Below are 57,530 nucleotides of genomic sequence, written 5' to 3'. Positions count from 1 at the left end.
GGACCTCTCCCTGGCGCTCTGCGGCGTGGCGTTGATCTTGGCCGCTTTCTTCCAACTCAACGCCCAACCAGTACTGCCTCAGCTGTTTTTTGTGGGCACGGGGCTGGTATGTGGAGGACTCTCTGTTTTCCTGTTCTTCGCCTCGGGTAAAATCGCTGCCTGGATTCTGCGTCTGAGCAAACAGGCTGTGTTGGCGGTGAAGTTTCGCGTGGTAAAAAAGGAGGCTACTCTATGAAACGTGGCACAAAAATGATCTTGCAAGGGGCTCTGATCGTCACGGTCTTTGGCTTGATTCTCTCTCTGGGGGCGTTGGCTGCTGCCCGATTTGACATTTCACACCTCATACCATTCGCCTCTCAAACCGTGAACCCCCCAACCCTTACCCCTTCTGTGGATTTTCAGGAATTCAACGTCCTGGGCCAAATGGTGGAAGAGCCTTTTTCCAACATCACTGTGGATGCCCAGACGTGCAACGTCAATCTGGTTCCATCTTCCGACGGCACCTGTCAAGTGGAGTACCCAACCGACGACCAGCTGGAGTGCTCCGTCTCTGTGCAACAGGACACCTTGCACGTTGTGTTTCGTGACCACCGCTCTTGGGACAGCGATGTGAGCTTCTCTCTGGTGCCCATGGATATCACCCTTTATCTCCCCCAATCACAGTATGAGCAGTTGAAACTGGATTCCGTCAGTGGCGACATTACCGTGCCCGAGAATTTTTCCTTTTCCAAGGCCCAGGTGGGCACAACCAGCGGAAAGCTGCAATTTTATGCCGGCGTTTCCGGCGATCTGGCCCTGGAGACCGTCAGCGGCGATCTGGAAGTAACCCATGTGGAACCCAAATCCTTGTCCCTAACCAGCACCAGCGGCTCTATGGACGCTTCCCATGTGGCCGTTATGGAAACCTGGGACATTGACAGTGTCAGCGGCGAGGTCACACTCACCGACTGCGACGCACAGGCTCTGGTCATCCGCACCATCAGTGGCGACGTGAAAGCCTCCCTGCGCACCGATAAAACGTTCTCCACCCAAACCGTCAGCGGGGATGTGGACGTCCCTTCCGGTGCCTCTGGCAGCTCCTGCAAAGTCTCCACCGTCAGCGGAGACATCACCTGTACCATCCAATGACACAAACAAGGCCCCACGGCATTTGCCGTGGGGCCTAAATCATGCTTCTGTTCCCTGGATGAGGCGGGTGCGCAGGGCGGAATACCGCCGGGTCTGGCGGTCATTGTTCACCATCTTCTCCAGAAGTTCCGGGCTGCCCACCAGAATAAACAGCTCCTTGGCACGAGTAATGGCCGTGTACAGCACGCCACGGGCCAGCAAGGTAGACGGCACGTCCTGGAGGGCCAGAATCACTGCCCGGTATTCGCTGCCCTGAGACTTATGTACCGTGACCGCATAGGCGGGTTCCAGCTCCCCCAGCAGCTCGGGGGGATAGGCCACCAGGCGGCCATCAAAGGAGACGGTGACGCCCCCGGCGTCCACCTGCAAAATCTCGCCGATGTCCCCGTTGAACACCCCCAGGTCCTTCTCCCCCGTCTCCGGGTTCTCCCAGAATAGGTCGTAGTTGTTCTTCACCTGCATCACCCGGTCCCCCTCCCGGAAGATGTAGGGACCGAAGGCCCGTTCCCCTTTCCCGTCCTGGGCGGGGTTTAGGGCCTGCTGCAAAGCCCGGTTGAGGGCGGCAGTGCCCGCCTCCCGGCGGCGGGTGGGGGAGAGCACCTGAATCTGGCTGGGTGGGATGCCCATGTTCTGGGGCAGCCGCCGCTGGCACAGTTCCACAATGGTGTCCACCGTGCGCACCGGGTCGGTGCGCTTCATGCAGAAGAAGTCCCGGCTGCGGTTGGTGAGATCCGGCATGACCCCCTGGTTCACCCCATGGGCGTTCATGACAATGGCGCTCTCCTGGGCCTGGCGGAAAATCTCGGTGAGAGACACTCCCGGCACCACATGGCTGCGCAGCAGGTGGTCCAGCACATTGCCCGGGCCCACGGAAGGCAGCTGATCCGGGTCCCCCACCAGCACCAGGCGGCAGTCCCCCCGCAGAGCGGCCAAAAGCGCCGCCATCAGGGACATATCCACCATGGAGGTCTCGTCCACGATCACCGCGTCCACTCCCAAGGGGTCGTCCTGGTTCTTGGTAAAGGCCAGCTGGCCGGTATAGGGGTCCATTTTGGTCTCCAGCAGCCGGTGGATGGTGTAGGCCTCCTGGCCGCAGGTCTCACTCATGCGCTTGGCGGCTCGCCCGGTGGGGGCAGCCAGGGCAGTCTCCAGCCCCAGGTGGTCAAACAGGGCCAGCACCCCCCGCAGGGAGGTGGTCTTTCCGGTTCCCGGGCCGCCGGTGAGCAGCATCACCTGGCGGCTTGCCGCCAGTTCCACCGCGTCCCGCTGCTGCTGGGCGTAGGTGATGCCTTGGCGGCGCTGGATATCCTCCAGCAGCTGGTCCAGGTTGTGGGGGGGAGCCAGCTCCATGGTACACATCTCGCTCAGGCGCATAGCCACATAGCACTCCGCCCCGTACAGCCCCGCCAGATAACAGGCGGTAACCCCGGCGATGCCCTCCCGCACCACCTCGCCCCGCTGGATGAGGGCCTCCAGGCCTGTCTCCAGGCACTCCCCCTCCACCCCGATGAGGGCGGCGGTGGCGTCCAGCAGCTTATTCTGAGGCAGAAACACATGGCCGTTGTCGGCGTTGTGCTCCAGCTCAAAGAGGAGGGCGGTTTCCACCCGCTGGGGGTCGTCCCCCGCCACTCCCAGCTCAATGGCCAGGGCATCCACCTTGGAAAAGGGAATGTCCAGGCCGCGGTCGGCCAGCAGGTAGGGGTTATTTTGCACCATCTCCACCGCCAGGTCTCCAAACCGCTGGTAGAGGGGCATGGCGGCAGCCAGGGGCAGCTGGTGCTGGGTGAGAAACTCCGCCAGGTTGCGCATCCCCATCTGGGCCCGGAAGCCCTCACTGATGGTGCGGGCTCGCTTCAGGCTCACCCCTCGGATTTGGGCCAGCTCCTCCGGGGCGTGTTCGATGATCTCCAGGGCCTGAGCCCCGAACTTATCCACGATCTGGCGGGCCAGCCCCATGCGGATGCCCTTCACGGCGCCCGAGGCCAGGTATTCATAGATGGCCTTCTCCCCCACCGGCATACGTCGGTAGATGGCCTCCGCCTTGAACTGCTCCCCGTAGCTGGCGTGGCGGCTCCAGCTGCCCTCCAGCTCCAAAGTCTCCCCGGGGGCCACCCCGGGCATACAGCCCACGGCGGTCACCTCGCCCCGGTCGGGGCTGTCCAGGCGCAACACCGTGTAGCCGTTTTCCTCGTTGCGAAAGAGGATGGCGGTGACGGTCCCCTCCAGGTGGTTGTGTGATTCTTGTTGGGTCTGGCTCACGCCCCGCCCCTCCTCTTACTTCAAATTCGCTTCCAGCTGGCCCCGTTGGGCATGTCGGTAACCTCAATGCCCTGGGCTTTCAACTCGTCCCGGATGCGGTCGGCCTCGGCGAAGTTCTTGGCCTTCTTGGCCTCCGCCCGGGCCTTCACCAGCTCGTCAATGGCGGGGTCGCCCTCGCCCTGGATGGTGAACTCCCCAGCGGCAGCCTGCTTGGCCTGGGCCTGCTGAGCCTTCCGCAGCTCATTGGCCTTGTCCAGCAGAGACAGGGAGAGCACCTGGTCAAAGTCGGCCAAAATGGCCAGACGGGTGGCATCGTTGGTCTTGGCCTTCAACGCGTCATACAGGCAGGTGACGGCCATGGAGGTGTTCAGGTCGTTGCCCACCTGGGTTTTAAACTTGGTGCGGTACTCCTCCACCACAGCCTGGTCCACCTGGCCGTCCTCGGGCTTGAGGGCGGCAATCTTCTTCACCAGCTTCTGATAGGCGGTGGCGGCGTTGTCCAGGTTCTCCCAGGAGAACACCAGGCCCTTGCGGTAGTGGCTTTGCAGGCAGAAGAAACGGTAAGCCAGGGGATCATAGCCCTTCTCCTCCAGCAGGGAGACGGTGAGGAACTCGCCCTTGCTCTTGGACATCTTGCCGGAGTTGGTGTTCAGGTGGGCCACATGGAACCACTGCTTGCACCAGGGGTGGCCAAAGTAGGCCTCAGACTGGGCAATTTCGTTGGTGTGGTGGGGGAAGGCGTTGTCCACGCCGCCGCAGTGCAGGTCCAGGTACTCGCCGTTGTACTTGGCGGAGATACCGGAGCACTCGATGTGCCAGCCGGGATAGCCCACACCCCAGGGGGAGTCCCACTTCAGGGCTTGGTCCTCAAACTTGGACTTGGTAAACCACAGCACGAAGTCGTTTTTGTTGCGCTTGTTGGTGTCCTCCTCCACGCCCTCGCGCACGCCCACGGCCAGGTCCTCCTCGTCGTGATCGTGGAACACATGGTAGTGGTCCAGCTTGGAGGTGTCAAAGTACACATTGCCGCCGGCAAAGTAGGCATAGCCCTTTTCCATCAGGGTCTCCACCATGTGGATGAACTCGTCAATGAGTCCGGTGGCGGGCTGCACCACGTCGGGGGTCTTGATGTTCAGCTTGCGGCAGTCGTCAAAGAAGGCATCGGTATAGAACTGGGCGATCTCCATGACGGTCTTGTGCTCCCGCTTGGCACCCTTGAGCATCTTATCCTCGCCGGTGTCCGCATCGGAGGCCAGGTGCCCCACGTCGGTGATGTTCATCACCCGGTTCACGTCATACCCTTCCCAGCGCAGGTACTTCTCCAGTACGTCCTCCATGATGTAGGAGCGCAGGTTGCCGATGTGGGCGAAGTGGTACACGGTGGGGCCGCAGGTGTACATCTCTACCCGGCCGGGGGTATGGGTCTGAAATTCGTCCTTCTTGCGGGTGGCGGAATTGTATAGATACATGGTTTAACTCTCCTTTTGTTTCATTTGATTCAGTTCGCGTTCCAGCATCTCCACTCGGGACGCCAGCACGCCCAATTTCTCCAGCGTGGGGTTGTTGACACTGGTCTGGTCTACGGTGTCGGTGTAGTTGACCTTTTGACCACGGACCCGCACCACCTGGGCGGGCACGCCCACAGCGGTGGCGTGGTCGGGGATCTCCGTGAGCACCACCGCGTTGGCGGCAATGCGGGAGCCGTCTCCCACTCGGAAGGGGCCCAGCACCTTGGCGCCACAGGAAATCATCACGTTGTTGCCGATGGTGGGGTGGCGCTTGCCGCAGTCCTTGCCGGTACCACCCAGGGTGACCCCGTGGTAAATGAGGCAGTCATCCCCCACCTCAGCGGTCTCGCCAATGACAATGCCCATGCCGTGGTCAATGACCAGACGGCGGCCCAGCTTGGCCCCGGGGTGGATTTCAATGCCCGTCCAGAATCGGCTCCACTGGGACACAAAGCGAGCCAAAAACTTCAAATGGTGTACATAGAGAAAATGAGCCAGGCGATGATAGAGCACGGCGTGCACGCCGGGATAGAGCAAAAAGATCTCCAGTCGGCTTCTGGCCGCCGGGTCTCTGGCCTGATACGCCCGTAAAGTTTCTCCCAATCGGGTCAAGGGTACTCCTCCTCTCATCAGTTTGGGAAGCAAAATCGCCTCTCATACCCCAAAGGTATGAGAGGCGATGTACTCGCGGTTCCACTCTCGTTTGTCACTCACAGGCCGTAACGTGGCCCAGCCGGAGGGCACCCATGTCCCCCTCGCTCCCGCTTGCACTTCACACAAGTTTCCTCCCAGCCCTGCTTTCAGCCGGTGACAGGGCCTCTCTGATGGATTTCACATGTGCTACTTCATAGCGTTCTCAGCGATATTTACTTACCCCAGTATATTACCACGCCCCCTTGGGGGTGTCAAGGGCCACCGTCCTCCGCCACCACCAGTTGGTCCCGGGTCACCATCCCCCGCTCCCACAGCACCGCCAGCAGCTGCTGCTCCACGTCTTGGGGCAGCTCCAGCCCCGGACAGGCCAGGCGCAGTCCGTCCAGGCCTCCCCCCTGGTACACCTCCAGGCACTGGCCCCAACGGGGACCCTGGGGCGCGAAAGCCACCGTCACATCTGCCCCAGCCGCCATGGGACAGACCGGCAGGCCAAACTGGCCGTGGAGCCACCGGGCATAGTCCTCTCCCTGTCCCGGCACCTGGATGAGCAGGCCCTTGACCCGGGGGCACAGCCGCTGGGCCGTGCGCTGCAAGGCCACGGTAAGCCTTGGCCCCACCAGGGCCACCCGCCCCTGCTCTGGGGTGCGTCCCACCCTCTCCAAAGCCGCCATAGCCAGCCCATCCGCCATGCCCTGATACAGCCCCTCCAGCCAGATAGGGGCAAAGCCCGCCTCCCGGGCGCTCCACGGGCAGTTGTCCGGCCAAATCACCTGCCGCACCCCTGCCTGAGCCAGTGCCCGCACCGCCTTTTTCAGCCGACGGACCTTGCGCCACTCCCCCATGTTTGGGGGCGCACACACCCAAACTGTGAGCAGGGGCAGGGCATCGTAATAGGCCAATTCCTGGCTCCCTCTCCCCTTCTCCTCCCGCCAAATCAGTCGTCCCACCGGTCCCAAGCTCCCACCTGCTTCCAAAAACCAGCATTGATTTTCGCCCCGATCAATGATAAAATATTTGGGCATTCTAAAACGATACTTATGAGGACGGAGGACGCTCTATGTCTATTAAAATCACCTCCGACAGCACCTGTGATCTGCCTCAGGCCCTGTTGGAGAAATATCAGATTTCGGTCATTCCCCTCTACATCAACCTGGACGGCCAAGTACGCCGGGACGGGGTGGATATCGTCCCCGGTGATATTTTCGACCATGTGGCTGCCGGTGGCAGTCTGCCCACCACCGCTGCCATCAACATTGCCGATTACACCGAGGTGTTTTCCGCTCTGTCTGCTCAGTACGAGGCAGTGATCCACATCAACATCAGTCAGGACTTCTCCTCCTGCCACCAAAACGCCGTCATTGCCGCTGGTGAATTTGACAACGTGTTTGTGGTGGACTCCCGCAACCTCTCCTGCGGACACGGCTTTGTGGTGCTGGAGGCCGCTTTGGCCGCAGCCCGTGGAGAGCCGGTGGCAGACATCTTGACCTATCTGGAGAACCTCACCAGCCGGGTGGACACCACCTTCGTGGTGGATAAACTGGACTACCTGGCCAAGGGTGGCCGTTGCTCCGCCGTGGTAGCTCTGGGCGCCAACCTGCTGAAACTCAAGCCCTGCATCCAGGTCTCCGACGGCAAAATGGGTGTGGCCAAAAAGTACCGGGGCAACTGGGACAAGGTGCTGCTGGACTACGTGAAAGAGCGGGTGGCAGACCGCAACGACATCAGCCGTGACCGGGTGTTCCTGGTGCATACCCGCTGTGACCAGAGCGTGGTGGAGTCCGTTCGGGCCGCCCTGGTGGGCTACGGCTTCCAGGATATCTATGAGGCCACCGCAGGCTGCACCATCTCCAGCCACTGCGGCCCCAACACCCTGGGCATCATCTTCCTGCGCAACGCATAACTGCAAACAAAATGGCCACCGGCTTATGCCGGTGGCCATTTTTTATTTCTGGAGCAGATCCAGCGCCGCTTGTAGCTGGTTGTCGGTGCCGTCCGCGGTGTCCAGGGCTAACTCCACATCGGGGGTGATACCCTCCCCGATGAGGGAGTGACCGCTGCCAGTGCAATAGGCCGCCACAGACAGCCCTAAGCCGCCCCCGTTGGCCAGAGGGAAGGTAATCTGGGAATATCCCTTGCCCGAGGTCACCTCGCCCACAATGGGCACCTGAGCACTCTCCCGCAGCTGGGCGGCAAAAAGCTCGGCGGCGGAATAGCTGTCGGCGTTGACCAGCACCACCATGGGCAGGTCCACACAGGAGGCGTCCGACTCATGCACCGTCTCCACCCCCCACCGAGGCCGCTCCACGAAAATGGGGCCTTCTGGGAGGAGATAGTCCAGCATATCAATGAGCTCCGCCACGTAGCCGCCGGGGTTGCTGCGCACATCCAGCACCAAACTGGTGGCCCCTTGCTCCCTCAGGCTCTCCACCTGCTGTTTCAGGCTGTCCGCTGAGCCGGAGTAGAAGTTGTTCAGGCGTACATAGCCCACGCCCCCTTCCAGCAGCTTGCTGCTGGCCGACTCGCTTTTCAAGGTCTGGCGTGTACAGGTCACCGTGCGGGAACTTCCGTCCTCCCCCAACAGGGTCAGCTCCACCTGGGTGCCCTCCTCTCCCGCAATCAGGTTGGTGGCCTCATAGCGGGCATCCCCGGCCACAGAGGTGCCATTCACATGGGTGATGACGTCGCCGGCCACCACGCCCGCCTGCTGGGCTGGGCCGTTCTCCGTCACTCCCTGGACCAGAAGGCCATCCTCCCGGTCATAGGTGACGGTGACGCCGATGCCTACGTAGTTGTTGGCCCGGCTCTCCAAGGTGGACTGATAGCTCTCCGGGTCCAGATAGTAGGACCACCGGTCTCCCAGCCCTTCCACCAACCCGTCCAGGGCCTTGTCCACCGCCTGGTTCAAATCGGCGTCCGTCTCCACAAAGGCAAACTTGGCCAGAAAATACCCCTGCATCAGGGCGACGCCGCTACGTCCCAGCAGCAACAGTGCACCTGTCACCGTCACCACCAGGGTCAACACCACGGCTAGGACGATTTTCGCCCATCCCGGCAGTCGTTTCCGTGTTCGTTGTTCCTCCATGCGATTACCTCCTTGGGTCTATGCTTATGCAGGCATTCTTCCCCGCATTTCAAGATATAAAGATATGGGGTGCAGATTTCTCTGCACCCCATATCGAAATCGTCTGAATACTCTGCGAAGACTCAGATTCCGCTAAAGCTCAAATTGGGATAGAGGTCCAATGCATTGGCCAAACTGCCGTTAATGGTCAACTCAAAGTGCAAGTGGTTGCCGGTGGAATCACCGGTGGAACCCACATAACCGATTACCTGTCCAGCACTCACCACATCGCCCACGCTGACGTTGGGCAGACTTTGCATGTGCGCATACAGGGTAGCGTATCCATTGCCGTGGTAGATCACGCAATAGTTTCCGTAAGACGGTCCGTGCTTGGCTGTGGTCACCACACCAGAGCTGGCAGCCTGAATGGGTGTTCCGCCAGGAGCAGGCACGTCTGCACCTCTGTGGGTCTCCCAAACACCACTGATGGGGTTATACCGACCGCCATACACGGAAGAGATGTAATAGTATCCAGGCAGGGGCCAATACCAAGTGCCGGTGGGGTCCACCACGGAGCCACCGCCGCCCGTGCTGCCACCACCATTGCCACCGCCATTGCTGGGGGGAGGAGAAGGCTTCTGGGCTTCCTCCAGCTGCTGCTGATACTTTTCCTCTGCGTCTTTCAGATCTGCCTGGATGTCCTCCAGATCGGCGGCCAAATCAGCCACTTTACTGTCATAGTCCTTCTCATCGGCCACCAGCTGCTGATAGTACTTGTCCGCCTCAGACTTCTGGCTGGTCAGGTCTGCCTTGGCGCTCTCCATCTGAGCCTGGGTAGCTGCCTGATCGTCACGGGCGGTCTGGAGCTCATCCCGAGCCTGGGCCAAATCGGCCTGGGTCTGCTCCAGCTGAGTGATGATGCGGTCATTGTAGTTCATGATGTCGGTAACCAACATCAGGGTGTCCAGCAACTCGGAGAAGCTGGAGGCCTGGAACAGCACGGAGATCACGGAAGTACCGCCGTTCTCCTCCATCCAGCGGGTCTGAGTGTAAAACTCCTCATACTGGCTGGCTTCCTGCTCCTCCAGTTTGGAGATCTCCGCTTTCTTGTCTGCAATTTGCTGATCATAGTTGTCCAGCAGCTTCTGGCTTTCGTAAATCTGCTGCTCGGTAAGGAGAATCTGCTCCTGCAACAGCCCCACCTTCTCCTCGGTGGCCTCCTTGTCGTTGCGGATTTCCTCCAGCTGAGTTTCCAACGACTCCTTCTGACTCTTTACATCGCTCAGATTATCTTTGATATCCTGGATATCACTGGCAGTCACTGCCCCAGCCAGGGTGCTCATGGCAGGCATCAGCACAGACAGAAGCATGACTACAGCCAGCAGCAGTACACAAATTCTGATTCCTGTTTTTTTCATCACGATTCTCCTTTTTACACACGCAGGAACCGGCGAATGGCAAAGCCGGAACCACACATACCGATGAAGGCACCAGCCAAAGCGAAGATGCCCAACACCCAATACCAAATGGACTGGAATGTCACAGGAATGACGATGGTGGAGGCACTGCTGGACATCACAGCTTCGTAGATGCCCGCGTAAATGCCCCACTGGAGGAAGAAGGCCAGCACTGCGCCAAACAACCCCAAAATAATTCCCTCAATAACGAAGGGCCAACGGATGAATCCATCGCTGGCGCCACACATCTTCATGATAGCGATTTCTTCCCGGCGGGCAAAGGCGGCCAGACGCACGGTGTTGGCAATGATGAACAGAGAGATCGCCGCCAAAATGGCAATGAGTACGCCCGCCACTGCCGTGGCCACATTCCGAATGGTGATGAAGGCGTCGGTGAGATCTTGCTCGGCGCTGTAATTGACCACGCCCTCCAGCTGAGTCACCTGCTCCACCGTCTTGGAAAACAGCTCCAGGTCGTAGACATGAATCACCAGACGATCCCGGAACACTTCATCGGGCATGTTGGCGTACAGCTCACCGGTCTGTCCGGCCAGATACTCCTCCTTGGCCTGCTCCCGGGTGACAAACTCCACCGAAGCCACATTGTCCAGGTTTTTTACCTTGGTTTCCAAGGCGGCCACCTGCTCGTCGGTGTAGTTCTCGTCGATGTATGCGTAAAAGACGTTCTCATCTTCCAGCTGTCCCATCATCTTGTCAGCGTTGGTGGCCAGCAAGGCAAAGGAGCCCATAATAAGCAAGCACGCCACAATCATACATACAGCGGCAAAGGACATCAGTCCATGGGAGAAAATGCTGTGAAATCCCTCACTGACAAAGTAACCTATGTTCAAACGCCGTCTCTTCATAGTTTGTAGTAGCCTCCCTGTTCGTCGCTGATGAGTTCTCCGTTTTGGATGGCCACCACACGCTTGGAAAAATGATTGACCAGATCACGCTCGTGGGTAACCACCAGCATGGTGGTGCCCATGGCGTTGATGCGCTCCAGCAGGGTCATGATCTCCAGGGAACGCTGGGGGTCCAGGTTACCCGTGGGCTCGTCGGCAATAATCATCTGGGGATTGTTCACCAGGGCCCGGGCAATGGCCACACGCTGCTGCTCACCACCACTCATCTCGGTGGGGCGTACATTGGCCTTGTCACTCAAGCCCACCAGGTCCAGCACATAGGGAATGCGCTTTTTCATCTCCCGGTTGGTAGCGCCAATGATACGCATGGCAAACTCCAGGTTTCCCCACACCGTCTTTTTATCAATGAGACGGAAGTCCTGGAAGATGACACCCAAGGTACGGCGCATCTGGGGAATCTGACGCCGCTTGATGTTATTCAAATTGTAACCATTCACCATCACTCGACCTTGTGTAGCAAATTCCTCCGCCGTTAAAAGCTTGATGATGGTGGACTTACCAGATCCAGAAGGGCCAACCAAAAAGGCAAATTCTCCGTCTTCTATCTTCAAATTCAGACCTTTTATGGCCTTTGTTCCGTTGTTGTATTCCTTACAAACGTCCACAAAGCGTATCATGGAATTGTCCTTTCCGTAGTAACTATTTGTAACCATTTGTTACACATATCGTCTTTCATTATATACTGCCCTTTGACCTGTGTCAACATTTTATGACCATATCCGTAAATAAGAAGGGCCAGTTGCTAAATAGAATTTTAAAAAATCAGGTCAAAGAAAAAGTTATCGAGAACCGTTGTCTTAATGGTTCCCGATAACTTTTTTAGCGCACAAAATTTTTGTTTTAGTCTGAAAACTGTATTTTGCAACAGGCCCTTCTTATTGTCAACATATTTAGGATTCAATGCCCCGGGAGACCAGATACTTTTTGACCATCAAAGCCACCTTGAAGGTGATGGCATCGTCAAACTCTCTCAGGTCCAGGCCGGTGAGCTTCTTGATCTTCTCCAGACGGTAGACCAAGGTGTTGCGGTGGACGAAGAGCTTACGGGCGGTCTCGGACACGTTGAGGTTGTTTTCAAAGAACTTGTTAATGGTGAACAGGGTCTCCTGATCCAGCGCATCAATGGGGTTCTTCTTGAACACCTCTTGCAGGAACATCTCACACAAGGTGGTGGGCAGCTGATAGATCAGACGGCCAATACCCAGGTTTTCATAGTTGATGATGGAGCGCTCGGTGTCGAACACCTTGCCCACCTCGATGGCCACCTGAGCCTCCTTGTAGGAGCGAGCCAGATCCCGGACATGATTCACAATGGTACCCATGCCCACCACAGTCTTGATGCCCAGCTCCCGCAGCAGGGTCTCCTGAATGTTCTGGGCGATCTTGTACACGTCCCGGGCGTCGTTATGCTCGCTGAGCTGCTTGACCAGGGCCACATCCGTCTCGCTGAGAGACAGGACGAAATCGGTCTGGCGGTCGGGGTACAGATTGGTCATCACATCCACGGCGGACACATCAGGCACTCCCAACTGGCGCACCAGCAGAACCACACGAGGCACTTCGGAGACAAAGTGCAGCTCCTTGGCCCGGACATAAATGTCGCCCAGCAGGATGTTGTCGGACAGGATATTCTTGACGAAGGTAGCCTTGTCGTGCTTCTCCTCATAATAGGTCTTGGCCCCATTGAGAGCGATGGTAGCCATGGCGCACATGGTGGCTGCCTGCTCATCCTCACCCCGCACAAAGGCTGCATAGTCAAACTGACCATTCCAGCCAGACATGGCTTTGAAGGTAAAGCCGTTGCTGACCACCAGGTTCTCCCCTTCGGTTGCCAGCAGCCCGGGAATGTTCCCCCACTTCTCCCCGATGTAGGCCAGTTCGTTACATGCCAGGACTGTGCCCTGCTCATCGATGACGCCAATAGCCCGGTCCGAGCAATCCTTCATCTGGAGAACGATACTCTGGAAAATACGACTGGACATTGCGCAAACCCCTTTCCTGGCAGCATGTCTCTTCCCACTGCCTTGTTTATTTTCACAAATGATATTATATCTATTTGTCCCGCCGACTTCAATAGTTTTTTTCAATTTTTTTGGTTATATTGCCATATCTTTCGTCTCATTGACGGAAAAGGGTAGAAATTTCTCCCTGCGTTAGTGCTCTCCAACTACCTTTCTCCAGTTCTGGGTCCAGTTCCACCCCGCCAAACTTTATGCGTTTTAGATAAGTAACCGGTTTCCCACGGGATGCCATCATTCTTTTAATCTGATGATATTTTCCCTCGCGGATGGTGATATACGCCGTTGTTTTATCATTCAGAAGTTCCAGTTTTCCAGGCAAACACTGGTATCCATCCCCCAGGCAAATGCCCTTGGACACCGCTTCCACGTCTCCTTCATCCAGCGTTCCATCCACCTGGACATAGTAGATCTTGTCCACGTGGTGGCGAGGTGAGAGCAGCCGATGGGCCAAAGGTCCATCGTTGGTCAGAAGCAACAGTCCCTCTGTGTCCTTGTCCAGACGTCCCACGGGAAACAGGCCCAGGGACGGGTAGGGCTCTGGCAGCAGATCCAGTACCGTTTTGTCCCGACCATCTTCGGTGGCAGACACCACACCCGCCGGTTTGTGCAACATCAGGTACACCGGCGCATGGGCCCCGATGGCCACTCCATCCACCGTCACTGGGGCATCTGCCTCCACTTTTTCCTCACAGCTGCGGCAAACCTGGCCACACACCTGCACACGGCCCCCCCGAATGAGCTCCTTTGCCTCCTTTCGGCTCCACAGCCCTGTGGCAGCCAGCCGCTTGTCCAATCGCTCCATAGCTGTACTCCTCTTTTCAAGATATATGTCTTTTTGAAATTGTATCATAGTTTCCCTGGAAAATACATATCTATTCCTTGTATCAGTCCATGACTATCGGAGGGATGTCTATGCTCATTGTCACTGCCCGCATTCCCCGGCGCCGCCTGATGGCCGGGGGCATCTCAGCGCTATGCTGTAGCCTGGTTTTGGTGGTGGCTCTGGTTCTCAGTCTGAACCAGGGGGCGGTCCCCGCCTCCTCCACCATCCATGAAATGGATGAAAATGCAAATCGAATCTCCTACCTCCAGCAGCTGGGGTGGACAGTGGGAGATGGGGAGCCCACAGCCCAGGAACTGCTCATACCCAAAACTCTGGATGAAAGCTATCAATCCTACCTCACGCTCCTGCGCCAGCAGGGTTTCGCCCTGGAAGAGTACTGTGGAAAACATGTACAGCGGTATCTCTATTCCGTCACCAATCACCCCACCGGGCGTTCTGATGTCCAGGCGGTGCTGTTGGTGTGTGACGGGACCTTGATTGGCGGACACATTCAGGCCGCTGACGGCAGTTTCGTCTCTACCTTGGATTTCCCCGCTGCATCGTCTTCCCCTTCCACCGTCCCCTCTCCCGCCGCCTCTGCCAACCTGTAAAAAAAGTGGGCCTGTGGTATACCACAGACCCACTTTGCTTTAATTTTTCATCATGTGCACGTTGAGGTGCGGATAGGTCATTTCGATGTGGTTGGCATCAAAGGCAGGCTTGATGGCCTCGATCAAGTCATAGTATACCGTCCAGTAGTCATCGTTGGCACACCACACCCGAATGATGTACTCAATGGCGCTGTCCTGGTAGCTGTTGACCCGCACCATGATGGGCTTCTCCCGGTCCACCATGGGATTGTCCTCCACCACTTTGCTCAGCACCTCCTTGACCAGCTGGGTGGGTGCATCATAGGATGCGGTCACCTTGATTTCCACCCGACGGTGGGTCTGACTGGAGTAGTTGACCACATTGGAGCCCACAATGGTGTTGTTGGGCAGCTGAATGAGCTTGTTATCCACACTGGTGAGCTTGGTATAAAATAAACCAATCTCGTACACCGTGCCGGAGCAGTTTCCTGCGTCCACATAATCCCCCACCTTGAATGGTTTGGAGGCCAGCAGTTGCAGCCCAGCAAAGACATTGGTCAGGAAGTTCTGAATGGACAGGGAGAGTGCCAAGCCTGCCACAGAGAGCAGGGCTACAAAGGAGGTGACAGGAATCTCCAGGCAGCTCATGAGTACGATGGCTGCAACCGCCAGCAGCAAAATCTTGATAGAAGTGCGAATCAGGCTCTTGATGGTGGCCTCCATGGGCAGTCGGCCCAACATTCGATCCACCAGTTTCATGATAATTTTGATGGCAATCAGGCTGATGACCACCACAGGTACAATAATCAGCGCTTTCTCTAGGACAAAATCACCCAGATTGCTGAGCAACTCCATGGGATTGTTCCACGGCATGTGTATCCCTCATTTCTTTATCTGGAATGGTGTCATTGTATCATAGTTGTGCTATCATGGGCAAGGCTCAAAAGTTTCCTGCCTGACGGGAGGACAACAATCCCTCCACTTCCGTTGAAAGCCCTCGGCAGAGTTTTCCCATCGTAGGTGGGAAAAGAATTTGAATCCGTTATTTTCACGGACATGTGCCGGGAAAATAACTCTTCTCAGCCCGCCAGTGTGGCCTTGGGTCGCCCTTTGACCCAAGGATGCATGCAGCGGGCTGCAACCTCCCATGGAAAGGCTCTGCCTTTCCATGGGACATAAAAAACAAGAGCGACCCGAAGGTCGCTCTTGTAAAACAACTATAAATTAGTCGTTGATGACGTCGATAACAACGCCACACCAACGGTGCGGCCAGCCCCACAAAATGTCCCATTTTGCGGGGACCCCATAATTTCAATGCTCGGCGAAAATGAATTCCGCCTGTGCCAAGGCGGCACAAGCCGCCTTGATTTCGGGCGGCCGCACCGTTGGCAAAAAACAAGAGCGGCCCAAAGGCCGCTCTTGAAAGGTGACTATAAATTAGTCGTTGATGACGTCGATAACAACGCCGGAGCCAACGGTGCGGCCGCCCTCACGGATAGCGAAGCGCAGGCCCTTCTCGATGGCGATGGGGGTGATCAGCTCAACGTTCATGTCGACGTTATCGCCGGGCATGCACATCTCAGTGCCCTCGGGCAGAGTGATGACGCCGGTCACGTCGGTGGTACGGAAGTAGAACTGAGGACGATAGTTGTTGAAGAAGGGGGTGTGACGGCCGCCTTCCTCCTTGGACAGGACGTACACCTGGCCAACGAACTTGGTGTGGGGGTGAATGGAGCCGGGAGCACACAGAACCTGGCCACGCTCGACCTCCTTCTTGTCGATACCACGCAGCAGAGCGCCGATGTTGTCGCCAGCCTCAGCGTAGTCCAGCAGCTTGCGGAACATCTCGATGCCGGTGATGGTGGTGTCCTTCTTCTCCTCGGACAGACCAACAATCTCCACCTTGTCGCCCATCTTGACCTGGCCGCGCTCCACACGACCGGTAGCAACGGTGCCACGGCCGGTGATGGTGAACACGTCCTCAACGGGCATCAGGAAGGGCAGGTCAGCCTTACGGTCGGGAGTGGGGATGTAGCTGTCAACAGCGTCCATCAGCTCCTTGATGCAAGCGAAGTCGGGATCGTTGATGTCGCCGGACTCGCAGGTCAGAGCGTTCAGAGCGGAACCCTTGATGACGGGGATGTCGTCGCCGGGGAACTCGTACTCGGACAGGGTCTCGCGGACCTCCATCTCCACCAGCTCCAGCAGCTCCTCATCGTCAACCTGATCGCACTTGTTCAGGAACACGACCATGGCGGGCACGCCCACCTGACGGGCCAGCAGGATGTGCTCACGAGTCTGAGCCATGGGGCCGTCGGTAGCAGCGATAACCAGGATAGCGCCGTCCATCTGAGCAGCGCCGGTGATCATGTTCTTGATATAGTCGGCGTGTCCCGGGCAGTCAACGTGGGCATAGTGACGAGCGTCGGTCTCGTACTCCACGTGAGCGGTGTTGATGGTAATACCACGCTCGCGCTCCTCGGGAGCCTTATCGATGCTGGAATAGTCCTCGTACTGAGCCTGACCCTTCAGAGCCAGGTACTTGGTGATGGCAGCGGTCAGGGTGGTCTTGCCGTGGTCAACGTGGCCGATGGTGCCGATGTTGACGTGGGGCTTATTACGCTCAAACTTTTGCTTAGCCATTGTGAGTAGCCTCCTTATTCTTCAATAAAATTGGATACATTCATCCAGACCCATTATGGGCCTATTTTATCCTATCGCTGGGAAAAAATCAACTGATTTTTTCCCAGCAACTAAGATTTTTAGTCGTCCTTACGACCACGCTGGGCAATGATCTTCTCAGCGATGTTCTTGGGGATCTCCAGATAGCTGTGAGGCTCCATGGAGTACTGGCCACGGCCCTGGGTGCGAGAACGCAGGTCGGTGGCGTAACCGAACATCTCGGAGAGAGGCACCAGAGCGTCGATCTGCTGGGCACCGGGACGAGCTTCCATGCCCAGAATCTGGCCACGGCGGCTGTTCAGGTCGCCAATGACGTCGCCCATGTAGTCCTCGGGGACGATGACAGAAACCTTCATGATGGGCTCCAGCAGGCAGGCGCCAGCCTTGCGGCAGGCCTCCTTAAAGGCCATGGAACCGGCAATCTTAAAGGCCATCTCGGAAGAGTCCACTTCGTGATAAGAACCGAAGGTCAGGTGGACCTTCACATCCACCACGGGGTAGCCAGCCAGAACACCGGCCTGCATGGCACCCTGGATACCAGCGTCAACTGCGGGGATATACTCCTTGGGAATGACACCGCCGGTGATCTCATTGAGGAACTCATAGCCCTTGCCAGGCTCGTTGGGCTCCACAGTGATGCGGACGTGGCCGTACTGGCCCTTACCGCCGGACTGACGGGCATACTTGGTATCCTGCTCGGTAGCCTTCTTAATGGTCTCCTTGTAAGCAACCTGGGGAGCGCCCACGTTGGCCTCCACCTTGTACTCACGCAGCAGACGGTCCACGATAATCTCCAGGTGGAGCTCGCCCATGCCGGCGATGATGGTCTGGCCAGTCTCCTCGTCGGTGTAGGTCTTGAAGGTGGGATCCTCCTCAGCCAGCTTGGCCAGAGCGATACCCATCTTCTCCTGACCAGCCTTGGTCTTGGGCTCGATGGCCACGCGGATGACGGGCTCGGGGAATTCCATGGACTCCAGGATGATGGGGTGATCCTCCACACACAGGGTATCACCAGTGGTGGAGTTCTTCAGACCCACCACAGCGGCGATATCGCCGGAGAACACCTCTTCGATGTCCTCACGGTGATTGGCGTGCATCTGGAGGATACGGCCAATGCGCTCCTTCTGCTTCTTGGTGGAGTTGAGCACGGTGGAACCGGTGGTGAGCTTACCGGAGTACACACGGATGAAGGACAGACGGCCCACATAGGGGTCAGTCATGATCTTGAAGGCCAGAGCGGAGAAGGGGGCGTTGTCGTCAGCGGGACGCTCGTCCTCTTCCTCGGTGTCAGGATCAATGCCCTTGATGGCGGGAATGTCCAGAGGGGAGGGCATGAAATCCACGATGGCGTCCAGCAGCTTCTGCACGCCCTTGTTGCGGTAGGAAGTACCGCACACCACGGGAACCAGGACGTTGTCGATGGTACCCTTGCGCAGAGCCTTGCGGAGCATATCGGTGGGAATCTCCTGCTCCTCCAGAGCCAGCATCATGATCTCGTCGTCGATATCAGCGCAGGCATCCACCAGCTTGGTCCGGTACTCCTGGGCCAGCTCCATCATGTCAGCAGGAATCTCCTCCACGCGCATGTCCTTGCCCAGATCATCGTAGTACACGTCGGCCTTCATCTCCACCAGGTCGATGATACCCTTGAAGGTATCCTCGGCGCCGATGGGCAGCTGAATGGGTACAGCGTTGCACTTCAGACGATCATAGATCATGTTCAGCACGTTGTAGAAGTCGGCACCCATGATATCCATCTTGTTGACGTAAATCATGCGGGGCACGCGATAGTGGTCAGCCTGGCGCCACACAGTCTCAGACTGGGGCTCCACGCCGCCCTTGGCGCACATGACGGTCACAGAGCCGTCCAGCACGCGCAGGGAGCGCTCCACCTCCACGGTGAAGTCCACGTGGCCCGGAGTGTCGATGATGTTGATACGAGTCTGGGGGAACTGCTGAGCAGAACCACTCCAGAAACAGGTGGTAGCAGCGGAGGTGATGGTAATACCACGCTCCTGCTCCTGAGCCATCCAGTCCATGGTGGCAGTGCCCTCATGGGTCTCACCGATCTTGTAGTTGACGCCGGTGTAGTACAGGATACGCTCGGTGGTGGTGGTCTTACCGGCATCGATGTGGGCCATGATGCCGATGTTACGGGTATTCTGCAGAGAAGTCTTTCTAGTAGCCATACTCTGTTCCTCCCGGATTACCAGCGGTAGTGAGCGAAGGCCTTGTTGGCCTCGGCCATCTTGTGAGTGTCCTCACGCTTCTTCACGGCGGAGCCGGTGTTGTTGGCAGCGTCCATGATCTCGCCAGCCAGACGCTCCTTCATGGTCTTCTCACCGCGGTTGCGGGAGTAAGTGGTCAGCCAGCGCAGACCCAGGGTCTGACGACGCTCGGGACGCACTTCCATGGGCACCTGGTAGGTAGAACCGCCAACACGACGGGACTTGGTCTCCAGAGAAGGCATGATGTTCTCGATGGCAGCGTTGAAAACCTCCAGGGGCTCCTGGCCGGTCTTCTCTTGAATGATGTCAAAGGCACCGTAGACGACCTTCTGGGCAACACCCTTCTTGCCGTCCAGCATGATGCTGTTAACGAGCTTAGTGACTAAGACGGAATTATACAGCGGATCGGGCAGAACCTCCCGCTTGGGTACGTTTCCTCTTCTGGGCACTTTGCTTCCCTCCTTCTTAATAAAATAGAATTCATAGGTACTCAGGCCCCGGTTGCCGGGGCTTGTGTCATGCCTGTCCGAGGTCTACCCATATATATGGAATAAACGCTCGGCAAGGCGCAGTTTGCCTTGCGCTGTCAGCGCAGTCAGCAATTCAGATGCACAGGTGGGTCTAAGAATTACTTCTTAGCGCCGCCCTTGCCGGCCTTGGGACGCTTGGCACCGTACTTGGAACGGCCCTGCATACGGCCATTGACGCCCTGGGTATCCAGAGTGCCACGGATGATGTGGTAACGCACACCGGGAAGGTCCTTCACACGGCCGCCGCGGATCAGCACCACGGAGTGCTCCTGCAGGTTGTGGCCAACACCGGGAATGTAGGCGGTGACCTCGTAGCCGTTGGTCAGACGCACACGAGCGATCTTACGCAGAGCGGAGTTCGGCTTCTTAGGAGTAGAAGTACGAACGGCAGTGCAGACGCCGCGCTTCTGAGGGGAGGGCAGGTCAGTCTCCTTGTTCTTCAGGGTGTTCAGACCATGCTGCATGGCGGGAGAGTTGGACTTGTAGGTAGTCTTCTCACGGCCCTTGCGCACCAGTTGGTTAAAAGTAGGCATGATTTTCCTCCTTTCACAGATATATATTTTAACGAACTCTCCGAAGATTATTCGCTAAAACCGAAAAAAGTTACAGCGTAGCCGCCACAGCGGCTCCCACGGCAATGCCGCAGGCGTGACCCAGAGCCTTCATGGAGTCGGTCCAGTGGATCTCCACCCCTTGCTCCTGAGCCTGTTGAGCCAGTGGTTCGGTGAGAGCGGGATCGGCGTCCTGCGCCAGATAAATCCCCGTCGCCCGACCATCTTTCAAGGCCCGACGGACCTGCTTGACGCCCACAACCTTGCCGGCTTGCTCCAGTTTGGTCAGCATCCAAGCAGACCTCCTTTTTGGCATATCAGCACAATTTGGGATTGTACCACAAAAGTATCTTCCCGTCAAGGCAAACCGCCCAGGATGATGGTATCTATTTTTCCCTGATTTCTCCCCTTTCCCTTGTGCAATTTGTCCTCCCCCTTGCAAATTCCGCCCCTGCGGGATATAATGAGAGCCACACTGTATACTGGAGGTTTTGATTGTCATGGCTTTGAATCAGCAATGGTTTGACGATATGGAAGCCCGCATCCCCCACGACGGGGTGCGCACCCGCTTTGCCCCCTCTCCCACCGGCTACATGCACGTGGGCAATCTCCGCACCGCTCTGTACACCTATCTCATCGCCCGCCACGCCGGCGGCAAGTTCATTCTCCGCATTGAGGACACCGACCAGGGCCGTTTGGTGGAGGATGCCACCGAGATCATCTACAACACCATGCGCTCCTGCGGTCTGACTTGGGACGAAGGCCCCGATGTGGGCGGCCCCGTAGGCCCCTACATTCAGACCGAGCGCCGCTCCTTCTACGCCGAGTACGCCAAGCTGCTGGTGGAGCGTGGCCACGCCTACTACTGTTTCTGCGACAAGCACGAGGAGAGCGAGGAGGAAGAGGGCAATTTCCAGAAGGAAGAGGACCCCTGCCGCAACCTCTCCGCCGAGGAAGTGGCCGCTCGTCTGGCCAACGGTGACCCCTACGTCATCCGCCAGCGCATCCCCCACGAGGGCCAGACCACCTTTATGGACGCCGTGTACGGCGCCATCACCGTGGACAACAACACCCTGGACGACCAGGTACTGCTGAAGCGGGACGGCCTGCCCACCTACAACTTTGCCAACGTAGTGGACGACCACCTCATGGGCATCACCCACGTGGTGCGTGGCGCGGAGTACCTCTCCTCTGCCCCCAAGTACAACCTGCTGTACGAGGCCTTTGGCTGGGAGATTCCCACCTACGTCCACTGCTCCTCCGTCATGATCACCGATCCCGAGACCGGAGCGGTGCGCAAGATGTCCAAGCGCAAGGGCGACCCCTCCTATGAGGACCTCATCCAGATGGGCTACCTGTCCCAGGCGGTGGTCAACTACGTCTCTCTGCTGGGCTGGGCCCCCCACGGCGAGCTCAGCGAGCAGGAGTTCTTCACCCTGGACGAGCTGGTAAAGGCTTTCGAGATCTCCGGCATCTCCAAGTCACCTTCTGCCTTTGACATGGAGAAGCTCAACTACTTCAACGCCACCTATCTGCGCTCCATGACCCCCGAGGCCTTTGCCGAGGTGGCCCGTCCTTATATTCGTCAGGCCGTCACCAATGAGGCCTATGATGCCGACGTCATCGCCACCCTGCTCCAGGCCCGGTGCGAGCGCCTCACCGACATCCCCGAAAAGGTGGACTTCTTCGACACCCTGCCCGAGTACGGCGTGGAGCTGTTCACCAACAAGAAGTCCAAGACCAACTCTGAGGTGTCCCTGGACATGCTGGAAAAGACCATGCCCGTCCTGTCCGCTCTGGAGAGCTGGACCCAGGAGAGCATCCATGACCCCCTGGTGAATCTGGCCCAGGAGCTGGGTGTGAAAAACGCCACCCTCATGTGGCCCCTGCGCATCTCCATCGCCGGTAAGACCGTCACCCCCGGCGGCGCCGTGGAGCTGTGCTTCATTCTGGGCAAGGAGGAGACCCTGCGCCGCATGGAGCTGGGCATCCAGAAGCTGAAGGGCTAACCGGTTTATAAAAAAGCTTCCCCGATTGGGGAAGCTTTTTTCATTTCACCCGCAGTTTCTTCACCAGATCTTCCTCCGGCGTGACATACACGGTGTTATAGGTGTTGTAGATGACAAAGCCCGGCTTGGCCCCTGTGGGCTTTTTGATGGCCTTCACCGGGGTCACATCCACCGGCACCTGGGCGGAGTCCTTGGCCTGGGAGAACCAGGCGGCCAGGGTGGCCGCCTCGGTCACCGACTGGTCGTCGGGCTGGACCCCTCCGGTCTTCAAAATCACGTGGGAGCCGTGGAGCTTTTGCACGTGGAACCACAGGTCCCGCTTGTCCGAGTCCTTCAAGGTCAGGCGGTCATTCTGGCTGTTGTTCTTACCCACCAGAATGGTGAGGCCGGCGGTGGAGCGAAACTCCATGGGCTTGGCGTGGACGATCTTCACCTTGCCCTTCCCCGTCATCTTCCGCTTGTGCTGCCGCAGGTATCCGTTGTCCATGAGCTCCTGGCGGATCTCCTGCAAGTCCCGGTCTCCCTCGGACAGGGTAATCATTTGCAGCACGCTGTCCAGGTACTCCAGCTCGGTGCGGTTTTTCTCCAGCTGGATGGCCAGCATTTCCTCCGCCTTCTGGGCCTTTTTGTAGTCCTTGTAGTACTTGGCGGCGTTTTGCTGGGGAGTGAGCAGGGGATCCAGAGGGATTTCCACCTCTTTGCACTCCGGGTCATAGTAGTTCTGGGCCACCAGCACCGACTGGCCCCGCTGCATCTGATAGAAGTTGGTGGTGATGATGTCCCCGTACTCCCGCATCTGCTCCCGGTTGCCCGCACGGCGCAGGTCTTCCTCCTGATTGGCGATCTTCTTGGCCGTGCGGTTGCGGGCCTGGGTCACCGACCGGATGAAATCCGCCCCCCGCTGTTTCACCCGCTCCTGGGCCTCCCGGGCGGCATAGTAGTCGTCCAGCAGTTGAGAGAAGGTCTCGCAGCGGGTCAGTTCCACACTGGGGCCGTATTGCAGAATGGGTAGGAAGGAGAAATCCATCTCCTTGCCCTCTCTTTTCAGCACCACCGGCTCATACTTGCCCTCCAGAATGATGGCGCGCAGCCGCAGCACTTCCCGGGCCAGGCCCTGGGCGGTACCATCGCTGCGGAAGGCCAGTTCCCGGGCCACCAGGGGAGAAATGCCACTAAAGGTGTCCAGCAGCCACTTGTCCTGCCCCTCCCCCTGAGGGGCTTGGCTGACCACCAGCTGCTCCAGCTCTTCCTCTGCCATGGCGGTGACATCCAGCTTGCCCGTGGGCACGGGGTACTGGTAGAAGAGCCCGGGCATCACCGGCCGCTGGGCGGAGATGTCCCCATCCACTCGGCGCATGCTGTCGGTAATGCGTCCCGCCCCATCCAGCATGATGAGATTGGACTTGCGCCCGATGCACTCCAGCACCAGAGCCCGCTCCACCCGATCTCCCAACTCGCTGAGGGTCTCAAAGCGGAACTCCAGCAGCCGCTCCATGGGGGGCTGGCGAATTTCCAAAATACGCCCGCCCAAAAAGTACTTGCGCAGGAGCATGCAGAACATGGGGGGCGTCTCCGGGTTCTCCCGGGTCACCGTGGTCAGCTGCGCTCTGGGGTGGGCGGGGTTTGCCGACAACAACAGCTTCACATTTCCCTTCCCCGTTCGCATGTGCAGCACCACCTCGTCCCGGGTGGGCTGATAAATTTTATCCACCTTGCCGCCGGTGATGCGCTCCCGCAGTTCTCCGGCCATGGCGGTCATGACAATGGCATCTAAGGGCATGGCTCATTCCTCCGACATCATCCGTTCAAACAGTTCATTGAGCCGATCCAGGCGGCCCTGCAAGTACAGCCAGCCGAACAGGGCCTCCAGCCCTGTGGCGGCGTGGTACTCGCCCACGCTGGCCCCTTTAGGGATAGCGGCGGTGTGGCTGTTTCGGGCCCGGCGGTACACGTCCTGCTCCTCCTCGGTGAGAATGGGCAGAATCAGCTTGACCCGCTTGGCCTGGGCAGGGGCGGAGACGTAGGTCACCGCAGCCTTGTGCAGCCCCTTGTTGGTGGCCTTGCCCTTCAGGCACAGCCAAGTGCGCACCATCAGTTCATACACTCCGTCCCCCAGGTGAGCCAGCGCCAAGCTGCTCATGGGGTGGAGCACATCCTGTCCTACCGACAGGTGAAAGTAATCCATAGTATTTCTCCATTCTCTAGGTTGGCCCGGGCGTCCCCGGACATTCGGCATCTTTTCTTAGTCTACCCCGCCAGTGGAAGGTTGGCAAGTGTTTTCCACATTCGGACACAAAAAATGTGGAAAAAGGCCGTCGCCTTTTCCCACAAAGAACAGAGAGGGTATCTCTGGAGTTGTTTGTCCGGGGGGCCCAGACTCTTGCCCGAGCAGCCCCGGTTGAATGTTCGTCGCTGACAGGGGATCATCTCAGCTCTGCCTGGATGTTCCTTCCTGACGTGGATTATGATACCAGAGTTGCCCTGTCGAATGATAGACAATTTGGGAACCCATTGTGAACCTTTTGTAAACCCCAAAATTTGTGGCCTGTCCCCACAGGAGAACAGGCCACAAAGCATCAGATCAGCTGTTGGTTGGACAGGCCGAAGCTCACGGCAATGGCCCCATCCACCTTTTTCATCACTTGTTCATCCACTCGACCCATATGTTCCCGTAGCCGCCGTTTGTCCAGGGTCCGGATCTGCTCCAAGAGCACAATGGAGTCCTTGGGCAAACCATAGCTATGGGCCGTCAGGGTGATGTGGGTGGGCAGCTTGGCCTTTCCCGTCTGGGAGGTGATGGCCGCTGCAATCACCGTGGGGCTGTGTTTGTTTCCGGTGTCGTTTTGCACGATCAGGACAGGGCGAACGCCCCCTTGTTCGCTGCCCACCACCGGACTGAGGTCGGCGTAATAAATGTCGCCGCGTTTGACACTGTTGTCCACAGGATTTCACACTCCGCCGGATTTATAGTGCCCGGGTCTCCCCTTGCGGGCCGGGTACTATCATTCTCCCACGGTGGGGCGGATCTTATACCGAGTGGAACGCATTCCTTCCGCTCTCTCCCGCTCCCTCTCTCGCCGCCCACACTGGGCGACCCCCCGTGTCATCTTATGCGCCCTGGTACAATCTGGGCACTCGGGGCGAGACAGCGCACAGCAGCTCATAGGGGATGGTGCCCGCCATCTGGGCCATATCCTCCACAGACAGGTGAGCGCCAAACAGCTCCACCTCGTCTCCCGCACACACGTGGTCTCCCGGCTCCAGGGCCACCATACACATATCCATGCACACCCGGCCCACAATGTGCCGCACCTGGCCACCCACCAGCACCCGGCCCTGGCCGGAGAGCACGCGATGTAAGCCGTCAGCATAGCCCACGGGCAGCACCGCCACCCGGCCGCCTTCCGCCCCCATCTTCTGGGTGCAACCGTAGCTCACCGGGGTGTGGGCGGGCAGCTCCCGCACCGCCGCCACCCGGGTTTTCAGGGTCATCACCGGCCGCAGCTCTCCGTCGTCCATACCCTGACAAGAGGGATCGGGCAGGTGGCCGTACAGGGCAATGCCCGGGCGCACCATATCCAGATGGGTGCAGGGGAAGTTGAGCACCGCCGCGCTGGCAGCACAGTGGCGCAGAGAGAAGGTGCGCCCATAGGTGTGCTCCAACAAATTCAGGGTGTCCAAGAAGCGAGTAAACTGCTCCATGGTATACGCCTCATCCCCGTCGGCGTTGGCAAAGTGGGTAAAAATACCCTCTGCCTCCAGCCCCGGCAGAGCGCACAGGGCGTCCACCTCTCGGGCGGCCTGGGCGGGGTCGTGGGCCAAGATGCCCAAACGGCTCATGCCAGTGTCCAGCTTGACGTGGATCTTCACGTTCTTTCCCTGGGCCTGGGCGGCCTGGGACAGAGCCTGAGCCAGGGACTGGGTGAACACCGCCTGGGTCAGATCGTGCTCCACCACCTGAGGGGCAAACTCCTCCGGGGTAGCCCCCAAAATGAGGATGGGCATGGTGATGCCAGCCCCTCGCAGCTCCACGGCCTCGTTGAGGCAGGCCACGGCCAAATAGTCTGCGCCCAGCTGCTGCAGCTTGGTGGCCACCGCCACTGCCCCATGTCCGTAGGCGTTGGCCTTCACCACACCCAGAAACTTGCTCTGGGGGGCCAGGGAACGCAGCACATGGTAATTATGTTCCAGATTGTCCAGACGAATCTCCGTCCAGGTTCGCATGGTCTGTTGATTCATTGTCCTTCATCTCCATGGTAAAATCATCACTGGTGAGGGTGAGTACCGTGGTCCCTGCCACCTGTACCTGCCCCATACACAGCTGGAAGGTGTCCGGTTCAAACCACATGACGTACTCGGTGCCCTCCCCCGGCTCTTCCTCCGGGTCCCGGCAGAGAAGCTCCAAATAGGTTCTCTCTCCCTCCTGCTCCCAGCTGCACTGGGCTATGTAGCCTTGGGAAACCTCGTCCAGCATGGTGGGTATGGCGGCAATGGGGCTCAGGCCATCCCCGTTGAGGGTACCCAGGGTCATCCCCGCCCCGTCGTATTCCAGCACACTCTCCTCTTGGGTCATCCGGGCGGTCACTCCTGCCATCCACTCCGGGTCCATCACCGTCAAAACGGTTTCCCCATCCTGGGTCCAGCTACCCTCCAGGACAAAGTCATACACCTGTTGCCCCAGATGGGCGGTGACCTGGAAGGTGCCTTGCCAGCCCGTCATGGCCTGGTACTGCCCCCGCAGCAGCACGCCCTGCTGCTGCGCGCCCGCATCCTCCTTGTGACAGCCTGTGAGCAGCACGGCACATACCAGCCCCACACAGGCCAATCCTCTGCGCAAATGTTTCTCCCCCTTTCCTGTTTGGAAACGAAAAGCTTCCGCTTCCTCCCTCCATGTATATGAGAGATGGTTGGGGGTATGCGCAGGGAAGCAGACCATATTATAAAGTTTTCCCTCTTGCTTTTCAACCTATATTGTGATATAAAAGTTTTTAGTGCAAATGCGAAGAACGGGAAAATAGCGTGCTGGCATATCTCAGAGAGAGGCGGTCACCGGCTGAAAGCCGCCTTGGTGTGTGTCGCTTGGTTCGCCCGGGAGTGGCCTGTGAGAGCAGGACGGTGTGCCCTCCGTTATGGGGCAAAGAGTGTGTGCAGCAATGCACAAATGCGGGTGGTACCGCGGAAGGTTGGCCTTTCGTCCCTGTTGTCAGGGAGGAAAGGCTTTTTGTATTTCCTTATATTTTACCCGAAAGGAAGAGAATAGATGAAGCAGCAATTAAACGACATTCGTGTGCAGGCGCTCAGTGCCTTCGAGGCCGCCGCTGACCTGGCCGCTCTGGATGCTCTGCGGGTGCAGTATCTGGGCAAGAAGGGCGAGCTCACCGCCGTGCTCAAGCAGATGGGCAAGCTCTCCGCCGAGGAGCGCCCCGTCATGGGTCAGCTGGCCAACCAGGTGCGCGCGGACCTGGAGGCCGCTCTGGAGACCCAGGGCAAGAAGCTGGAAGCTCAGGCCCTGGAGCAGCGGCTGAAAGACGAGGCTCTGGACGTGACCATCCCCGGCAAGCCCGTGAAGGCCGGTCACCGTCACCCCATGTATATCGCTCTGGACGAGATCAAGGAGATCTTCATCGGCATGGGCTTCACCGTGCTGGACGGCCCCGAGGTGGAGCTGGCCGAGCTGAACTTCGACCGCCTCAACGCCGAGGAGAACCACCCCTCCCGAGACTGGTCCGACACCTTCTACTTTGACGAGGACAGCCGAGTGATGCTGCGCAGCCAGACCTCCCCCATGCAGGTGCGCGCCATGGACACCATGGAGCTGCCCATCCGCATCATCGCCCCCGGCCGTGTGTACCGCAAGGACGAGGTGGACGCCACCCACTCCCCCATGTTCCACCAGGTGGAGGGCATGGTCATCGACAAGGGCGTAACCATGGCCGACCTGAAGGGCACCTTGAACACCGTGGTGGAAAAGCTCTACGGCAAGGGCACCAAGACCCGCTTCCGTCCCCACCATTTCCCCTTCACCGAGCCCTCCTGCGAGATGGACGTGCAGTGCCACAAGTGCGGCGGCGTGGGCTGCCCCACCTGTAAGGGCGAGGGCTGGATCGAGCTGCTGGGCGCTGGTATGATCCACCCCCGGGTGCTGGAAATGAGCGGCATTGACCCCAACGAGTACTCCGGCTGGGCCTTCGGCATCGGCCTGGAGCGCACCGCCATGCGTCGGTTCAAAATCGCCGACCTGCGCCTGATTTTTGAAAACGACGTGCGCTTCCTGGAGCAGTTTTAAGGAAAGAGGGGAAATAGAACCATGAATTTAAGCAGAAACTGGCTGCGTGAATTTGTCACCGTAGACGCCAATGACCATGATTTTTCCGAGGCCATGACCCTGTCCGGCTCCAAGGTGGAGCTGACCCACGATCTGGGTGCTGAGATCTCCAACGTGGTGGTGGGCCGCATCCTGTCCATGGAGCGCCACCCCGACTCCGACCACATGTGGGTCTGCCAGATTGACGCAGGTCAGGCCGAGCCCATCCAGATCGTCACCGGCGCCTGGAACGTCCATCCCGGCGACCTGGTGCCCGTGGCCCTGCACAAGTCCACCCTGCCCGGTGGCAAGAAGATTGAAAAGGGCAAGCTGCGGGGCGTTGTGTCCAACGGCATGATGTGCGGTCTGCTGGAGCTGGGTCTGGACGAGCGGGACTTCCCCTACGCTGCCATCACCCCCGCCGCCATTCTGGGGGACTACAAGCCCCTGGACCCCGCCAAGCCCTCCATCTCCGCCGACATTCAGCCCGGCGACAAGATTTACGGCCCCGTGGTGGCCGCCAAGGTCCTGGAGTGCGCCTCCCAGCCCGACGGCACCTTCCACACCTGTCTGGACACCGGAGACGGCACCGCCGCCCCCGACACCAACTGCCCCAACCTCCACGAAGGGGATCTGGTGGCCTACAACACCAAGACCGACTCCATCTGCACCCTGGCTGACCTTCACGCCCAGCAGGCGGAGTTCCCCCACTGCATCCCCGACGGCATTTTCGTGCTCCGGGAGGACTGCAAGCCCGGCGACGACATCAAGCCCATCATCAACGCCGACGACCACGTGGTGGAGTTTGAGATCACCCCCAACCGCCCCGACTGTCTGTCCGTCATCGGCCTGGCCCGAGAGGTGTCTGCCACCTTCGGTGTGCCCCTGACCCTCCACGAGCCGGTGGTGAAGGGTGGCGCCGAGGGCAACCTCATGGAGCTGCTGGACGTGGAGACCCCCGCTGCCGACCTGGTGCCCCGGTACACTGCCCGGATGGTGCGCAACGTGAAGATTGCCCCCTCTCCCAAGTGGATGCGGGAGCGTCTGCGCTCCATGGGCGTGCGTCCCATCAACAACATCGTGGACATCACCAACTATGTGATGCTGGAGTATGGCCAGCCCATGCACGCCTTTGACTACCGCTATGTCCACGGCGGCAAGATCATCGTCCGCCGTGCCCAGGAGGGCGAGGAGCTGACCACCCTGGACGGCAAGAGCCACACCCTCAATGCCAATCACCTGGTCATCGCCGACGAGACCCGGGCCGTGGGCCTGGCTGGCATCATGGGCGGCGAGAACAGCGAAATCGTGGACGACACCGTGGACGTGGTGTTCGAGTCCGCCTGCTTCGACGGCGCCACCATCCGCAAGGGCGCTCTGGCTCTGGGCATGCGCACCGAGGCCAGCGCCAAGTTCGAGAAGGGCCTGGACCCCATGAACACCCTCCCCGCCGTGCAGCGTGCCTGTGAGCTGGTGGAGATGCTGGGCGCCGGCGAAGTGGTGGACGGCATCATCGACATTCTCAACTATGTGCCCCAGCCCCGGGTGCTCACCCTGGAGCCTGCCAAGATCAACGCCCTGCTGGGCACCGACGTGGCCGAGGAGAAAATGGTGCGCATCCTGCGCAGCCTGGACTTCCAGGTGGAGGGCAATGAGGTTACCGTCCCCTCCTGGCGTGGCGATGTGATCGGCATGGCGGATCTTGCCGAGGAAGTGGCCCGGTTCTACGGCTACAACAACATCCCCTGCACCCTCATGCGGGGTCAGACCACTCTGGGCGGCTACTCCGACGAGGAGCTGCTGGAGCGTCAGGTGGGCGGTATGTGCCGCGCCATGGGCTATGATGAGATCATCACCTACTCCTTCATCTCCCCCACTTGCTACGACAAGATCAACTGGCCCGCTGACTACCAGGGCCGCAACTCCCTGAAGATTCTGAACCCCTTGGGCGAGGACACCTCCATCATGCGCACCACCACCCTCCCCTCCATGCTGGAGATTCTCACCCGCAACTACAACTACCGCAACCAGAACGTGCGTCTGTACGAGGTGGGCCGCACCTACGCCCCCGGCGGTGAGAATGGTCTGGCGGTGGAGAACAAGACCCTCACCCTGGGCGCCTACGGCACCGACATGGATTTCTACACCATGAAGGGCTGCATCGAAGCCATTTTGAAGGACCTGCGGGCCCAGAACGTCACCTTCCGTACCGGTTCTGATCTCACCGAGCTGGTGTCCTACCACCCCGGCCGTGTGGCTGAAGTGTGGGTGGGTGAGCACTGCGTGGGCTTCTTCGGCCAGATTCACCCCCTGGTGGCTCAGAACTATGGCGTGGATGGCGAGCTGTACTGCGCCCAGCTGGCCTTGAACGGACTGGCTCAGGCCAAGGGTCCCGACCCCGTGTACACCCCCCTGCCCAAGTTCCCCGCCGTCACCCGTGACATCGCTGTGGTGTGCGAGGAGGCGGTCACCGTGGGCGCTCTGGAAGCCTGCATCCAGGAGGCTGCCCATGGCCTTTTGAAGAACGTGACCCTCTTCGATATCTACCGGGGCAAGGGCGTGGAGGACGGCAAGAAGTCCGTGGCCTTCAACCTGACCCTGCGGGCCGACGACCGCTCTCTCACTGGCGAAGAGGCTGAGGCCGAGGTGCAGCACATTCTGGCCGCTCTGGCCGAAAAGCTGGGAGCCACCCTGCGCTGAGTACCATTTTTCGGCAATTTGTTTCTTGACACGCAAAATTCCAGTTGGTATCATGTATTGCGTAGAACAACAAAGGCGTTGTTCTCTTGAGTGTTGCAAATCATGAAAATTCATGTTCTCCCAGGACATGTGCCTGGGAGAACATACTTCTCGCCCTGCAAGTGTGAATTTGACCGCCTTTGGCGGGTAAACTTTGCGCGCAGCAGGGTGCAAAAACTATGGTCGGAAAAGGCATTGCCCTTTTCGGCCCGCAAAGCAGCAAAGGCGCTGTGGCCCCAGGGGTCACAGCGCCTATTTTTCGTTTCAGGGAGGAATCACCATGTCCATTCACGAAGAGTGCGGCGTATTTGGCATCAGCGACCCCCATGGGGACTGCGCCCGTACCACCTATTACGGTCTGTACGCCCTTCAGCACCGGGGCCAGGAGGCCTGCGGCATCGCCACCATGAACCAGCGGGAACTGTCCTTTCACAAAGACGTGGGTCTGGTGGGAGAAGTGTTCCACCCCGATGTGCTGGACCAGCTGGGGGGCACCATGGCGGTGGGCCACGTGCGCTACGCCACCACCGGCGGCGGACGGCGGGAAAATGCCCAACCCCTCACCCTGAAATACGTCAAAGGCACCCTGGCCGTGGCCCACAACGGCAACCTGGTGAACACCCAGGAGCTGCGCACCTTCTTTGAGTACCGGGGCGCCATCTTCCAGACCACCACCGACTCCGAACTCATTGCCTACGCCATCGCCCAGGAGCGGCTGCGCTGCGCCTCGGCGGAAGAGGCAGTGTGCCGTGCGGTAAAGGGGCTGCGGGGGGCCTTCTCCCTGCTGGTCATGTCCCCCCAGAAGCTCATTGCCGCCCGGGACCCCTGGGGCTTCCGCCCCCTATGTATGGGCCGTCGGGGGGATGCGGTGATCTTCGCCTCGGAGAGCTGCGCCCTCCACGCCGTGGGGGCTGAGTTTGAGCGGGAGCTGGACCCCGGGGAAATTGTGGTGGTGGAAGGCACTCAGGTGCGCTCCATCCGGGAAAACTGCCAGAACGCCTCCAGCCACCTATGCATCTTCGAGTATATCTACTTTGCCCGCCCCGACTCCGACCTGTGCGGCCAGTCGGTGCATCTGGCCCGGCGCAACGCCGGGCGGCTGCTGGCCCAGGAATACCCCGTGGAGGCGGACGTGGTCATTGGTGTACCTGACTCCGGGCTGGACGCCGCCATGGGCTTTGCTGAGGCCTCCGGCATCCCCTACGGGGTAGGACTGGTGAAAAACCGGTACATTGGCCGCACCTTCATCACCCCCGGCCAGGAGAGCCGAGAGCAGGCGGTGCGCATCAAGTTGGGTGCCCTGGCCAGCTGCGTGGCAGGCAAGCGGGTGGTGATGGTGGACGACTCCATCGTCCGTGGCACCACCTCCAAGCAGATCGTGGCCATGCTGCGGGAGGCGGGAGCCACCCAGGTGCATATGTACTCCTCTGCACCTCCCTTCATTGCCCCCTGCTACTTCGGCACCGACATCCCCGACCAGGATTCTCTCATCGCCTGCCACCACACTCAGGAGGAGATCCGGGAGATGATCGGGGCCGACTCCCTGCACTTTCTCTCCCTGGAATCCCTGCACCAGATTGCCCCCCAGGCCAGCTGTGGCTTCTGCGACGGGTGCTTTACGGGGCAATACCCCTTGGAAATCTAATACCTTCCAACCGCACCGGACACCCCCTGTCCGGTGCGGATTTTTTCATCGGCTTGTTTGACTAATTCCCACCTGTGTAGTATAATACCTTGATTATATAATGAGGAGAATGTGCTCATGTGGTTGGCCAAAAATTGGAAAGATTATGAGCTGCTGGACTGCGGCCGTGGAGAAAAGCTGGAGCGTTGGGGAAACCAGGTCCTGGTGCGTCCTGACCCCCAGGCCATTTGGAATACCCCCCGCCAGCACAAGGGCTGGAAAACTGCACACGCCCGCTATGCCCGCTCCCACACCGGAGGGGGCCAGTGGGCCAGCAAGCAGGTGCCTGAGCGCTGGCAAATTCACTATAAAGAACTGACCCTGAATGTGGGCCTGATGAACTTCAAGCACACCGGCGTGTTCCCCGAACAGGCGGCCAACTGGGACTTTGCCCAGGATCTTATCCGCCGCGCAGGGCGTCCCATCAGCGTGCTCAATCTGTTTGCCTACACCGGCGGGGCCACTGTGGCCTGCGCCGCCGCTGGGGCCAGCGTGTGCCATGTGGACGCGGCCCGGGGCATGGTGCAGTGGGCCCGGGAAAACGCCAAGTCCTCGGGCCTGGAGGACAAACCCATCCGCTGGATCATTGACGACTGCGCCAAGTTTGTGGAGCGGGAGATTCGCCGTGGCCGTCGCTACGACGCCATCATCATGGACCCCCCCTCCTATGGCCGCGGCCCCTCCGGCGAGGTGTGGAAGCTGGAAGAAAACCTGTACCCCTTTGTGGAGCTGGTGTCCGGGGTGCTCAGCGATGACCCCCTGTTTGTCATCCTCAACTCCTACACCACCGGTCTGGCCCCCTCGGTGCTGACCTATATTCTGCAAACCGTCATTGGCGGCAAGTTCGGCGGTCACACTGTGTCCGACGAGCTGGGTCTGCCGGTGACCCAGACCGGTCTGGCCCTGCCCTGTGGTGCCACCGGCCGCTGGGTGGCTTCTTCCGTGGAGAACGTCCGCCATGGCTAATCCCATCCTTCAGGCCTGTGACCTGACCTTTCGCTACACCACCGCGGAGGGGGTCGCCCCCACCGTGTTGGACCAGGTGAACCTGACCATCGAGGCAGGCACCTTCGTGGCCGTATTGGGCCACAACGGCTCGGGCAAGTCCACCTTTGCCAAGCACCTCAACGCCATTTTGCTCCCCTCTGGGGGCAAGGTGTATGTGGACGGCATGGACACCGTGGACGAGAATCTGCTGCTGGACATCCGCCGCACCGTGGGCATGGTGTTCCAGAACCCGGACAACCAGATCGTAGCCAGCGTGGTGGAAGAAGACGTGGCCTTTGCCCCGGAAAACCTGGGGGTGCCCTCGGCGGAAATCCGCCGCCGGGTGGATGAGGCCCTGGAAGCGGTGGGCATGACGGAATACGCCCGCCACGCCCCCCACCTGCTCTCTGGCGGTCAGAAGCAGCGGGTGGCCATCGCCGGTGTTCTGGCCATGCGCCCCCGATGCATCGTATTGGACGAGCCCACCGCCATGCTGGACCCGGTGGGTCGGCGGGAGGTGCTGGACACCATCTGCCAGCTCAACCAGCAGCTGGGCATGACCGTGGTGCTCATCACCCACCACATGGACGAGGCCGCCCGGGCTCAGCGCCTGGTGGTCATGGACAACGGCCACGTGGTTAAGGATGGTCCCCCCGCCCAGGTGTTCCAGGACGTGGTGGGGCTACGCCGAATGGGGCTGGAAGTGCCCGACTCCGTGGCCCTGATGTATGAACTGCGTCAGGCGGGTCTGGACGTGCCTCTGGACGTACTCAACCCCGAAGACTGCGCCCGGGCTGTGGCCCAAATTCTACCCCGATAAGAGAGGCCCGTATCTATGACGCCTATCATTGAAACCAAACAACTCACCCATATTTACAGCCAGGGTACCCCCTTTGAGCACACGGCCTTGCAGGGCGTTGACCTCACCGTGGCCCCGGGGGAATACCTGGCCATCATTGGCCGCACTGGCTCGGGAAAATCCACCCTCATTCAGCACCTCAACGGCCTGTTGCGCCCCACTGGGGGTCAAGTGCTCTTTGACGGCGAGGACATCTGGAGCTCCAAGGAGCGCACCCGTCAGGTGCGCTTCCAGGTGGGACTGGTGTTTCAGTACCCGGAGTACCAGCTCTTTGAGGAGACGGTATACCGTGACATCGCCTTTGGCCCCAACAACATGGGCCTGGGCCAGGAGGAAGTGGACCGCCGGGTGCGTCAAGCTGCCCGCTTTGTGGGTCTGGACGACCACACCCTGGAAAAGTCCCCCTTTGACCTGTCCGGTGGACAAAAGCGCCGGGTGGCCATTGCGGGAGTCATCGCCATGGAGCCCAAGGTGCTCATTTTGGACGAGCCCACCGCCGGATTGGACCCGGCGGGAGCCGCCCAGATTCTGGGCAACATCCGGGCCTACCACCGGGAGAAGAAGGCCGCCATCATCATGGTGTCCCACTCCATGAGCGAAGTGGCCCGGGAGGCCCAGCGGCTGCTGGTGTTCCGGGAGGGCACCATTCCCTACTCCGGCACTCCCCAAGAGGTGTTCTCCCACGGCTCTGAGCTGGAGAGCATGGGATTGGGCGTGCCCGAAATGACCCGGGTCTTTGCCCGTCTGCGGGCCATGGGCTATGATGTGCCCGCCTCGGTGTACACCGTGGAGCAGGCCCGGGACGCCATCTTGCTGGCCCGAAAGGGGGCGAAGGCATGAACCTGAAGGACATCACCCTGGGACAATTCTTCCCCGGCAACTCCTTTCTCCACCGCCTGGACCCCCGGATGAAGCTGCTGGGGCTGATTGCCTATCTGGTAGCCCTGTTTCTGGCCCAGTGGTTTGTCACCTATGCGCTGATGCTGGCCCTGCTGGTGTGGGGCTGCGCCGTGGCCCACATCCGGGCCAAAACCCTGCTGGGCGGCATGAAACCGGTGATTTTCCTGCTGATTTTCACCGCTGTGCTCAACATGTTCTACACCCCCGGCACCCCTCTGGTATCCTTTTGGATTTTCACCATCACCTTTGAGGGAATTTTACACGCCTTTTTCATGGTGGTCCGCATTTTGATGCTCATTTGCGCCACCTTCCTGCTGACCTATACCACCTCTCCCCTTGCCCTCACCGACGGGCTGGAGAGCCTGCTCTCCCCTTTGAACAAGATTCGGGTGCCTGTGCACGAGCTGGCCATGATTATGTCCATCGCTCTGCGCTTCATCCCCACCCTCATTGAGGAGACGGACAAGATCATGTGTGCCCAGCGGGCCCGGGGTGCAGACTTTGACTCCGGCGGACTTGTCCGCAAGGCCAAGGCCCTCATTCCCCTGCTGGTGCCCCTGTTCATCTCCTCCTTCCGTCGGGCCGACGAGTTGGCCACGGCCATGGAGTGCCGCTGCTACCACGGCGGACAGGGCCGCACCCGCATGAGCCAGTTGAAACTGCGCCCCACGGACGGGGTGTTCCTGGTTGCCATGGTGGTGGTGGCGGTAGTCATCGGCGTGATGGGCCACTGGGGCCTGTAATTTCACTATCTGTTTTTGTGAGGGATCTGCATGCAACAGAGAAACATCGCCCTGCGCCTGAGCTACACCGGTACCGCCTATCACGGCTGGCAGGTGCAAAAAAACGCCGTCTCCGTGGCGGAAACCCTGGAAAAGGCCCTGTCCTTTGTGGTCAACCACCCGGTGAAGGTCACCGGAGCGGGGCGCACCGATGCCGGGGTCCACGCCCGCACCTACGTGGCCAACTTCCGCACCACCTCTGCCATCCCCCTGGAGCGGCTGCCCCTGGCGGTGAACACCCGTCTGCCCGATGACATTGTGGTGTCCAAGGCCACCCTGGTGCCCGACGAGTTCAACGCCATTGGCTCCTGCATCAAGAAAGAATACACCTACCGCATTTACAACTCCCGCATCCGGGACCCCTTTTACGTTAACCGGGTGTGGTTCTACCCTCGCCATCTGGACGAGAGCATCATGGCGGCGGCGGCAGCCCAGTTTGTGGGCACTCACGACTTTGCCGCCGTGCGCTCGGTGGGCACCGAGACCCGCACCACCGTGCGCACCGTCCACTACTTCGACATTGAGCGCCACGGGCAGATCATCGACTGCCGGGTGTGCGCCGACGGATTTCTCTACAACATGGTGCGGGCTATGGTGGGCACCTGCATCTATGCCGCCGAGGGCAAATTGGACCCCCAGGATATTCCCCACATTTTGTCCTCCCGCAACCGCACTCTGGCCGGACCCACCGCTCCCCCGGACGGTCTGTACATGACCAACCTCTGGTATGAAGAGGACGTTCTTTAGAGGTAATCACTATGGATGATACAAACATGAAACAAACAGATACGCAGCAAAAAAAGCCCAAATTCATTGTGCGGGTGCTTCTGTTTTTGCTGGCCGTGGTCATGGTCATTGGCGCCGTGGCTGTGGTGGTGTTCCGGGACCGGCTGTCCCTGGACAACTTCAAGCGGTGGATTCACTACCGCTCCCTGGTGCTCAACGACAGTGGTCAGGCGGAATCCTTCCTCCACAATGGGAGCCTGGAGGACACTTTCGCCGTGTTGGACGGCGATTTGCTGGTGTGTTCCAACACCTCCATTTCCCTGTACTCCGGCAGCGGCACCCAGTACGTGGACATGACCGTGTCCATGGAAAACCCGGTGGTGAGCACCAACGGCTCTCTGGCCGTGGTATACGACGCCGGAGGCTCCTCCCTGTACGTGCTGGGACAGCGGGAAGTGATCTGGTCCACCACCGAACTCAAATCCATTCTCTCCGCTCACCTCAACCAAAATGGGCAGCTGACGGTGGTCAGCCAGAGCAGCGGCTACAAGGGTACGGTGACGGTGTACAGCAGCAACTACGAAAAGCTGATGAACGTCAACCTCTCCACCGCCTACGTCATGGATGCAGTCCTGTCGGATGACGGCAAGACCCTATCCATCCTCAACGTGGGTCAGGAGGACGGTGTGTTCAACTCCTCCCTGTCTCTGTACACCTTGAACACCGGAGATTCTGGCGACTTCCAGCCCAACCTCACCTGCTCGCTGGGTTCCTCGGTAGTGCTGGAGACCCGCCACACCGCCACCCATGTGTGGTCCATGGCCGATCAGAACCTGTCCATCACCGACCACGAGGGGAACACCACCACCGTGAACTGGAACGACATGCACCTCAAACGGTACTCTCTGGCCGGTTCGGACTACGCCGTGGCCCTGCTGGCCAAATACCGGGCCGGAAGTCAGGGCGAGCTGTGGGTCATCAATCAGGACGGTACCCACAAGAGTTTGGAGATTGACCAGCAAGTGCTGTCCATTTCCGCCTCCGGTCGGTACATCGCAGTGCTCACCGGCAGCCAGTTGAACCTTTACACCAAGGATTTGGAGCTATACGCCACCTTGGACAGTACCCAGGGCGCCCGCCAAGTGCTTCTCATGGAGGACGGCTCTGCCATTCTCCTCACCGCAGACAGCGCCAGTTTTTACGTGCCCTGAGGCCATACCACACCATGTCTCTGGGAGACTTTCATCCAAAATGAATGAGATTGCCCCCAGAGGCGTATAGATAAGGAGGATTCCATGGTCGCGTATTTCTTTGATGTCATCATTCTAGTTGTTTTGGCCTTCTTCGCATGGCGTGGCGCCAAGAAGGGCCTGATTCTCACCTTGTGTGGACTACTGGGTCTGTTTGTGGCCTTCTTTGGCGCTCAGTTCATCTCCAACCAGTTTTATGCACCGGTAGCCCACATTGTGGAGCCCGCCATTTACCAGACCATCCGGGGGGCAGAGCCCGAGCAGGCCCAGGAGGAAACCCAACAGCCTCCCTCCAATCTGGTCCCCGACGCTCAGGAACCCACCATCAACTACACGTTGGAGCAGCTGCTGGACTCCATGGAGGAGAAGGGTCTGTTTGCCGGTTTGGCCTACTTTCTGGACCTGGCTGACCAGCAGGAGTCCATCCCCAGCGAGGGTGGCCTGACGGTGGCCAGCGCCTTGGCCGATTACCTGTCCAAGGTGGTGGCAAAGGCAGCACTGTTTGCCCTGTCCTTCCTGCTCATCCTCATCGTCTGGTTCCTGGTCAGCCATATTCTGGACCTGGCCTTCCACCTGCCCATTCTGGCTGCGGTGAACACCGTGGGCGGTCTGGCCGCCGGTCTTTTGAAGGCTGTGCTCATCATCTTTGTTCTGGTGTGGCTGGGCCAGCTGGCCAATGTGGTGCCTCAGCAGCCCACCACCCCCATCCTGACTCTGTTTACCCCCAAGGGACTGGGCGCTTTTTTGGATCAGTTGCTGATCTGAGAAAGCGGTGAAATTCTTCGGTTTCTTCATGCCCAGTTCATATTCTTCTGGTAGGGTATCCCCCAAAGGATATCTTCCGAAAGGAGTTTCATATGCAGCCGACATTATGTACCCGTTGCCACAAAAATGTGGCGGTGATTTTCATTACCAAAATTGAAAACGGCGAGACCAAAAACGAAGGTCTGTGCCTAAAATGCGCCCGGGAATTGGGCTTGAAGCCTGTGGACGATATGATGCAGAAAATGGGCATCTCCGACGAGGATCTGGACTCTCTGTCCCATGAGATGATGTCCGCCTTCGGCGGCGTGGAAGGGCTGGAGCAGTTGGCCCAGGAGCGCCCGGAGAACCCGGACGAAGAGGAGGACGAGGGGCGCACCGCCACCTTCCCATTCCTCAACAAGCTCTTCGGCGGCCAGCCCAACCCCGAAGGCCCCGCCCATCGTGGCGGCGGCAAGGAGGAGAAAAACGCCCCGCCCAAGCCTCCCAAGCGCAAGTTCCTGGAGAACTACTGCATCTCCCTGACCCGCAAAGCCCAGGAGGGCAAGCTGGACCGCATCGTGGGCCGGGACAACGAGATTCAGCGCACCATCCAGATTCTCAACCGCCGTCAAAAGAACAACCCCTGTCTCATCGGTGAGCCCGGCGTGGGTAAAACCGCCATTGCCGAGGGGCTGGCCCAAAAGATTCATGACCGACAAGTGCCCTACAAGCTGTTGGACAAAGAGGTGTATCTGCTGGACCTCACCGCCCTGGTGGCCGGCACCCAGTTCCGTGGCCAGTTTGAGAGCCGCATGAAGGGCCTCATTGAGGAGATCAAGAAGCTGGGCAACATCATCCTGGTCATTGACGAAGTGCACTCCATTGTGGGCGCTGGTGATGCAGAAGGCTCCATGAACGCCGCCAACATCCTCAAACCCGCCCTGTCTCGGGGTGAGATTCAGGTCATTGGCGCCACCACCCTCACCGAGTACCGCAAGTATATCGAAAAGGACACCGCTCTGGAGCGTCGTTTCCAGCCTGTGATGGTGGAGGAGCCCTCCATGGAGGAGGCCACCCAGATTCTCCAGGGTATCGCCCCTTACTACGAAGGCTACCACCACGTGGTCATCACCCCCGACATCTGCCGTCAGGCGGTGTCCATGAGCGAGCGGTACATCACCGACCGCTACCTTCCCGACAAGGCCATCGACCTCATCGACGAGGCCGCCTCGGAGGTGAACCTGCACAACAAGAATCTGGCCCGCATGGCAGAGATCGAAAAGGAACTGGCAGACTACGCCAAAGAAATGGACGTGGTGCTGGCCGCCACCTCTGGGGAAGACAATCCCCAGGTTCACGAGTTGCAGCTGCAGGAGCAGAAGCTCCAGCGGCAGCGGGACAGCCTGGAAATGGCCATCAGTCGGGATGACAACGAGGCCCCCAACCGGGATGACCCCGCCTTCCAGGAGCGTCAGGAGAGCCGCCGGGGCCAGCTGCGGGAGTTGCAGCAGCAGCTCGCCCAGGTCTCCCAGGAAAAGCACATGCTCCAAGACCAGAGCAGCCAGAAGGCCTATCAGCGTCTGGCAGAGCTGAAAAGCCGTCAGGCCCAGCTGGGCGCCCAGCTGGAAGAGCTGCGTGCCCTGGGCGACCCCATGGTCACCGTGGCCCATCTGGCCCAGGTGGTGGAGCTGTGGACCAAGATTCCCGCCAGCCAAATCCAGGAGCAGGAGTTTGAGCGCCTGGCCAAGCTGGAAGACCGTCTGAAAACCCACGTGGTGGGTCAAGACGAGGCGGTGTCCGCCGTGGCCCGTGCCATCCGCCGGGGCCGTGTGGGCATCTCCCCCAAGCGCAAACCTGTGTCCTTCATCTTCGTAGGCTCCACCGGTGTGGGCAAGACCGAGCTGGTGAAACAGCTGGCTGCCGACCTGTTCGACTCCCCCGAGTCCCTCATCCGCCTGGATATGTCCGAGTTTATGGAGAAGCACGCGGTATCCCGCATCATCGGCTCTCCCCCGGGCTATGTGGGCTATGACGATGCCGGACAGCTCACCGAGAAGATCCGCCGCAAGCCCTACTCTGTCATTCTCTTTGATGAAATCGAAAAGGCCCACCCCGACGTGCTCAACGTGCTGCTGCAAATTCTGGACGACGGCCATATTTCGGATGCCCACGGCAAGGTGGTCAACTTCGAGAACACCGTCATTGTCATGACCTCCAACGCCGGCAGCAACGTCAAGGGCGGCTCCCTGGGCTTTGACCGCTCCCCCACCCAGCTGGCCAAGGAGAAGGCCATGAAGGGCCTGGATGCCTTCCTGCGCCCCGAGTTCATCAACCGGGTGGATGAGATCATCTGCTTCAACCAGCTGACCCAGGAGAACTTCAAGGAAATTGCCAAGATCATGCTGGGCGAGCTCAATCAGGTGCTCCAGGGTAAGGGCATCACCTTCACCTACGACGAGAGCGTGCTGGACTATCTGGTGGACACCTCCTATTCCGCCACTTACGGCGCCCGCAACCTGCGCCGCCAGATTCAGAAGGACTTGGAGGACGCCATCGCCACCCTGCTCATCGACCACTACGCCCAGCCCATTGTGGCCCTGGACATCAAGTGCGTGGAGGGCAAGGTGGAGTTGACTCCCACCTTCCAATAAGAAAAAAATTCCCTCGGCTCTATGAGCCGAGGGAATTTTTTAGCTATTTACAGCTTGGCGGCTTCGCCTAAGAACAATACTCTTTTCACGGAATAATATATTCCACAAATGTGAACTAATTTGGAAACTTTCCCGAGTATATAGAAATTGGAAGTCAATTATGTTATGCTTATGAAAAACACATTCGGGAGGACGTTTTATGACAGACGCACAACGTCGCGCCGCTGCAAAAGAATTTGCCGCCCAGTGGGCGGGTAAGGGATATGAAAAGGGACAAAGCCAATCTTTTTGGCTCTCCCTTTTGCGGGATGTATACGGTGTGGAGCACCCAGAAGCCTTTATCACTTTCGAGGACCAAATCATGCTGGACCACACCAGCTTCATTGACGGGTTTATTCCCGCCACCCATGTACTCATTGAGCAAAAGAGCCTGGGCAAAGACTTGAATAAGCCCATCCGTCAATCAGACGGTACTCTGCTCTCCCCCTTCCAGCAGGCCAAACGGTACTCCGCCGAGCTGCCCTATTCCCAGCGGCCCCGGTGGATCGTCACCTGTAACTTCTCCCAGTTCTATGTCTACGATATGGAGTGGCCCACCGGTGAGCCTGAAATCATCGAACTCAAGGATCTGGAACGGGAGCACTACCGTCTGCAATTTCTGGTTGACACCGGAGACACCAACATCCACAAAGAGATGGAGGTCTCCTTGGAGGCTGGGCGCATTGTGGGTGTGCTCTATGATGCCCTGCTAGCCCAGTACAAGGACCCAGAGAGCGAGGAGACCTTGAAGCACCTCAACGCCCTGTGTGTGCGCCTGGTTTTTTGCCTTTACGCTGAGGATGCGGGGATTTTTGGCCACCGGAATATGTTCCATAACTACTTGCAGCACCACATTTCCGATGCCCGCCGGGCTTTGATGGATTTGTTTGAGGTACTCAACACCAAGCCGGAGGACCGAGACCCCTATCTGGAGGAGGACTTAGCAACCTTCCCCTATGTCAACGGTGGATTGTTTGCAGAAAAGAGCGTGATTCCTCGGCTGGATGAGACCATTGTGGATCTGATTCTCCACCAGGCCAGCGAGGACTTTGACTGGTCGGTGATCAGCCCCACCATTTTCGGCGCTGTCTTTGAATCCACCCTCAACCCGGATACCCGGCGCAAGGGTGGCATGCACTATACCAGCATTGAGAACATCCACAAGGTCATTGACCCCCTGTTCCTGGACAGCCTTCGGGACGAACTGGCCCAGATTTTTGAGATTACCGTAGAGAAAACCCGCATGACCAAGCTGAAAGCCTTTCAGGCCATGCTGGCAGGGCTGACCTTCTTAGACCCCGCCTGTGGTTCGGGTAACTTCCTCACCGAGACCTATTTGTCTTTGCGGCGAATGGAGAATGAGGTCATAGCTGCCCTCCACCACGACCAGATCACCTTGGACATGGACAACCCCATCCAGGTGTCCATCAATCAGTTCTACGGCATTGAGATCAACGACTTTGCCGTCACCGTGGCCCGCACCGCCCTATGGATTGCGGAAAGCCAGATGATGAAGGAGACGGAGGACGTGGTGCACATGTCCCTGGACTTCCTGCCCCTGAAAACCAACGCCTCCATCGTGGAGGGGAACGCCCTGCGGCTGGACTGGGAGAGCGTGGTGCCCAAAGACAAACTGGATTATATCATGGGCAATCCGCCGTTTGTGGGCTACTCGCTCCAGAGCAAGGAGCAAAAAGAGGATTTGCTGTCCATCTATGTGGACGAAAAGGGCAAGCCCTATAAAACAGCCGGAAAAATTGATTACGTCTCCGGTTGGTACTTCAAGGCCGCACAGCTGATGCAAGGCTCCGGAATTCGCACCGCCTTTGTGTCCACCAACAGCATCACCCAGGGGGAACAGGTGGCAGGGGTTTGGAAGCCGCTGTATGACCGTTTTGGCATTCACATTGACTTCGCCCACCGTACCTTCCGTTGGGACAGTGAAGCCAGCTTGAAAGCCCATGTACACTGTGTCATTGTGGGCTTTAGCATTGCACCCAACAGTGAGAAAAAGCGGATATACACTTCTGAACGGTTCCAGGAAGTACAGAATATAAATGCGTATTTGATAGATGCACCGGATGTGTTCATAGAAAGTAGAAACAGGTCACTTTCGCCTGTACCAGAAATGGTGTATGGAAATAAACCAACAGACGGCGGTTTTCTTTTCCTTACCCCCGAGGAATACCATCAAGCCGTAAAAAATGAACCAGAAATATCAAAATGTCTAAAACGCATTTATGGTGCAACCGAATATATCAATAACAAGATGAGGTATTGTCTATGGCTTGTCGGTGCCTCACCAAGTGAAATTCGAAAGTCCAAATTTATCATGGATAGAGTTGAAGCCGTTCGACAATTCAGACTAAATAGTACCAAAGCTGCAACACAGAAAAGTGCTGAGAGTCCTACACTTTTCCAAGAGATTCGTCATCCTAATAGTGAATATATTATTGTTCCTCGACACTCCTCAGAAACAAGAAAATATGTTCCTTTTGGTTTTGTCTCACCTGACATTATTGTAAACGATGCTGTACAAATCATCCCCGGTGCTAATCTGTACCACTTTGGTACACTGATGTCTAACGTGCACATGGCATGGATGCGTGCTGTATGTGGACGCATTAAAAGTGACTACCGCTATTCCAAAGACATTGTATATAATAATTTCCCCTGGCCCACCCCCACCGAGGCACAAAAGGCCAAGATTGAACAGACTGCCCAAGGGATTTTGGACGCCCGTGCCCTGTACCCGGATTGTAGCCTGGCTGACCTCTACGACGAAGTGACCATGCCCCCAGAGCTGCGAAAGGCGCACCAGCAAAACGACAGAGCCGTCATGCAGGCGTATGGCTTTGACGTGAAAACCACGACAGAGAGCAGCTGTGTGGCGAAACTGATGAAGATGTATCAGGAACTGACCATGAATTGATAAAGGAGGAACATATGCTCAACAATTTTCCAAGGGATACGGCAAAAATTATCAAGCAAAATTCCAGTGTCATTGATGACGTAATGGCACTCTTCGACAGGGAACTCATCTTAATAGAGGATGGAAGCCTCCCCATAGAAGAAGGTGATATTATTGAACGAACTCTCCCAAGCGGGTTGAAAGAGCAGTATTTAGTTACTGACCGCGGATTTTGCAATGCTTTTCACGGATTTCCTGCACATTATCAAATCAAATTTGAGAAGCTAAGCAATTATCGAAAAGCACCTCAAGGGAGCGTTATCAACAACTATGTCATCAGTGATACAGACAAAGTAAACATCAATTCGACGGATAACTCTGTTACGGTTTATAACCTAAATGAACAAGATAAAGCATTGTTTGAAACATTAAAAACTCTTGCCGAGCAACTTCCTAACGGGAAGGAGACACAAGAGATAATTTCCGATATGGAGGCAAGTATTGGAAAGAAAACTTTTGCCGAAAGGTACAACGCATTTATCCAATCTGTGGCAAACCATATGACGATATTCAGCCCTTTTATTCCAGCACTTACACAGTTCTTGACAAAGTGAATTTTCAAAAAGGCACCACCTATCCGCGGATAGGTGGTGCCTTTTTAACAGGGGCAAAATCGTTTAACTTAACGGCATTGCCTCACAAACTGCATCTTTTCCCACCCGCCTCTGGCATGTGGCGGAAGCTACACGATCATCAAAGCTTGGCGGCAATGGCCCGCATGAACTCCAGGCCAGTCACCTTCTGGGCGGGGGCTTTCCCCTCCCACAGGCCCACCAGATCGCCGGTCATGACACCGGACTCGATGGTGTCAATAGCGGCCTTCTCCAGGCGGTGGGCAAAGTCGGTGAGCTCGGGCAGATTGTCCAGCTCGCCCCGCTTGGCCAGGGCGCCGGTCCAGGCGAAGATGGTGGCCATGGGGTTGGTGGACACCTGCTCCCCTCTCAGGTGGCGATAGTAGTGCTGGGTGACGGTGCCGTGGGCGGCCTCGTACTCATAGTAGCCCTCGGGAGACACCAGCACAGAGGTCATCATGGCCAGAGAGCCGAAGGCGGTGGACACCATGTCGCTCATGACGTCGCCGTCGTAGTTCTTACAGGCCCAGATGAAGCCGCCTTTAGAGCGGATAACACGGGCCACGGCGTCATCAATGAGGGTGTAGAAGTAGGTGATGCCTGCCTCCTGGAACTTCTCCTTGTACTCCGCCTCGAAGAGGTCCTGGAAGATGTCCTTGAAGGTGTGGTCGTACTGCTTGGAGATGGTGTCCTTGGTGGAGAACCACAGGTCCTGCTTGACATCCAGAGCGTACTGGAAGCAGGAGTGGGCAAAGGAGGTGATGGAGGCGTCCAGGTTGAACTGACCCTGCACCACACCAGGGCCCTTGAAGTCCTGGATGGTCTGGCGCTGCTCGGTGCCGTCGGCGGTGGTGAACACCAGCTCGGCTTTGCCGGGGCCGGTCAGGCGCATTTCGGTGGCCTTATACACATCGCCAAAGGCATGACGGGCGATGGTGATGGGCTTCTCCCAATTCTTCACCACCGGGTTAATGCCCTCTACCATGATGGGAGCACGGAACACGGTGCCGTCCAGAATGGCACGGATGGTGCCGTTGGGAGACTTCCACATCTGGGACAGGTTGTACTCCTCCACCCGCTGGGCGTTGGGGGTGATGGTGGCGCACTTCACGGCCACGCCGTACTTCTTGGTGGCTTCGGCGGCATCCACGGTCACCTGGTCTCCCGTCTCCTCCCGGTGGCGCAGCCCCAGGTCGTAATACTCGGTTTTCAGGTCAATATACGGCTCCAGCAGCACCTCTTTGATCTGCTGCCAGAGGATGCGGGTCATCTCATCCCCGTCCATCTCTACCAGGGGAGTTTTCATTGGAATTTTACTCATGGGTATCGCTCCTTTTCCCTTCCATTGGGTGTACTCGTGTTTCTCATTGTACCCCAGGCCCATAAAAATTTCAAGCACTTTCACACACTAACGAAGAAAAAGTTTGCATAAGAAAAATGACCGGGAAACCCCGGTCATTTTTCTTATGCAAAGAAGCGGTTCCAGTAGCCCATGACAAAGATGATAAGCATAATGATGGGCAGAAGGTAGGTCACATAGAAGCGCACGTTGCGGGGGAAGCGCAGGCCCGAGCCGGTGTTGGCCTCGGCCAGGAAGTTGTCCCAGCCCCAGCCCTTGCGGCTGACGCAGAACAGCAGGTACACCAGAGAGCCCAGGGGCAGGATGTTGTCACTGACCAGGAAGTCCTCCAGATCCATGATGGAGGTGCCAGCGCCCAGAGGCTGGAAGGCGCTCCACAGGTTGAAGCCCAGCACGCAAGGCATGGACAGCACCAGGATGAGCACGGTGTTCACCAGCACCGCCTTCTTGCGGCTCCAGCCCCACTTGTCCATGTAGAAGCAGACGATGTTTTCAAACACGGCAATGACGGTGGACAGAGCAGCAAAGGACATGAACACAAAGAACAGCGCGCCCCACAGCCGACCGCCGCTCATAACGTTGAACACGTTGGGCAGAGTGATGAAGATGAGGTTGGCGCCGCTGTCGGCGGCCACATCAAAGGCAGAGCAGGCGGGGAAGATGATGAGACCGGCGGTAAAGGCCACACAGGTATCCAGGATGCCCACCCGCAGGGCCTCGCCGGGCAGGGTGTGCTCCTTGCCAATGTAGCTGCCGAAGATGGCCAGAGCGCCGATGCCCAGGGACAGGGTGAAGAAGGCCTGACCCATGGCGGCGTAAATGGCCTCCCAGAGGATGAAGTTGCCCTGGCTATCGTACATCAGGTTGTGGAAGTTGGGCATCAGATAGAAGGCCAGACCTTCCATGCCTCCCTCCAGAGTGAGGGAACGAATCGCCAAAATCACCATGACGGCCAGCAGACACAGCATCATGGCCTTGTTGATCTTCTCCACGCCGTTTTGCAGGCCCCGGGAGACTACCAGCATGCTGCCCACCACCACCAGAACCATGAACACGGTCATGATACCAGGCTGGGAGAGCATGTTGCCAAACTCCTGGCTCACCCCAGCGGTGTCCAGGCCGTGGAAATCACCCTTGGCCATTTTGATGCAGTACAAAATGAGCCAGCCGGACACAGAGGTGTAGAACATCATCAGCAGGTAATTGCCCGCCAGACCGAACCAGCTGTACCAGTGCCAGCGGCTGCCCTTGGGCTCCAGGGCCTGGAAGGACCCGGCCATGCTCTTCTGGCTGCCACGGCCCACGGAAAACTCCATCACCATCACGGGCAGGCCCATGATGACCAGGAAGAGCAGATACACCACCACAAAGGCGGCGCCGCCGTACTGGCCGGTGATATAGGGGAACCGCCACACGTTTCCCAGGCCAATGGCGCACCCGGCGGATATGAGCAAAAAGCCCAGCCGGGAGGAAAAACTCTCTCGTTGTTTCATTGTGTAAAACTCCCTTTTTCTCTTCTCTCATCCCCGGTATGTGGGAACGATACCATTCCATTTTACACGTTTTTCCTCCCAGCGTCAAGCGCAGTACCGTGCTAAATTACCCAATCTTTGTCACAGTCTTTTCCATGACAAAGTTGGTCAAGGCTATCCCCTGCCCTTGGCAATCCCAGCGCACATACAGCCGGTCCAGGTAGCCGTCCGGATGGATATCCCCAAAGCCCAGAATACCTGTCTCGTCCTCTGCCACCAAAGCACAGTGGCCCAGGAAAGACCTCTCCCACTGCTCCAGGTCCATCTCCCCTGTGGCCCACACCGCCAGCTGCTGAGAGGTGTAGTCTCTGGCATTCACGGTATGGACGGTATTGTAAAACAGCTCCGCCATTTTCTCGCCGTCGCCCGGCTGAAACTCCCGAATCATCATAGATCCTCTCCTCCATCTACAACTGAATAGCCCAGTCCCCATACTGGTAGGTACCGCTTCCGTGGTGCAGCTTTCCCGCCTGGTTCAGCTCCCGCAGCCGGTCCCGCATCTGAAGGCGCAGCTCCGGTGGCAGGTCCAGGTCATGATGGCCAGGAAAGAGTCGCTGGGCTGGAAGCGCTGCCACCTGTTCCAGGGAATTTAGATAGGCCTGGGGATCGGTGGAGGGAAACCAGGCGGTGAGCAGGCCACGATATATAAGGTCGCCAGTGAACAGGTAGCCCCGCCCTTCCTCCCAAAAGCACATGTGTCCTGGGGCGTGGCCGGGGGTGTGGAGCACCTGGATGTCCCGGCCTCCCAGGTGAATGGTCTCCCCGCCCTGGAGCACCCGGGTGGGGGTTCCCTGGAAAAACTCATAGTTGCTCACGTCGTAGCCCTGAGGCAACTGGCAGCGGTCCACCACATAGCCCCGGATCAGCTGGATGGGCTGGGGGAAGCCCCCTTGCAGCCAGTCCAATTCCGCCTCATGGGCATAGAAGTCCGGGTAGTGCCGGTGCCCGCCAATGTGATCCCAATGGATGTGGGTGGCCACCGCCGTCACTGGCCCCCGGGCCAGCGGTTCCACCACCCGGGAGATGTCGCAGATGCCCAACCCCGTGTCAATGAGCAGGGTGCGATCCTTGCCGTTGAGCAGATAGCAATGGGTTTCCTCCCAGTGGCGGTATTCACTGATGATATAGGTATCCGGGTCCACCTGATCCACGGTAAACCATGGGGTTTGGGCTTGCATGGACTCTCCCTCCTTGGGTGTTGTTGCTCTCCATGATAGCACAGGGACTGGGCGAACTCAACCGTTCCATCTTTGTCTTGTCCATACCCTCCACTTCCGGTATAATACTCTTATCTCATGTAAAAAGAGGAACACACCATGTACACCCACATTTTCTTTGACTTAGACGGCACCCTCACCGATCCCAAAGAGGGCATCACCAACTCCGTGGCCTATGCCCTGGCCTCCTTCGGCATCCAGGAGGACCCGGACCGGCTCACCCCCTTCATTGGCCCGCCCCTCATCGACTCCTTCATGGAGTTCTACCACTTTGACCTCCCTACCGCCCAGAAAGCGGTGGAAAAGTACCGGGAGTACTTCTCCCAGAAGGGTATTTTTGAAAACAAGGCGTTTTCCGGCTCCCAGCCTCTGCTCTCCCAGCTGAAAGAGGCGGGGAAAACCGTGTGTCTGGCCACCTCCAAGCCCGAGGTGTTCGCCCGTCAGATTCTGGAGCACTTCCACATCGACGGCTACTTCGACCAGATCGTGGGTAGCTGCTTGGATGGGACACGCACCAAGAAGGGTGAAGTCATCGCCGAGGTGTTCACCCGTCTGGGAGATGCCTGCCCGGACAAGGCCCACTGTGTCATGGTGGGCGACCGGCTCCACGACATCCGCGGCGCTCAGGAGAACAGCCTGGACTCCATCGGCGTCACCTTCGGCTACGGCAGCCAGGAGGAATTGACCCAGGCCGGGGCCACCCATATCGTCCACAGTTTTGAAGAACTGGCCCAGATTTTGAAGTAACCTCTAGAAACGTCAAAATGAGCGCACCGGATAGGAATCATGTCCCTATCCGGTGCGCTTACATTTTGCCTGCGACGCCCTATGCGCCTCCCAGCAGATTCATCACCGCTATTCCAGCCGCTAATGGGATCAGATAAAACAGCAACGACAAAATCACACTGCTTTTCTTTTCACCAGTAAAGGCCCGTTTTGGATTGTTTATGTAGTAAAGTTTCAGAGTCAATGGCGCAGCCGCTCTTTTTAAATAGTTATACTTATACTCCTTGCCATCTACTTCGTAGACGTAAGTAGCGTGTACATAAGAACTCACACTGGTACGTGTCAAATCATCATCCCACACACTGATACGCTTTCCGTAAACTACATGCCCCAGTTCCTTTGCTTTTTTTACACACTTTCTTTCGCGATCTTTGGAATTATTCCTTCTCATCCAGATAATTTCCAACACAAACAGGACAACAACCACGGCTAGTGCCACAAACACATTGAAATTCCATTGGGTCTCCGCTGCTCTTTGAAGAAACATCTCAAATCGTGACATTTATTGCCTCCCCCATTTCTATCATTTCAATGCCATACGAGCCACATTCCCCTGTGGAACTTTTATCCCTTGGGCAGCATCCGACTGCCACCCCGGCGTTTCAGCCACGCTGCTTTTACCCGGCTCCCCCACTCAAAGGCAGTCTCAAAGGCGTAGATCACCGAGGGAGTGAGCATGAGGAATACCACAATGACTAGGGCGGACTGGAGGTCCAGGGGGGTGAGCTCAAAGAAGGAGCCAAAGCGCAGCACGGCGATAATCATAGCCACCGTCATGGACCCCAACAGCGCCCACCGTTTCTTGTCCAAGGGACGGGCCACATAGTAGATCACCAGCAGCCCCACTGCACCGATGGTAACGGTGGACAGAGTAGACAAGGTGGCCCGCTGGAAGGTAAAGGCGTAAGTGAACAGCTCCAGCCCCACAATGAGCACGATGTTTGTCAGGCCACCGGGTAAGGCCCGACGGAGCACGTTGTGCATAAACCGTCCCCGCACCAGCTCATGGTTGGGCTCCAGAGCCAGCACAAAGGAGGGAATACCAATGGTCAGAGCACTGATAAGGGTAAGCTGGATGGGCACAAAGGGGTACGGGAACCCGGCAAAGAGGGTGATGAGGGCCAAAAACACCGACATGATGTTTTTCACCAGATAGAGGGCTGCCGCCCGCTGGATGTTGTTGATGACCCGTCGCCCCTCCTCCACCACTCGGGGCATGGCAGAAAAGTCCGAGTCCAGCAGCACCAGCTCCGCCACCTGACAGGCGGCTTCCGCTCCCGAGGCCATGGCGATGCCACAGTCGGCATCTTTCAGGGCCAGCACGTCGTTGACGCCGTCCCCAGTCATGGCCACGGTATGCCCCGCTTTTTGCAGGGCCTTCACCAGCTTGCGCTTCTGGTCCGGGGTCACCCGTCCAAAGACGGTGTACTCCTCCACCGCCCGCTGGTAGTCTCCCGGTTCTTTCAGGGTGGCGGCATCCACAAAGCGTTCCGCCCCGGCAATTCCCGCCTGCTTGGCCACGTTGGATACGGTCTGGGGGTTGTCGCCGGAAATCACCTTCACGTCCACTCCGTACTTGGCAAAGTAACGGAAGGTCTCGGGGGCCTCGGGGCGGATGGGATTGGCCACCACCACCAGGGCCACAGGTACCACCACGCCCTGCAAGCCACCCTCCTGGGTAGGCAGGGTGTCGCATTGGGCCAGCAGCAGCACGCGACAGCCCGCCTGCTGATAGGGGGCCACCTGGTCCTCAATGGCCTTATAATCCTCTTTGAGAATAAATTCCGGCGCACCCACCACATAGGAGCCGCGGCCTTGGAACACCACCGCCGACCACTTGTTGGCCGAGGTGAAGGGGATCACCTGCTGAGCCTGCCAGCCGCTTTCTTTCTGGAAGCGAGCGGCCAAGGCACGGGCAGTGTCGTTGTCTGCCTCCATCACCTGATAGTAGGCACCCAGCACTTCCTCCACCTGTTGGGGAGAGTGGGTCTCTGGGTCCAGATACACCAGCTCTTGCACCGACATCTCCGGCTGGGTGACGGTGCCCGTCTTATCCACGCACAGTACGTCCACTCGGGCCAAGGTCTCAATAGCGCTCATCTGGTGCACCAAAGTCTTGCGCTGGGCCAGCCGCATCACCGATACCGCCAGGGCCACACTGGTGAGCAGATACAGCCCCTCGGGAATCATACCGATGAGGGCGGCCACCATGGAGGTAATGGAGGTGGCAAAGTCCTGCTCCTGCACCCAAAATTCATTGAAAAACAGAGCAATGCCCATGGGGATAAGGGCAAAACCGATAACCCGAATCAGGCGATCCAAGGACTTCATCATCTCCGACTTGCCCACCCCTCGGTCTGCCTTGGCCTCGTGAGAGAGGCGAGCTGCGTAGCTGGCCGCACCCACGTGGTCCATCCGGGCCCGGCACTTGCCAGACACCACAAAGCTGCCCGAGAGCAAATCGTCCCCCGGATTTTTCACAATGGGGTCTGCCTCACCGGTGATGAGGGCCTCGTTCACCGTAACCTGACCCTCCAGCACTGGGCCATCGGCGGGAATCTGGTCTCCCGCTCCCAGCTCTACAATATCCTCTCGCACCAACTTGTCCACAGGCACGGTGCCCAGCTGTCCCCCGCGCACCACTTTCACCCGGGCTTGGGCCACCAGGGACAGCTTGCTTAAAGTGGCCCGGGAGCGCAGCTGCTGGATAATGCCGATGAGGGAGTTGATGATGGCGATGACCAAAAAGAACATGTCCCGGAAGTTCCCCGCCAGCACCAGCAACGCCGCCAGCACCACAAACACCAGGTTGAAGAAGGTCAAAGTGTTCTCCCGGATGATCTCACCGGTGGATTTCAAGTTGGTCTCCTCCACGGCATTGGTCCACCCGGCAGCTGCCAAACGGGACACCTGGTCGTTGTTCAGCCCTTCCTGGGCCGTGGGAAAGTAGCGATCTATGGGCCGTGGCTGAGCAGTTACACGGCCCTGCTTCTGTCTCTTTTGTCGCTTCATGAGCTATAATTCCTCGATTTTCTCCAGAAATCAACCTTGTTCGGCCAAGGTCAAGGCATATTCAAAGCGGGCGTCCCCTTCGGGGCCCACCCCACGGGCGTAGAGGTGGTTGTCCTCCATCTCCGTCTCCATGGTCAGCTCCTCTCCGGCTCGGCACTCGCCGATGTAGGAGATTTGGAACTCCCGGACAAACTTTCCCTTTCCGTGCTGCTCCAAATGAAGGGCATCACAGGCGTAGTCAGCGTAGTGGATGTTGTTGATATGGCCGTTGATGTCGGTGTCCGAATAGCCCAGATACCGCTTCCCTGCCACGCTGAATTCCTTAGGCATGGGCACCCGGTGGAGCTTGATGGACTTTTTCCGCTCTCCGCCGTCGGTGCCCTGGAACTCGGTGACGTCCCGCATCCGGTACAGCTTGTGGGTGTCGGCATCCACCATCACCCACTGGGCCACCGCCTGACCGATGCGTACCCCGTCCCGGAAAATGTCAAAGTCCCGGTAGGTGGCCACACCGGTACCGCCCCGGTGCCAGGTCTGGATGGTGAACTCCTCGTTCCACCGCAGGGGAGCGTCCAGCTCCACCCAGTTGCGGGACACCATCCACAGGCAGTTGTACTTCTCCAAAATCTCCGGCCCGGAAGCACCCAGCTCAATGGCCGCCTGAGTGGCCGCCTCCTGCAAATAGCCCAGCACCGCCGAAGGGCGGCACTGGTTGAACATGTCCACATCCAGGGAGTCCACCCGGAAGGTAACCTCAGTGATCTTACTCATTTATACTTCCTTCTTTCCAGGGATGGTGAGAGTATAGCGGGCGCAAATCTCGTCCACGTCGTCCAGGGTGGCAGCGGGAAGACGCAAAGTGGCCCCACATCCGGCGCACACCACATCCACCGAGGAATACCCCACCTTGATGCCGTATTGGTCGCAGCCACAGCCGCAGGAGATGCCTTTGCGCTCTGCAATCTCTTTCAGCTCACCCAGCACCTCGCCCATGACGATCTCGTCCAAAAAGGTGCCTCGGGTCTCCTCCTGGTCGTCCATGCGCAGCTTGTCCACCGCCCGCTCCAGCTTTTCCATTTCAGAAAACACCGCTTCCTCCTCACCGATGAAGCAGCAGCCCAGGCCAGAGGCGGAACAGGAGAGCACCAACAGCTTCTCCTCCATCATGGCCCGGGTGGAACACACGGTGTGGTGGTCCTTGGCGCAGAACAAGCAGGGCACGGTCACCTGACAGTGATCCCCCTGCTGGTGGAACTCCAGCTGGGACTTCCCACAGGGACAGGGGATGGTCTGGTCACCGGCGGCCAGGGCGAAGGCGGTGCGCTCCACCACCACCGCTTTGCCGCACACAGGGCAAATATAACCAATGAATCGGGTCTGTTCTGACATAAACGGATTCCTCCCGGTATCTCATTAAAAATTTACTAGACTGCATTATACCACTCCTTTGTGAATTTTTCTAGGGTTCCACCCATTTCGTGATAATTTCCTCCCAATGGTGCAAACTAGAAACACTACATTTGGCAAAGGAGCTCCGTCTATGAACCCCAAATCACAAACCCATCTCTTCTCCCACCCCCCCGTTGTGGTGGGCTATGGCAGTGCAGGGGGCCGCAAAGAGCAGGAAGGCCCTCTGGGCCGCTTTTTTGACCACACCTGTCAGGACGACACCTTCCAGCAGTCCAGCTGGGAGATGGCCGAGACCACCATGCAACAGTTGGCACTGGACACTGCCCTAAAGCGTGCCAACCTCCAAACCCAACAGTTGGATTTTCTCCTGGCGGGGGATCTGCTCAACCAGTGCATCAGCTCCGCCTTTGCCGCCCGATGGGCGGGGGCGCCCTACCTGGGTCTATACGGCGCCTGTTCCACCATGGGGGAGAGTTTGGCAGTGGCCTCCCTGCTCCTCTCCGGCGGCTGGGGAGAGTACGCCGCCGCCATGACCTCCTCTCACTTCTGCTCCGCCGAGCGGCAATACCGCACCCCCTTGGAGTACGGCTGTCAGCGGCCTCCCACCGCCCAGTGGACCGCCACCGCCGCCGGAGCTGTGGTGCTGGCCTCCCAAGGCAAGGGACCAAAAATCACCGGGGTGACCTTGGGCAAGGTGATGGACAAGGGCATCAAAGACCCCGCCAACATGGGGGCTGCCATGGCCCCGGCGGCCTATGACACCCTGCGGGCCCACTTCTCTGACACCGGGCGTTCCCCCAGCGACTACGACCTCATTCTCACCGGAGACCTGGGCCAGCTGGGCTGGGAGATCGTCTCCGACTTCTTCTCCCGGGACGGCACCCCCCTGTCCAACTACAACGACTGTGGGCTGTTGCTGTTCCACCGGGAAGCCCAGGACGTCCACAGCGGCGGCTCCGGTTGTGGATGCAGCGCGGCCGTGCTCACCACCCTAGTCCTCCCCGGCCTGATCTCGGGACAGTGGAAACGGGTGCTCTTTTGCCCCACCGGGGCGCTGCTCTCCCCGGTGTCCACCATGCAAGGTGAGTCCATTCCCGGCATCTGCCATGCCATTGTGCTGGAAGGAGGTACAACCTGATGGAATACTTCAACGCCTTTTTGCTGGGTGGCATTCTGTGCGTCATCGGCCAGGTGTTGCTGGACAAAACCAGCCTCACCCCCGCCCGGATTTTGGTGTTTTATGTGGTTACTGGGGTCATTCTCAGTGGTCTGGGTCTGTATCAGCCCTTGGTGGACTGGGCGGGGGCTGGCGCCACCGTCCCCCTCACCGGCTTTGGCCACACCCTGGCCCAGGGGGTGCGCAAGGCAGTGGAAGAGGATGGCTGGTTGGGGGTGCTCACCGGCGGGCTCACCGCCACCGCTGGTGGTATTGCCCTGGCCATTACCCTGGGTCTTGTGGCATCCTTCCTGTTTCGACCCCGGCCCAAGAAATAATTTTCCACATTTCTGCCATTGACAGTGGGAACTTGCCCCGATATAATAGACACCGCAATTAAACATTGCCTTATCGAGAGTGGCGGAGGGATCGGCCCAATGAAGCCACGGCAACCTGCTCGTTGCGAGCAAGGTGCCAAATCCGGCGGAGACGAGTGGTACACTCGCGCGCAAGATGAGGACACGCTGTCTCCATCCGCCGGTTTGTCCGGCGGATTTTTTGTTGTGTATTTCACTGTTACGAAAGGAAGATTACTTATGGCAAGACGTTTCTTTACCTCGGAGTCTGTCACCGAGGGACACCCCGACAAGATCTGCGACCAGATTTCCGACGCCGTTCTGGACGCCATCCTCACCCAGGACCCCGTGGCCCGGGTGGCCTGCGAGACCACCGTCTCCACTGGTCTCATCCACATCATGGGCGAGATCACCACCTCCTGCTATGTGGACATCGCCAAGGTGGCCCGGGAAGTGGTACGGGACATCGGCTACGATCGCGCCAAGTACGGCTTTGACTGCGACACCTGCGGCGTGGTGCTCAACATCGACGAGCAGTCCCCCGACATCGCCATGGGCGTGGACAAGGCTCTGGAGGCCCGTGAGGGCGAAATGACCGACGAGCTGGACGGCGGCGCCGGCGACCAGGGCATGATGTTCGGCTACGCCTGCCGGGAGACCGAGGAGCTCATGCCCCTGGCCATCTCCCTGTCCCACAAGCTGGCCCAGCGCCTCACCGCCGTACGCAAGGACGGCACCCTGGACTACCTGCGGCCCGACGGCAAGTCCCAGGTCACCGTGGAGTATGACGAGAACCAGAACCCCGTGCGGGTGGACGCTGTAGTCATCTCCACCCAGCACAGCCCCGAGGTGTCTCTGGAGCAGATTCGCTCTGACATGGTGGAGCACGTCATCCGTCCCACTATCCCCGCCAACCTCATGGACGAGAACACCAAAATTTACGTCAACCCCACCGGCCGCTTTGTGGTGGGCGGCCCCCAGGGGGACTCCGGCCTCACCGGACGCAAGATCATCGTGGACACCTACGGCGGCTCCGCCCCCCACGGCGGCGGCGCCTTCTCCGGCA

Annotated in this window: 51 protein-coding genes and 1 riboswitch (2 of these 52 running past the window's edge); of the genes, 22 read left to right on the top strand and 29 right to left on the bottom strand. The window is 58.5% G+C overall.

All coding sequences use genetic code 11. The annotated features are described in order from the left end of the window. Together B5G37_RS01940 and B5G37_RS01935 are read left to right on the top strand one after the other, a co-directional pair. Window positions 1-235, top strand: the 3' end of a protein-coding gene (locus B5G37_RS01940) for a DUF1700 domain-containing protein (protein ID WP_087253235.1). It extends 368 nt beyond the left edge of the window; only the last 235 of its 603 coding nucleotides appear in the window; its start codon lies off the left edge, out of view; the stop codon is at window positions 233-235. Further along, window positions 232-1,128, top strand: a complete 897-nt coding sequence (locus tag B5G37_RS01935; RefSeq protein ID WP_087253233.1) for a DUF4097 family beta strand repeat-containing protein — start codon at window positions 232-234, stop codon at window positions 1,126-1,128. The genes B5G37_RS01940 and B5G37_RS01935 overlap by 4 nt, the downstream gene beginning before the upstream one ends. Window positions 1,129-1,167: 39 nt before the next feature. Here the strand turns inward: B5G37_RS01935 and B5G37_RS01930 are convergent, their stop codons facing one another. From B5G37_RS01930 to B5G37_RS01915, 4 genes are all read right to left on the bottom strand, one after another. After that, window positions 1,168-3,387 (bottom strand): ATP-dependent RecD-like DNA helicase, encoded by a 2,220-nt coding sequence (locus B5G37_RS01930; RefSeq protein WP_087253232.1) that lies wholly within the window; start codon window positions 3,385-3,387, stop codon window positions 1,168-1,170. Window positions 3,388-3,407: 20 nt separating this feature from the next. Continuing rightward, window positions 3,408-4,856: a cysteine--tRNA ligase gene (cysS, locus tag B5G37_RS01925; protein WP_087253230.1), complete on the bottom strand. Its 1,449-nt coding sequence runs from the start codon at window positions 4,854-4,856 to the stop codon at window positions 3,408-3,410. A gap of 3 nt (window positions 4,857-4,859) precedes the next feature. Next, window positions 4,860-5,525, bottom strand: coding sequence for a serine O-acetyltransferase (gene cysE, locus B5G37_RS01920; RefSeq protein WP_087253372.1), 666 nt, complete (start codon window positions 5,523-5,525; stop codon window positions 4,860-4,862). Between the two features lie 275 nt (window positions 5,526-5,800). Continuing rightward, complete coding sequence (locus B5G37_RS01915; RefSeq protein ID WP_143482853.1) at window positions 5,801-6,496, bottom strand: hypothetical protein; 696 nt, start codon at window positions 6,494-6,496, stop codon at window positions 5,801-5,803. A gap of 110 nt (window positions 6,497-6,606) precedes the next feature. On the opposite strand from B5G37_RS01915, the gene B5G37_RS01910 reads away from it, so the two are divergent. Further along, on the top strand, window positions 6,607-7,449 hold the full coding sequence (locus B5G37_RS01910) for a DegV family protein (protein WP_087253227.1): 843 nt from the start codon (window positions 6,607-6,609) through the stop codon (window positions 7,447-7,449). 42 nt (window positions 7,450-7,491) lie between these two features. Here the strand turns inward: B5G37_RS01910 and B5G37_RS01905 are convergent, their stop codons facing one another. The 6 genes from B5G37_RS01905 to B5G37_RS01880 form a co-directional block, all read right to left on the bottom strand. Continuing rightward, window positions 7,492-8,631: a S41 family peptidase gene (locus B5G37_RS01905; protein ID WP_087253225.1), complete on the bottom strand. Its 1,140-nt coding sequence runs from the start codon at window positions 8,629-8,631 to the stop codon at window positions 7,492-7,494. A gap of 122 nt (window positions 8,632-8,753) precedes the next feature. Further along, window positions 8,754-10,028: a M23 family metallopeptidase gene (locus B5G37_RS15850; protein WP_087253223.1), complete on the bottom strand. Its 1,275-nt coding sequence runs from the start codon at window positions 10,026-10,028 to the stop codon at window positions 8,754-8,756. Window positions 10,029-10,042: 14 nt separating this feature from the next. Then, entirely contained in the window at window positions 10,043-10,933 is an 891-nt protein-coding gene (gene ftsX, locus B5G37_RS01895; RefSeq protein ID WP_087253221.1) for a permease-like cell division protein FtsX, read from the bottom strand. Continuing rightward, window positions 10,930-11,610 carry a cell division ATP-binding protein FtsE gene (gene ftsE / locus B5G37_RS01890; RefSeq protein WP_087253219.1) on the bottom strand — a complete coding sequence of 227 codons (681 nt, stop codon included), beginning with the start codon at window positions 11,608-11,610 and terminating at the stop codon, window positions 10,930-10,932. Before ftsE ends, ftsX begins: the two co-directional genes overlap by 4 nt. Window positions 11,611-11,883: 273 nt before the next feature. Then, on the bottom strand, window positions 11,884-12,975 hold the full coding sequence (locus B5G37_RS01885) for a helix-turn-helix domain-containing protein (protein WP_087253217.1): 1,092 nt from the start codon (window positions 12,973-12,975) through the stop codon (window positions 11,884-11,886). A 136-nt stretch (window positions 12,976-13,111) separates the two neighbouring features. Further along, the gene (locus B5G37_RS01880; RefSeq protein ID WP_087253215.1) at window positions 13,112-13,816 is read right to left on the bottom strand and encodes a pseudouridine synthase; all 705 of its coding nucleotides are present in this window, start codon (window positions 13,814-13,816) and stop codon (window positions 13,112-13,114) included. A gap of 110 nt (window positions 13,817-13,926) precedes the next feature. Here B5G37_RS01880 and B5G37_RS01875 point away from each other — a divergent pair, with 110 nt between their 5' ends. Next, on the top strand, window positions 13,927-14,448 hold the full coding sequence (locus tag B5G37_RS01875) for a DUF4830 domain-containing protein (protein ID WP_158099324.1): 522 nt from the start codon (window positions 13,927-13,929) through the stop codon (window positions 14,446-14,448). 39 nt (window positions 14,449-14,487) lie between these two features. On the opposite strand, the gene B5G37_RS01870 is transcribed toward B5G37_RS01875, so the two are convergent. The 6 genes from B5G37_RS01870 to B5G37_RS01845 form a co-directional block, all read right to left on the bottom strand. Beyond that, window positions 14,488-15,300 (bottom strand): mechanosensitive ion channel domain-containing protein, encoded by an 813-nt coding sequence (locus B5G37_RS01870; protein ID WP_087253212.1) that lies wholly within the window; start codon window positions 15,298-15,300, stop codon window positions 14,488-14,490. Between the two features lie 564 nt (window positions 15,301-15,864). Next, window positions 15,865-17,070: an elongation factor Tu gene (gene tuf, locus B5G37_RS01865; protein ID WP_087253210.1), complete on the bottom strand. Its 1,206-nt coding sequence runs from the start codon at window positions 17,068-17,070 to the stop codon at window positions 15,865-15,867. Window positions 17,071-17,189: 119 nt separating this feature from the next. Further along, on the bottom strand, window positions 17,190-19,298 hold the full coding sequence (gene fusA, locus B5G37_RS01860) for an elongation factor G (RefSeq protein WP_087253209.1): 2,109 nt from the start codon (window positions 19,296-19,298) through the stop codon (window positions 17,190-17,192). 17 nt (window positions 19,299-19,315) lie between these two features. Then, a complete protein-coding gene (gene rpsG, locus B5G37_RS01855; protein ID WP_087253207.1) occupies window positions 19,316-19,786 on the bottom strand; it encodes a 30S ribosomal protein S7 in 471 nt (156 codons plus the stop codon). A 179-nt stretch (window positions 19,787-19,965) separates the two neighbouring features. Then, on the bottom strand, window positions 19,966-20,400 hold the full coding sequence (rpsL, locus tag B5G37_RS01850) for a 30S ribosomal protein S12 (protein ID WP_087253205.1): 435 nt from the start codon (window positions 20,398-20,400) through the stop codon (window positions 19,966-19,968). Window positions 20,401-20,470: 70 nt separating this feature from the next. Further along, the gene (locus tag B5G37_RS01845) at window positions 20,471-20,710 is read right to left on the bottom strand and encodes a ribosomal L7Ae/L30e/S12e/Gadd45 family protein (RefSeq protein ID WP_087253203.1); all 240 of its coding nucleotides are present in this window, start codon (window positions 20,708-20,710) and stop codon (window positions 20,471-20,473) included. A gap of 208 nt (window positions 20,711-20,918) precedes the next feature. Here B5G37_RS01845 and gltX point away from each other — a divergent pair, with 208 nt between their 5' ends. Further along, entirely contained in the window at window positions 20,919-22,427 is a 1,509-nt protein-coding gene (gene gltX, locus B5G37_RS01840) for a glutamate--tRNA ligase (RefSeq protein ID WP_087253201.1), read from the top strand. A 40-nt stretch (window positions 22,428-22,467) separates the two neighbouring features. On the opposite strand, the gene B5G37_RS01835 is transcribed toward gltX, so the two are convergent. The 5 genes from B5G37_RS01835 to B5G37_RS01815 form a co-directional block, all read right to left on the bottom strand. Then, a complete protein-coding gene (locus tag B5G37_RS01835; protein WP_087253199.1) occupies window positions 22,468-24,207 on the bottom strand; it encodes an NFACT RNA binding domain-containing protein in 1,740 nt (579 codons plus the stop codon). 3 nt (window positions 24,208-24,210) lie between these two features. Then, the gene (locus B5G37_RS01830; protein ID WP_087253196.1) at window positions 24,211-24,612 is read right to left on the bottom strand and encodes a ribonuclease III domain-containing protein; all 402 of its coding nucleotides are present in this window, start codon (window positions 24,610-24,612) and stop codon (window positions 24,211-24,213) included. Between the two features lie 391 nt (window positions 24,613-25,003). Next, a complete protein-coding gene (locus B5G37_RS01825) occupies window positions 25,004-25,369 on the bottom strand; it encodes a type II toxin-antitoxin system PemK/MazF family toxin (protein ID WP_087253195.1) in 366 nt (121 codons plus the stop codon). Between the two features lie 166 nt (window positions 25,370-25,535). Next, the gene (gene alr, locus B5G37_RS01820; RefSeq protein ID WP_087253193.1) at window positions 25,536-26,666 is read right to left on the bottom strand and encodes an alanine racemase; all 1,131 of its coding nucleotides are present in this window, start codon (window positions 26,664-26,666) and stop codon (window positions 25,536-25,538) included. Then, complete coding sequence (locus B5G37_RS01815) at window positions 26,608-27,264, bottom strand: hypothetical protein (RefSeq protein WP_087253191.1); 657 nt, start codon at window positions 27,262-27,264, stop codon at window positions 26,608-26,610. The genes alr and B5G37_RS01815 overlap by 59 nt, the downstream gene beginning before the upstream one ends. Window positions 27,265-27,687: 423 nt before the next feature. On the opposite strand from B5G37_RS01815, the gene pheS reads away from it, so the two are divergent. From pheS to B5G37_RS01750, 13 genes are all read left to right on the top strand, one after another. Continuing rightward, window positions 27,688-28,713, top strand: coding sequence for a phenylalanine--tRNA ligase subunit alpha (pheS, locus tag B5G37_RS01810; RefSeq protein WP_087253189.1), 1,026 nt, complete (start codon window positions 27,688-27,690; stop codon window positions 28,711-28,713). Between the two features lie 21 nt (window positions 28,714-28,734). Continuing rightward, on the top strand, window positions 28,735-31,431 hold the full coding sequence (pheT, locus tag B5G37_RS01805; protein ID WP_087253188.1) for a phenylalanine--tRNA ligase subunit beta: 2,697 nt from the start codon (window positions 28,735-28,737) through the stop codon (window positions 31,429-31,431). A 319-nt stretch (window positions 31,432-31,750) separates the two neighbouring features. Next, window positions 31,751-33,115, top strand: coding sequence for an amidophosphoribosyltransferase (purF, locus tag B5G37_RS01800; RefSeq protein ID WP_087253186.1), 1,365 nt, complete (start codon window positions 31,751-31,753; stop codon window positions 33,113-33,115). 117 nt (window positions 33,116-33,232) lie between these two features. After that, window positions 33,233-34,120 (top strand): class I SAM-dependent methyltransferase, encoded by an 888-nt coding sequence (locus tag B5G37_RS01795; protein WP_087253184.1) that lies wholly within the window; start codon window positions 33,233-33,235, stop codon window positions 34,118-34,120. Beyond that, entirely contained in the window at window positions 34,113-34,961 is an 849-nt protein-coding gene (locus B5G37_RS01790) for an energy-coupling factor transporter ATPase (protein ID WP_087253182.1), read from the top strand. Before B5G37_RS01795 ends, B5G37_RS01790 begins: the two co-directional genes overlap by 8 nt. A 15-nt stretch (window positions 34,962-34,976) precedes the next feature. Next, a complete protein-coding gene (locus B5G37_RS01785; RefSeq protein ID WP_087253180.1) occupies window positions 34,977-35,840 on the top strand; it encodes an energy-coupling factor transporter ATPase in 864 nt (287 codons plus the stop codon). After that, a complete protein-coding gene (locus tag B5G37_RS01780) occupies window positions 35,837-36,643 on the top strand; it encodes an energy-coupling factor transporter transmembrane component T (protein ID WP_087253179.1) in 807 nt (268 codons plus the stop codon). Before B5G37_RS01785 ends, B5G37_RS01780 begins: the two co-directional genes overlap by 4 nt. Before the next feature lie 30 nt (window positions 36,644-36,673). Then, complete coding sequence (gene truA / locus B5G37_RS01775; protein WP_087253178.1) at window positions 36,674-37,429, top strand: tRNA pseudouridine(38-40) synthase TruA; 756 nt, start codon at window positions 36,674-36,676, stop codon at window positions 37,427-37,429. A 26-nt stretch (window positions 37,430-37,455) separates the two neighbouring features. Further along, complete coding sequence (locus B5G37_RS01770; protein ID WP_143482852.1) at window positions 37,456-38,619, top strand: DUF5711 family protein; 1,164 nt, start codon at window positions 37,456-37,458, stop codon at window positions 38,617-38,619. Window positions 38,620-38,703: 84 nt separating this feature from the next. Beyond that, window positions 38,704-39,423, top strand: a complete 720-nt coding sequence (locus tag B5G37_RS01765) for a CvpA family protein (RefSeq protein ID WP_087253174.1) — start codon at window positions 38,704-38,706, stop codon at window positions 39,421-39,423. A gap of 92 nt (window positions 39,424-39,515) precedes the next feature. Further along, on the top strand, window positions 39,516-42,053 hold the full coding sequence (locus B5G37_RS01760; RefSeq protein WP_087253172.1) for an ATP-dependent Clp protease ATP-binding subunit: 2,538 nt from the start codon (window positions 39,516-39,518) through the stop codon (window positions 42,051-42,053). A gap of 199 nt (window positions 42,054-42,252) precedes the next feature. Further along, window positions 42,253-45,024 carry a DNA methyltransferase gene (locus tag B5G37_RS01755; protein WP_087253170.1) on the top strand — a complete coding sequence of 924 codons (2,772 nt, stop codon included), beginning with the start codon at window positions 42,253-42,255 and terminating at the stop codon, window positions 45,022-45,024. 14 nt (window positions 45,025-45,038) lie between these two features. After that, complete coding sequence (locus B5G37_RS01750; RefSeq protein WP_087253168.1) at window positions 45,039-45,617, top strand: hypothetical protein; 579 nt, start codon at window positions 45,039-45,041, stop codon at window positions 45,615-45,617. A gap of 139 nt (window positions 45,618-45,756) precedes the next feature. Here B5G37_RS01750 and B5G37_RS01745 read toward each other — a convergent pair whose 3' ends face one another. From B5G37_RS01745 to B5G37_RS01730, 4 genes are all read right to left on the bottom strand, one after another. Further along, window positions 45,757-46,956 carry an NADP-dependent isocitrate dehydrogenase gene (locus tag B5G37_RS01745; RefSeq protein WP_087253166.1) on the bottom strand — a complete coding sequence of 400 codons (1,200 nt, stop codon included), beginning with the start codon at window positions 46,954-46,956 and terminating at the stop codon, window positions 45,757-45,759. Window positions 46,957-47,099: 143 nt separating this feature from the next. Beyond that, window positions 47,100-48,488 (bottom strand): sodium-dependent transporter, encoded by a 1,389-nt coding sequence (locus B5G37_RS01740; RefSeq protein WP_087253164.1) that lies wholly within the window; start codon window positions 48,486-48,488, stop codon window positions 47,100-47,102. 106 nt (window positions 48,489-48,594) lie between these two features. After that, window positions 48,595-48,918 carry a GNAT family N-acetyltransferase gene (locus B5G37_RS01735; protein ID WP_087253162.1) on the bottom strand — a complete coding sequence of 108 codons (324 nt, stop codon included), beginning with the start codon at window positions 48,916-48,918 and terminating at the stop codon, window positions 48,595-48,597. Between the two features lie 16 nt (window positions 48,919-48,934). Next, the gene (locus B5G37_RS01730; protein ID WP_087253160.1) at window positions 48,935-49,705 is read right to left on the bottom strand and encodes an MBL fold metallo-hydrolase; all 771 of its coding nucleotides are present in this window, start codon (window positions 49,703-49,705) and stop codon (window positions 48,935-48,937) included. A gap of 138 nt (window positions 49,706-49,843) precedes the next feature. Here B5G37_RS01730 and B5G37_RS01725 point away from each other — a divergent pair, with 138 nt between their 5' ends. Beyond that, entirely contained in the window at window positions 49,844-50,491 is a 648-nt protein-coding gene (locus B5G37_RS01725) for an HAD family hydrolase (protein WP_087253158.1), read from the top strand. A 79-nt stretch (window positions 50,492-50,570) separates the two neighbouring features. Here B5G37_RS01725 and B5G37_RS01720 read toward each other — a convergent pair whose 3' ends face one another. The 4 genes from B5G37_RS01720 to B5G37_RS01705 all read right to left on the bottom strand — a co-directional run bounded on the left by B5G37_RS01720 (window position 50,571) and on the right by B5G37_RS01705 (window position 54,931). After that, window positions 50,571-51,032: a hypothetical protein gene (locus B5G37_RS01720; RefSeq protein WP_087253157.1), complete on the bottom strand. Its 462-nt coding sequence runs from the start codon at window positions 51,030-51,032 to the stop codon at window positions 50,571-50,573. Between the two features lie 62 nt (window positions 51,033-51,094). Next, window positions 51,095-53,542, bottom strand: a complete 2,448-nt coding sequence (locus tag B5G37_RS01715) for a cation-translocating P-type ATPase (RefSeq protein WP_087253155.1) — start codon at window positions 53,540-53,542, stop codon at window positions 51,095-51,097. A gap of 30 nt (window positions 53,543-53,572) precedes the next feature. After that, window positions 53,573-54,313 (bottom strand): acyl-ACP thioesterase domain-containing protein, encoded by a 741-nt coding sequence (locus B5G37_RS01710; protein ID WP_087253153.1) that lies wholly within the window; start codon window positions 54,311-54,313, stop codon window positions 53,573-53,575. Beyond that, complete coding sequence (locus tag B5G37_RS01705) at window positions 54,314-54,931, bottom strand: hypothetical protein (protein WP_087253151.1); 618 nt, start codon at window positions 54,929-54,931, stop codon at window positions 54,314-54,316. 151 nt (window positions 54,932-55,082) lie between these two features. Here B5G37_RS01705 and spoVAD point away from each other — a divergent pair, with 151 nt between their 5' ends. The 3 genes from spoVAD to metK form a co-directional block, all read left to right on the top strand. Further along, a complete protein-coding gene (gene spoVAD / locus B5G37_RS01700) occupies window positions 55,083-56,090 on the top strand; it encodes a stage V sporulation protein AD (protein WP_087253149.1) in 1,008 nt (335 codons plus the stop codon). Next, window positions 56,090-56,446, top strand: a complete 357-nt coding sequence (gene spoVAE, locus B5G37_RS01695) for a stage V sporulation protein AE (protein ID WP_087253147.1) — start codon at window positions 56,090-56,092, stop codon at window positions 56,444-56,446. The genes spoVAD and spoVAE overlap by 1 nt, the downstream gene beginning before the upstream one ends. Before the next feature lie 67 nt (window positions 56,447-56,513). Beyond that, window positions 56,514-56,628: riboswitch (SAM riboswitch) on the top strand. A gap of 76 nt (window positions 56,629-56,704) precedes the next feature. Then, a protein-coding gene (gene metK, locus B5G37_RS01690) for a methionine adenosyltransferase (protein WP_087253144.1) crosses the window boundary here: on the top strand, window positions 56,705-57,530 show its 5' portion. The gene runs 362 nt beyond the window's last position; the window shows 826 of its 1,188 coding nt (coding positions 1-826); its start codon is at window positions 56,705-56,707; the stop codon falls past the right edge of the window.

This window comes from Pseudoflavonifractor sp. An85, assembly GCF_002161235.1.
Lineage (GTDB): Bacteria > Bacillota > Clostridia > Oscillospirales > Oscillospiraceae > Enterenecus.
Note: the sequence above shows the minus strand (reverse complement) of the source record. Positions and strands in the feature narration are given on the sequence as shown.

What these genes read in the sequence shown, in the direction of transcription:
- B5G37_RS01835 (WP_087253199.1), bottom strand. Translation starts at nt 24,207, where the DNA reads ATGCCCTTAGATGCCATTGTCATGACCGCCATGGCCGGAGAACTGCGG.
- B5G37_RS01790 (WP_087253182.1), top strand. Translation starts at nt 34,113, where the DNA reads ATGGCTAATCCCATCCTTCAGGCCTGTGACCTGACCTTTCGCTACACC.
- B5G37_RS01830 (WP_087253196.1), bottom strand. Translation starts at nt 24,612, where the DNA reads ATGGATTACTTTCACCTGTCGGTAGGACAGGATGTGCTCCACCCCATG.
- rpsL (WP_087253205.1), bottom strand. Translation starts at nt 20,400, where the DNA reads ATGCCTACTTTTAACCAACTGGTGCGCAAGGGCCGTGAGAAGACTACC.
- truA (WP_087253178.1), top strand. Translation starts at nt 36,674, where the DNA reads ATGCAACAGAGAAACATCGCCCTGCGCCTGAGCTACACCGGTACCGCC.
- B5G37_RS01750 (WP_087253168.1), top strand. Translation starts at nt 45,039, where the DNA reads ATGCTCAACAATTTTCCAAGGGATACGGCAAAAATTATCAAGCAAAAT.
- spoVAE (WP_087253147.1), top strand. Translation starts at nt 56,090, where the DNA reads ATGGAATACTTCAACGCCTTTTTGCTGGGTGGCATTCTGTGCGTCATC.
- B5G37_RS15850 (WP_087253223.1), bottom strand. Translation starts at nt 10,028, where the DNA reads ATGAAAAAAACAGGAATCAGAATTTGTGTACTGCTGCTGGCTGTAGTC.
- B5G37_RS01880 (WP_087253215.1), bottom strand. Translation starts at nt 13,816, where the DNA reads ATGGAGCGATTGGACAAGCGGCTGGCTGCCACAGGGCTGTGGAGCCGA.
- B5G37_RS01780 (WP_087253179.1), top strand. Translation starts at nt 35,837, where the DNA reads ATGAACCTGAAGGACATCACCCTGGGACAATTCTTCCCCGGCAACTCC.
- ftsX (WP_087253221.1), bottom strand. Translation starts at nt 10,933, where the DNA reads ATGAAGAGACGGCGTTTGAACATAGGTTACTTTGTCAGTGAGGGATTT.
- tuf (WP_087253210.1), bottom strand. Translation starts at nt 17,070, where the DNA reads ATGGCTAAGCAAAAGTTTGAGCGTAATAAGCCCCACGTCAACATCGGC.
- gltX (WP_087253201.1), top strand. Translation starts at nt 20,919, where the DNA reads ATGGCTTTGAATCAGCAATGGTTTGACGATATGGAAGCCCGCATCCCC.
- B5G37_RS01885 (WP_087253217.1), bottom strand. Translation starts at nt 12,975, where the DNA reads ATGTCCAGTCGTATTTTCCAGAGTATCGTTCTCCAGATGAAGGATTGC.
- B5G37_RS01795 (WP_087253184.1), top strand. Translation starts at nt 33,233, where the DNA reads ATGTGGTTGGCCAAAAATTGGAAAGATTATGAGCTGCTGGACTGCGGC.
- ftsE (WP_087253219.1), bottom strand. Translation starts at nt 11,610, where the DNA reads ATGATACGCTTTGTGGACGTTTGTAAGGAATACAACAACGGAACAAAG.
- B5G37_RS01715 (WP_087253155.1), bottom strand. Translation starts at nt 53,542, where the DNA reads ATGAAGCGACAAAAGAGACAGAAGCAGGGCCGTGTAACTGCTCAGCCA.
- B5G37_RS01785 (WP_087253180.1), top strand. Translation starts at nt 34,977, where the DNA reads ATGACGCCTATCATTGAAACCAAACAACTCACCCATATTTACAGCCAG.
- pheS (WP_087253189.1), top strand. Translation starts at nt 27,688, where the DNA reads ATGAAGCAGCAATTAAACGACATTCGTGTGCAGGCGCTCAGTGCCTTC.
- B5G37_RS01875 (WP_158099324.1), top strand. Translation starts at nt 13,927, where the DNA reads ATGCTCATTGTCACTGCCCGCATTCCCCGGCGCCGCCTGATGGCCGGG.
- fusA (WP_087253209.1), bottom strand. Translation starts at nt 19,298, where the DNA reads ATGGCTACTAGAAAGACTTCTCTGCAGAATACCCGTAACATCGGCATC.
- alr (WP_087253193.1), bottom strand. Translation starts at nt 26,666, where the DNA reads ATGAATCAACAGACCATGCGAACCTGGACGGAGATTCGTCTGGACAAT.
- B5G37_RS01760 (WP_087253172.1), top strand. Translation starts at nt 39,516, where the DNA reads ATGCAGCCGACATTATGTACCCGTTGCCACAAAAATGTGGCGGTGATT.
- B5G37_RS01870 (WP_087253212.1), bottom strand. Translation starts at nt 15,300, where the DNA reads ATGCCGTGGAACAATCCCATGGAGTTGCTCAGCAATCTGGGTGATTTT.
- spoVAD (WP_087253149.1), top strand. Translation starts at nt 55,083, where the DNA reads ATGAACCCCAAATCACAAACCCATCTCTTCTCCCACCCCCCCGTTGTG.
- B5G37_RS01935 (WP_087253233.1), top strand. Translation starts at nt 232, where the DNA reads ATGAAACGTGGCACAAAAATGATCTTGCAAGGGGCTCTGATCGTCACG.
- B5G37_RS01705 (WP_087253151.1), bottom strand. Translation starts at nt 54,931, where the DNA reads ATGTCAGAACAGACCCGATTCATTGGTTATATTTGCCCTGTGTGCGGC.
- B5G37_RS01735 (WP_087253162.1), bottom strand. Translation starts at nt 48,918, where the DNA reads ATGATGATTCGGGAGTTTCAGCCGGGCGACGGCGAGAAAATGGCGGAG.
- B5G37_RS01720 (WP_087253157.1), bottom strand. Translation starts at nt 51,032, where the DNA reads ATGTCACGATTTGAGATGTTTCTTCAAAGAGCAGCGGAGACCCAATGG.
- B5G37_RS01725 (WP_087253158.1), top strand. Translation starts at nt 49,844, where the DNA reads ATGTACACCCACATTTTCTTTGACTTAGACGGCACCCTCACCGATCCC.
- B5G37_RS01905 (WP_087253225.1), bottom strand. Translation starts at nt 8,631, where the DNA reads ATGGAGGAACAACGAACACGGAAACGACTGCCGGGATGGGCGAAAATC.
- cysE (WP_087253372.1), bottom strand. Translation starts at nt 5,525, where the DNA reads ATGAGAGGAGGAGTACCCTTGACCCGATTGGGAGAAACTTTACGGGCG.
- B5G37_RS01765 (WP_087253174.1), top strand. Translation starts at nt 38,704, where the DNA reads ATGGTCGCGTATTTCTTTGATGTCATCATTCTAGTTGTTTTGGCCTTC.
- pheT (WP_087253188.1), top strand. Translation starts at nt 28,735, where the DNA reads ATGAATTTAAGCAGAAACTGGCTGCGTGAATTTGTCACCGTAGACGCC.
- B5G37_RS01740 (WP_087253164.1), bottom strand. Translation starts at nt 48,488, where the DNA reads ATGAAACAACGAGAGAGTTTTTCCTCCCGGCTGGGCTTTTTGCTCATA.
- B5G37_RS01845 (WP_087253203.1), bottom strand. Translation starts at nt 20,710, where the DNA reads ATGCTGACCAAACTGGAGCAAGCCGGCAAGGTTGTGGGCGTCAAGCAG.
- B5G37_RS01770 (WP_143482852.1), top strand. Translation starts at nt 37,456, where the DNA reads ATGAAACAAACAGATACGCAGCAAAAAAAGCCCAAATTCATTGTGCGG.
- B5G37_RS01710 (WP_087253153.1), bottom strand. Translation starts at nt 54,313, where the DNA reads ATGAGTAAGATCACTGAGGTTACCTTCCGGGTGGACTCCCTGGATGTG.
- B5G37_RS01730 (WP_087253160.1), bottom strand. Translation starts at nt 49,705, where the DNA reads ATGCAAGCCCAAACCCCATGGTTTACCGTGGATCAGGTGGACCCGGAT.
- B5G37_RS01745 (WP_087253166.1), bottom strand. Translation starts at nt 46,956, where the DNA reads ATGAGTAAAATTCCAATGAAAACTCCCCTGGTAGAGATGGACGGGGAT.
- B5G37_RS01755 (WP_087253170.1), top strand. Translation starts at nt 42,253, where the DNA reads ATGACAGACGCACAACGTCGCGCCGCTGCAAAAGAATTTGCCGCCCAG.
- B5G37_RS01910 (WP_087253227.1), top strand. Translation starts at nt 6,607, where the DNA reads ATGTCTATTAAAATCACCTCCGACAGCACCTGTGATCTGCCTCAGGCC.
- cysS (WP_087253230.1), bottom strand. Translation starts at nt 4,856, where the DNA reads ATGTATCTATACAATTCCGCCACCCGCAAGAAGGACGAATTTCAGACC.
- purF (WP_087253186.1), top strand. Translation starts at nt 31,751, where the DNA reads ATGTCCATTCACGAAGAGTGCGGCGTATTTGGCATCAGCGACCCCCAT.